Source organism: Aquibacillus halophilus, assembly GCF_009649745.1.
Taxonomy (GTDB): domain Bacteria; phylum Bacillota; class Bacilli; order Bacillales; family Amphibacillaceae; genus Aquibacillus; species Aquibacillus halophilus.
Genome location: NZ_WJNG01000002.1, coordinates 1 through 57,671 on the forward strand (window position 1 = coordinate 1; position 57,671 = coordinate 57,671).

General features: G+C 35.9%; 47 protein-coding genes, 2 pseudogenes and 2 riboswitches (1 of these 51 running past the window's edge). Of the genes and pseudogenes, 29 read left to right on the forward strand and 20 right to left on the reverse strand.

All coding sequences use genetic code 11. The features are described 5' to 3' along the window. Nucleotides 1-10: 10 nt before the first annotated feature. The 3 genes from GH741_RS01315 to GH741_RS01325 all read right to left on the reverse strand — a co-directional run bounded on the left by GH741_RS01315 (nucleotide 11) and on the right by GH741_RS01325 (nucleotide 1,794). Nucleotides 11-598, reverse strand: coding sequence for a LysM peptidoglycan-binding domain-containing protein (locus tag GH741_RS01315; RefSeq protein WP_153734984.1), 588 nt, complete (start codon nucleotides 596-598; stop codon nucleotides 11-13). A gap of 210 nt (nucleotides 599-808) precedes the next feature. Further along, nucleotides 809-1,084 carry a hypothetical protein gene (locus GH741_RS01320; RefSeq protein ID WP_153734985.1) on the reverse strand — a complete coding sequence of 92 codons (276 nt, stop codon included), beginning with the start codon at nucleotides 1,082-1,084 and terminating at the stop codon, nucleotides 809-811. Nucleotides 1,085-1,299: 215 nt separating this feature from the next. Next, nucleotides 1,300-1,794, reverse strand: coding sequence for a CBO0543 family protein (locus GH741_RS01325; RefSeq protein ID WP_153734986.1), 495 nt, complete (start codon nucleotides 1,792-1,794; stop codon nucleotides 1,300-1,302). Nucleotides 1,795-1,931: 137 nt separating this feature from the next. Between GH741_RS01325 and GH741_RS01330 the strand changes: the two genes are divergently transcribed. The 3 genes from GH741_RS01330 (at nucleotide 1,932) to GH741_RS01340 (ending at nucleotide 4,764) form a co-directional block, all read left to right on the forward strand. Then, entirely contained in the window at nucleotides 1,932-2,939 is a 1,008-nt protein-coding gene (locus tag GH741_RS01330; RefSeq protein ID WP_153734987.1) for a DUF3231 family protein, read from the forward strand. Between the two features lie 181 nt (nucleotides 2,940-3,120). Then, nucleotides 3,121-3,741: an NUDIX hydrolase gene (locus GH741_RS01335; RefSeq protein ID WP_153734988.1), complete on the forward strand. Its 621-nt coding sequence runs from the start codon at nucleotides 3,121-3,123 to the stop codon at nucleotides 3,739-3,741. A gap of 207 nt (nucleotides 3,742-3,948) precedes the next feature. Next, on the forward strand, nucleotides 3,949-4,764 hold the full coding sequence (locus GH741_RS01340) for a ZIP family metal transporter (RefSeq protein ID WP_153734989.1): 816 nt from the start codon (nucleotides 3,949-3,951) through the stop codon (nucleotides 4,762-4,764). A gap of 665 nt (nucleotides 4,765-5,429) precedes the next feature. Here the strand turns inward: GH741_RS01340 and GH741_RS01345 are convergent. Genes GH741_RS01345 through GH741_RS01355 form a run of 3 tightly spaced genes read right to left on the reverse strand, consistent with a single transcriptional unit; the run spans nucleotide 5,430 to nucleotide 10,537 of the window. Continuing rightward, on the reverse strand, nucleotides 5,430-7,277 hold the full coding sequence (locus GH741_RS01345; protein ID WP_153734990.1) for a DUF2357 domain-containing protein: 1,848 nt from the start codon (nucleotides 7,275-7,277) through the stop codon (nucleotides 5,430-5,432). Beyond that, nucleotides 7,261-9,261, reverse strand: a complete 2,001-nt coding sequence (locus GH741_RS01350; RefSeq protein ID WP_153734991.1) for an McrB family protein — start codon at nucleotides 9,259-9,261, stop codon at nucleotides 7,261-7,263. Before GH741_RS01350 ends, GH741_RS01345 begins: the two co-directional genes overlap by 17 nt. Continuing rightward, a complete protein-coding gene (locus GH741_RS01355) occupies nucleotides 9,245-10,537 on the reverse strand; it encodes a hypothetical protein (RefSeq protein WP_153734992.1) in 1,293 nt (430 codons plus the stop codon). The genes GH741_RS01350 and GH741_RS01355 overlap by 17 nt, the downstream gene beginning before the upstream one ends. 281 nt (nucleotides 10,538-10,818) lie before the next feature. Between GH741_RS01355 and GH741_RS01360 the strand changes: the two genes are divergently transcribed. The 3 genes from GH741_RS01360 to GH741_RS01370 all read left to right on the forward strand — a co-directional run bounded on the left by GH741_RS01360 (nucleotide 10,819) and on the right by GH741_RS01370 (nucleotide 17,722). Beyond that, nucleotides 10,819-11,316, forward strand: a complete 498-nt coding sequence (locus GH741_RS01360) for an antibiotic biosynthesis monooxygenase family protein (protein ID WP_153734993.1) — start codon at nucleotides 10,819-10,821, stop codon at nucleotides 11,314-11,316. A gap of 219 nt (nucleotides 11,317-11,535) precedes the next feature. Further along, the gene (locus GH741_RS01365; RefSeq protein WP_153734994.1) at nucleotides 11,536-14,529 is read left to right on the forward strand and encodes a PD-(D/E)XK nuclease family protein; all 2,994 of its coding nucleotides are present in this window, start codon (nucleotides 11,536-11,538) and stop codon (nucleotides 14,527-14,529) included. After that, entirely contained in the window at nucleotides 14,522-17,722 is a 3,201-nt protein-coding gene (locus GH741_RS01370) for a UvrD-helicase domain-containing protein (protein ID WP_153734995.1), read from the forward strand. Before GH741_RS01365 ends, GH741_RS01370 begins: the two co-directional genes overlap by 8 nt. An 88-nt stretch (nucleotides 17,723-17,810) precedes the next feature. Here the strand turns inward: GH741_RS01370 and GH741_RS01375 are convergent, their stop codons facing one another. From GH741_RS01375 to GH741_RS01385, 3 genes are all read right to left on the reverse strand, one after another. Beyond that, complete coding sequence (locus GH741_RS01375) at nucleotides 17,811-18,788, reverse strand: NAD(P)H-quinone oxidoreductase (RefSeq protein ID WP_153734996.1); 978 nt, start codon at nucleotides 18,786-18,788, stop codon at nucleotides 17,811-17,813. A gap of 57 nt (nucleotides 18,789-18,845) precedes the next feature. Beyond that, nucleotides 18,846-19,256, reverse strand: coding sequence for a YhjD family protein (locus GH741_RS01380; RefSeq protein ID WP_153734997.1), 411 nt, complete (start codon nucleotides 19,254-19,256; stop codon nucleotides 18,846-18,848). 109 nt (nucleotides 19,257-19,365) lie between these two features. Beyond that, on the reverse strand, nucleotides 19,366-19,671 hold the full coding sequence (locus GH741_RS01385; RefSeq protein ID WP_153734998.1) for a hypothetical protein: 306 nt from the start codon (nucleotides 19,669-19,671) through the stop codon (nucleotides 19,366-19,368). 66 nt (nucleotides 19,672-19,737) lie between these two features. Then, a riboswitch (cyclic di-GMP riboswitch) is annotated at nucleotides 19,738-19,819 on the reverse strand. Between the two features lie 284 nt (nucleotides 19,820-20,103). Between GH741_RS01385 and htpX the strand changes: the two genes are divergently transcribed. The 6 genes from htpX to GH741_RS01415 all read left to right on the forward strand — a co-directional run bounded on the left by htpX (nucleotide 20,104) and on the right by GH741_RS01415 (nucleotide 28,932). Beyond that, nucleotides 20,104-21,018: a protease HtpX gene (gene htpX, locus GH741_RS01390; RefSeq protein ID WP_153734999.1), complete on the forward strand. Its 915-nt coding sequence runs from the start codon at nucleotides 20,104-20,106 to the stop codon at nucleotides 21,016-21,018. A 314-nt stretch (nucleotides 21,019-21,332) separates the two neighbouring features. Next, complete coding sequence (locus GH741_RS01395) at nucleotides 21,333-21,896, forward strand: GNAT family N-acetyltransferase (RefSeq protein WP_153735000.1); 564 nt, start codon at nucleotides 21,333-21,335, stop codon at nucleotides 21,894-21,896. A gap of 98 nt (nucleotides 21,897-21,994) precedes the next feature. Continuing rightward, on the forward strand, nucleotides 21,995-23,791 hold the full coding sequence (locus GH741_RS01400; protein WP_153735001.1) for a M3 family oligoendopeptidase: 1,797 nt from the start codon (nucleotides 21,995-21,997) through the stop codon (nucleotides 23,789-23,791). Nucleotides 23,792-23,956: 165 nt separating this feature from the next. Continuing rightward, nucleotides 23,957-27,178, forward strand: a complete 3,222-nt coding sequence (locus GH741_RS01405) for a DEAD/DEAH box helicase (protein ID WP_338079189.1) — start codon at nucleotides 23,957-23,959, stop codon at nucleotides 27,176-27,178. 52 nt (nucleotides 27,179-27,230) lie between these two features. Next, the gene (locus tag GH741_RS01410; protein WP_153735002.1) at nucleotides 27,231-28,427 is read left to right on the forward strand and encodes a class I SAM-dependent rRNA methyltransferase; all 1,197 of its coding nucleotides are present in this window, start codon (nucleotides 27,231-27,233) and stop codon (nucleotides 28,425-28,427) included. A 190-nt stretch (nucleotides 28,428-28,617) separates the two neighbouring features. Beyond that, on the forward strand, nucleotides 28,618-28,932 hold the full coding sequence (locus GH741_RS01415; protein WP_153735003.1) for a putative quinol monooxygenase: 315 nt from the start codon (nucleotides 28,618-28,620) through the stop codon (nucleotides 28,930-28,932). 80 nt (nucleotides 28,933-29,012) lie between these two features. Here the strand turns inward: GH741_RS01415 and GH741_RS01420 are convergent, their stop codons facing one another. The 3 genes from GH741_RS01420 to GH741_RS01430 form a co-directional block, all read right to left on the reverse strand. Next, a complete protein-coding gene (locus GH741_RS01420) occupies nucleotides 29,013-29,339 on the reverse strand; it encodes an SCP2 sterol-binding domain-containing protein (protein WP_153735004.1) in 327 nt (108 codons plus the stop codon). Nucleotides 29,340-29,596: 257 nt separating this feature from the next. Next, complete coding sequence (locus GH741_RS01425) at nucleotides 29,597-30,697, reverse strand: M24 family metallopeptidase (protein WP_153735005.1); 1,101 nt, start codon at nucleotides 30,695-30,697, stop codon at nucleotides 29,597-29,599. A gap of 376 nt (nucleotides 30,698-31,073) precedes the next feature. Next, nucleotides 31,074-31,745 (reverse strand): HAD family hydrolase, encoded by a 672-nt coding sequence (locus GH741_RS01430; protein ID WP_153735006.1) that lies wholly within the window; start codon nucleotides 31,743-31,745, stop codon nucleotides 31,074-31,076. 209 nt (nucleotides 31,746-31,954) lie between these two features. Here GH741_RS01430 and GH741_RS01435 point away from each other — a divergent pair, with 209 nt between their 5' ends. From GH741_RS01435 to lipA, 3 genes are all read left to right on the forward strand, one after another. Next, the gene (locus tag GH741_RS01435) at nucleotides 31,955-32,809 is read left to right on the forward strand and encodes a DegV family protein (RefSeq protein WP_153735007.1); all 855 of its coding nucleotides are present in this window, start codon (nucleotides 31,955-31,957) and stop codon (nucleotides 32,807-32,809) included. Nucleotides 32,810-32,995: 186 nt separating this feature from the next. Then, the gene (locus tag GH741_RS01440) at nucleotides 32,996-33,817 is read left to right on the forward strand and encodes a lipoate--protein ligase family protein (protein ID WP_338079234.1); all 822 of its coding nucleotides are present in this window, start codon (nucleotides 32,996-32,998) and stop codon (nucleotides 33,815-33,817) included. A 17-nt stretch (nucleotides 33,818-33,834) separates the two neighbouring features. Further along, a complete protein-coding gene (gene lipA / locus GH741_RS01445; RefSeq protein ID WP_153735008.1) occupies nucleotides 33,835-34,779 on the forward strand; it encodes a lipoyl synthase in 945 nt (314 codons plus the stop codon). Between the two features lie 226 nt (nucleotides 34,780-35,005). Here the strand turns inward: lipA and GH741_RS01450 are convergent, their stop codons facing one another. Then, a complete protein-coding gene (locus GH741_RS01450) occupies nucleotides 35,006-35,635 on the reverse strand; it encodes an LbetaH domain-containing protein (RefSeq protein ID WP_153735009.1) in 630 nt (209 codons plus the stop codon). Nucleotides 35,636-35,755: 120 nt separating this feature from the next. Here GH741_RS01450 and GH741_RS01455 point away from each other — a divergent pair, with 120 nt between their 5' ends. Both GH741_RS01455 and GH741_RS01460 read left to right on the forward strand, forming a co-directional pair. Continuing rightward, nucleotides 35,756-36,436, forward strand: a complete 681-nt coding sequence (locus GH741_RS01455) for a class I SAM-dependent methyltransferase (protein WP_153735010.1) — start codon at nucleotides 35,756-35,758, stop codon at nucleotides 36,434-36,436. 128 nt (nucleotides 36,437-36,564) lie between these two features. Then, entirely contained in the window at nucleotides 36,565-36,876 is a 312-nt protein-coding gene (locus GH741_RS01460) for a hypothetical protein (RefSeq protein WP_153735011.1), read from the forward strand. Nucleotides 36,877-37,072: 196 nt separating this feature from the next. On the opposite strand, the gene GH741_RS01465 is transcribed toward GH741_RS01460, so the two are convergent. Then, entirely contained in the window at nucleotides 37,073-37,219 is a 147-nt protein-coding gene (locus GH741_RS01465; protein ID WP_153735012.1) for a BH0509 family protein, read from the reverse strand. Nucleotides 37,220-37,479: 260 nt separating this feature from the next. Between GH741_RS01465 and GH741_RS01470 the strand changes: the two genes are divergently transcribed. Both GH741_RS01470 and GH741_RS01475 read left to right on the forward strand, forming a co-directional pair. Further along, complete coding sequence (locus tag GH741_RS01470; RefSeq protein WP_153735013.1) at nucleotides 37,480-38,436, forward strand: ADP-ribosylglycohydrolase family protein; 957 nt, start codon at nucleotides 37,480-37,482, stop codon at nucleotides 38,434-38,436. Nucleotides 38,437-38,495: 59 nt separating this feature from the next. After that, complete coding sequence (locus tag GH741_RS01475) at nucleotides 38,496-40,451, forward strand: GTP-binding protein (protein ID WP_153735014.1); 1,956 nt, start codon at nucleotides 38,496-38,498, stop codon at nucleotides 40,449-40,451. Between the two features lie 83 nt (nucleotides 40,452-40,534). Here the strand turns inward: GH741_RS01475 and GH741_RS01480 are convergent, their stop codons facing one another. The 3 genes from GH741_RS01480 to ssuE all read right to left on the reverse strand — a co-directional run bounded on the left by GH741_RS01480 (nucleotide 40,535) and on the right by ssuE (nucleotide 43,076). Further along, on the reverse strand, nucleotides 40,535-40,744 hold the full coding sequence (locus GH741_RS01480; RefSeq protein WP_153735015.1) for a hypothetical protein: 210 nt from the start codon (nucleotides 40,742-40,744) through the stop codon (nucleotides 40,535-40,537). A gap of 371 nt (nucleotides 40,745-41,115) precedes the next feature. Continuing rightward, the gene (locus GH741_RS01485; protein WP_153735016.1) at nucleotides 41,116-42,498 is read right to left on the reverse strand and encodes an LLM class flavin-dependent oxidoreductase; all 1,383 of its coding nucleotides are present in this window, start codon (nucleotides 42,496-42,498) and stop codon (nucleotides 41,116-41,118) included. 35 nt (nucleotides 42,499-42,533) lie between these two features. Beyond that, nucleotides 42,534-43,076 (reverse strand): NADPH-dependent FMN reductase, encoded by a 543-nt coding sequence (ssuE, locus tag GH741_RS01490; RefSeq protein WP_153735017.1) that lies wholly within the window; start codon nucleotides 43,074-43,076, stop codon nucleotides 42,534-42,536. A 119-nt stretch (nucleotides 43,077-43,195) separates the two neighbouring features. Next, a riboswitch (SAM riboswitch) is annotated at nucleotides 43,196-43,303 on the reverse strand. Between the two features lie 244 nt (nucleotides 43,304-43,547). Between ssuE and GH741_RS01495 the strand changes: the two genes are divergently transcribed. Then, on the forward strand, nucleotides 43,548-44,441 hold the full coding sequence (locus GH741_RS01495) for a fumarylacetoacetate hydrolase family protein (protein WP_338079191.1): 894 nt from the start codon (nucleotides 43,548-43,550) through the stop codon (nucleotides 44,439-44,441). A gap of 119 nt (nucleotides 44,442-44,560) precedes the next feature. On the opposite strand, the gene GH741_RS01500 is transcribed toward GH741_RS01495, so the two are convergent. Both GH741_RS01500 and GH741_RS01505 read right to left on the reverse strand, forming a co-directional pair. Next, the gene (locus tag GH741_RS01500; RefSeq protein ID WP_153735019.1) at nucleotides 44,561-45,664 is read right to left on the reverse strand and encodes a mechanosensitive ion channel family protein; all 1,104 of its coding nucleotides are present in this window, start codon (nucleotides 45,662-45,664) and stop codon (nucleotides 44,561-44,563) included. Between the two features lie 48 nt (nucleotides 45,665-45,712). Further along, nucleotides 45,713-46,117 (reverse strand): nucleoside 2-deoxyribosyltransferase, encoded by a 405-nt coding sequence (locus GH741_RS01505; protein WP_153735020.1) that lies wholly within the window; start codon nucleotides 46,115-46,117, stop codon nucleotides 45,713-45,715. A 306-nt stretch (nucleotides 46,118-46,423) separates the two neighbouring features. Between GH741_RS01505 and GH741_RS01510 the strand changes: the two genes are divergently transcribed. Both GH741_RS01510 and GH741_RS22395 read left to right on the forward strand, forming a co-directional pair. Beyond that, a complete protein-coding gene (locus tag GH741_RS01510; protein ID WP_153735529.1) occupies nucleotides 46,424-46,720 on the forward strand; it encodes a PadR family transcriptional regulator in 297 nt (98 codons plus the stop codon). Between the two features lie 597 nt (nucleotides 46,721-47,317). Continuing rightward, nucleotides 47,318-47,518, forward strand: a pseudogene (locus GH741_RS22395) (Gfo/Idh/MocA family oxidoreductase); the annotation flags it as partial. A gap of 504 nt (nucleotides 47,519-48,022) precedes the next feature. Here the strand turns inward: GH741_RS22395 and GH741_RS01520 are convergent. Next, complete coding sequence (locus tag GH741_RS01520; protein ID WP_153735021.1) at nucleotides 48,023-49,015, reverse strand: LacI family DNA-binding transcriptional regulator; 993 nt, start codon at nucleotides 49,013-49,015, stop codon at nucleotides 48,023-48,025. A gap of 290 nt (nucleotides 49,016-49,305) precedes the next feature. Here GH741_RS01520 and GH741_RS01525 point away from each other — a divergent pair, with 290 nt between their 5' ends. The 7 genes and pseudogenes from GH741_RS01525 to GH741_RS01555 form a co-directional block, all read left to right on the forward strand. Continuing rightward, nucleotides 49,306-50,796: a tagaturonate epimerase family protein gene (locus GH741_RS01525; RefSeq protein WP_153735022.1), complete on the forward strand. Its 1,491-nt coding sequence runs from the start codon at nucleotides 49,306-49,308 to the stop codon at nucleotides 50,794-50,796. A gap of 33 nt (nucleotides 50,797-50,829) precedes the next feature. Further along, a pseudogene (locus GH741_RS01530) lies at nucleotides 50,830-51,387 on the forward strand (glucuronate isomerase); the annotation flags it as partial. A 140-nt stretch (nucleotides 51,388-51,527) separates the two neighbouring features. Then, nucleotides 51,528-51,959, forward strand: coding sequence for a DUF6376 family protein (locus GH741_RS01535; protein ID WP_153735023.1), 432 nt, complete (start codon nucleotides 51,528-51,530; stop codon nucleotides 51,957-51,959). Between the two features lie 329 nt (nucleotides 51,960-52,288). Continuing rightward, on the forward strand, nucleotides 52,289-53,278 hold the full coding sequence (locus GH741_RS01540; protein WP_153735024.1) for a LacI family DNA-binding transcriptional regulator: 990 nt from the start codon (nucleotides 52,289-52,291) through the stop codon (nucleotides 53,276-53,278). A 205-nt stretch (nucleotides 53,279-53,483) separates the two neighbouring features. Continuing rightward, nucleotides 53,484-54,887: a sucrose-specific PTS transporter subunit IIBC gene (locus tag GH741_RS01545; protein ID WP_153735025.1), complete on the forward strand. Its 1,404-nt coding sequence runs from the start codon at nucleotides 53,484-53,486 to the stop codon at nucleotides 54,885-54,887. Nucleotides 54,888-54,986: 99 nt separating this feature from the next. Then, entirely contained in the window at nucleotides 54,987-56,441 is a 1,455-nt protein-coding gene (locus GH741_RS01550; RefSeq protein ID WP_153735026.1) for a glycoside hydrolase family 32 protein, read from the forward strand. A gap of 412 nt (nucleotides 56,442-56,853) precedes the next feature. After that, a protein-coding gene (locus GH741_RS01555; RefSeq protein ID WP_153735027.1) for a DUF2254 domain-containing protein crosses the window boundary here: on the forward strand, nucleotides 56,854-57,671 show its 5' portion. The gene runs 475 nt beyond the window's last position; 818 of the gene's 1,293 nt are visible here — the first part of the coding sequence; its start codon is at nucleotides 56,854-56,856; its stop codon lies off the right edge, out of view.

Here is a 57,671-nt window from a genome sequence, read left to right on the forward strand (position 1 = left end):
TTCATCATTATTAGTTAAGTGGAATGGCTACTTGAGAGCCAATGTTTAATGAATAAATGTCCACGTTAGGGTTTGCTTCAATTAATTCATCAACGGTTACACCATCATACACACTAGCAATTTCATTGAACGTGTTACCGGGTTGAACGGTGTGATAAACTACATCGGCATCGCTACCAGAGTCGCCAGTATTACCAACAACTGTTACTTCAGATCTAATAGTTAAACCATACGGATCAATGCCTGGATTCAACTCATATAAGTCTTCTAATGTTACACCATCATATACCGCAGCAATTCCTAATAGTGTGTTACCTGGTTGAACCGTGTGTGTTACCATACCATTGTTTCCGCTACTTCCATTGTTTTCATTTGCATCAAGTTGAATTTCTGTTCCAACTGGAATAGCAGTGGGATCTAAATTACTGTTTAAATCTACTAACTCATCTACAGTGACGTCATCATGTTCTTGAGCAATTCCCCAAAGTGTTTCACCTGATTCTACCGTCTCTGTAGCGGCCATAGCTGAAAAGCTAGTTGCACCAAAAATTGTTCCAACCACTACAGTAGGTATTAGAAGTTTTGACATTTTTCTCATTTCTAATTCCTCCTTTTAGTAAGTTATATTAAATGCATTCCTGCTTTTTAAAATGATTAAACATAAAATTACAAAAAAAGGGTAAAAATTTAATATAGTTTGTCGTTTAATCCCATTATAAGGGGGATCTAATCGAATAATTTTTTCATTGATTTGTAGTTAAATAGAAAGTATTCCTACATCAAGTAGATGCAGAAATACTTTGACCAATTAGTCTAGTGGAATAATAACTTTTGATCCGGTTGGAATGTTTTGATAATTTGTTTTAGGATTTGCTTCAATTACGTCGGCTACTGTTACCTTATTATTAGAATTTGCTACCTCAGGAATAGAATGTCCTGGAACAATTGTATGATAAGCTACAGATGTAGGTCCGATCGACATGTTGCTGTTAGTGTTTTCTGCAGCATCAACTGAAAAAGCAGCCGCTCCGAAGATTATTCCAACAATTACAGTAGGTGCCAGAATTTTTTTCGTTTTATTCATTTCTAACTCCTCCTTTAATGTTTTAATAAATCTTCACTTATCAAATACCAAGGAATAGAAATTTTTAAACATGTTTATAACTAAATACGACTTAAGTTGGAGAAAAAATGAACAGGCCTCCTTGTCTTGCCAAAATCAATTCCTCCATCATCATAGTGAAAGATAGGAACTTTCATCAATCAATTCCTTAATTTAAATAATTTACAGTTGCTCTGCTAATTATTTTTTGATTTAAAAACATACTCGTACCAATAAGTACGCTTCATCAGTTCAAGCATTCCTCTTGATAAAAACTTGACTATAAACACAAGAAAAAGGGAGTGAAACCATCGCCATCCTTTTTGAAACTTAAGTGCTTTCGTTTTTCTTTCTAGCCATATTTCATAAATAGTTTGTGGAAATCCCCAATAAACCGCCTTCTTTAAAATGCCTGAAAAATTATCATTGTATGTAGATTGACAATACCAGACAGATAGATACGGGCAAATAAGATAATCATAAACAAAGTTAATTTTAAATATTTTAGGCTTAAATCGAATTGGATACTTAACTTTATTCGTTGTTACCAAAATCTTATTAAAACAATGATTAACAAATCCATTCAATAGGAAAAAAGGTATCCATAATTTGGCTGATGGGTGTCTAAAAAGAGTCGGTGTGAACAAAACACTTAGAATGATGGCTAATCTAATTATCTTTTTTGCAGTCATGAATTTAACCCCCTAACTAATTTATAGGGTATCCATTTCAATTTCATTTTATTTAATCAAATTACAATAAAAGCATATTTTCCACAATCTTAGTTAAACTAAGAATCAAGAGTATAACTTTTTAGGAGTGGCTTGTAATGTTTAAAAAGAATTCAAAAGAAAAATTAACAGCCCCTGAGGTTGCCAATCTTTGGACTCAATTTATGAATGATAGCATGGGTTTATGTGTTATCCGTTATTTTATAGAAATTTGTGAAGATCAGGAGACTAAATCTATCTTGAAGCATTCAATAGATTTATCTAAATCGCATATTAAAAAAATCACAAATTTCTTACAAGAAGAAAACCATCCAGTTCCACAAGGGTTTAGCGACGAAGATGTTAACCTTAAGGCTCCCCCATTGTTCTCAGACAAACTTATTTTAGTTTACATGCAAGTGATGACTCTTCATGGAATGAACAGCTATTCTTTATGTACTACTACATCTATTCGTGCAGACCAAAGAAGCTATTATTCCAATTGTATTTCAGAAGCTTCGGAACTTTATGATTCCCTACTAAGCTTGATGCTTAATAAAGGTATTCTAAGTAAGCCAGCTATTCTAAATCCTCCGAATCAGGTTGATTTCATAAATCAAAAAGATTATTTAAACGGTTGGTTTGGTAAAAGACCTTTAAATGCAATAGAAATAAGTGGTCTTTACTATAATATGATCAAAACAATGGTAAAAGTTGTGTTGGAAATCGCCTTCGGTCAAGTTACCCAATCAGAGGAACTGAGAAAGTACTTTCAAAGAGGGACAAAAATTTGCGAAAAACAATTAAAAGATATGGCTGACATTCTAGCTGCAGATCATCTCCCGTCACCAAAAAGTTGGCAGTCAGAAGTAACCAATTCGACTGTTGCTCCTTTTTCAGACAAGCTTATGTTATTTCACGTAATAGGCTTAGTTGCAGTTGCAGTTGGTTATTATGGGGCAGCGTTGTCCGCTTGTCAAAGAAGAGATGTCATGTTTAAATACACAAAGCTAATAGGTGAAATAGGTTTATATGCAGAAGATGGAGCGAATTTGCTTATAAAGAATGGTTGGATGGAGCAACCACCAATGGTAGACGATCGGGAAGCATTAGGGAAGAAAAAGTAGAAGTTTTAATTGACTAATACTATAGAAATGAACAAGAGCAGTCTGATAATAAAAAAGTCACATTTTGTGGCTTTTTTTGTGCATGAAATGATACACTTTCAAGTAACTCGTAAAAGTCATTAATTTTACAAATGTCCTAGTGGTGCAATTAATAGTAAAATAAAGGTTTGAGGTGAAACAGATGGATCTGAAATCAATTTTAAATAAAGTAAATAATCATACACCAACTATCCTTGGAAGTGAGACATTTTCAAAATTTGCTGTCCTCATACCACTAGTTATGAGAGATAACGAGATTAATATACTTTTCGAAGTTCGTTCACAATCTTTAAGAAGGCAACCGGGAGAAATCTGTTTTCCTGGAGGAAGAATTGATGACCAAGATAAAACCGAAAAGGATGCAGCTATTAGGGAGACAACAGAGGAGTTGGGGATAAGTAAATCTGAGATATTAGATGTACATCCGCTAGATTACATGGTCTCTCCATTTGGGATGATTGTTTATCCCTATGTAGGTTTGCTTAAAAATTCAACAATGATTAAACCAAATCCCTCAGAGGTAGGGGAAGTTTTCATGGTACCATTAACATATTTTCTTGAAACTAATCCAGAAATTTACAAAGTCAACCTAGATATACAACCGGAAAAAAACTTCCCATTAAATCTTATTCAGGGCGGTCAGGATTACAAATGGCGGACATTACAAATGGACGAATACTTTTATAGCTATGATAACAAAGTCATATGGGGACTTACTGCAAAAATTATTTCACATTTTGTAGAGATGATACGAGATGTGTAACATAAGCACTTTAAGGGTATTAAATTATAGTAGTATTGGAACAAGCGTGTCAAACATGACATGCTTGTTTTATTGCGATGTATGTAATCTACATAATTATAAAAGCTAATCTTGCCTATAGTAAACATTTCGTTATTAGTGCATATGTTGTCAGTGGGATTTAATTATCTAGTAACTAGTAATATATATGAAGGGATGAAATAGTCAATGGTTGATTTTTTTGCGTCATTAAACCCTCTGACGCAGGCGTTAGTAGGAACCTTATTTACATGGGGGATGACGGCGATTGGGGCAGCACTAGTATTTACAACAAAGAAAATGAACCAAAAGCTGATGGATGGCATGCTCGGATTTGCTGGTGGAGTAATGATCGCAGCTAGCTTTTGGTCGTTGCTCTCACCTGCAATTGAAATGGCAGAGGGAGGTTCTTTACCTGCTTGGTTTCCTGCTGCAGTAGGATTTTTACTTGGTGCAATTTTTTTGTGGGGGATTGATAAGCTTATTCCCCATTTACATCCTAATTCACCTATATCAGAGGCAGAGGGTATACAACCTGATAAAAAGCGACGAAGTACTCTTCTCGTACTTGCTATTACATTGCACAATATACCTGAAGGTCTTGCAATTGGGGTAGCGTTTGGAGCTGTTGCAGCTGGATTTCCTTCAGCATCTTTAGCAGGTGCGGTTACATTAGCTATAGGAATAGGGATTCAAAATTTACCTGAAGGTACAGCCGTTTCCATGCCATTAAGAAGAGATGGCATGTCCCGTCGAAAGAGTTTTTTTTATGGTCAATTCTCGGGTATGGTTGAACCCATTGCAGCAGTAATTGGGGTGCTTGCAGTGACGTTAATGGAACCACTTCTTCCATTCGCCTTAAGTTTCGCAGCTGGAGCAATGATTTTTGTAACTGCAGAAGAAGTGATTCCAGGTTCCCAAGAAAATGGTAATAGAGATTTAGCCTCCTTAAGCTTAATGGTTGGTTTCACACTCATGATGATCTTAGATGTAGCGTTGGGATAAGATAAATGGACTGGGACTCTATTGTTCTTAGAGACATCCATACATGGGAGTCCCCATGAAAAATGTGATAGTAGACTATTATTAGCGATTATCAAAAGATCCTTACTCAGAAAATATTAACGTGTTTACTTTAGGTGAAATCCTAATTCACATAAAAAACAAGGCCTAGAGAAGAATAACTCTAGGCCTTGTTTTTATTCTTTTCACACTAAATTGCTATACTTTTTTAGTGCCCATTTTGTAAAGGCCAACAACTACAATTGTACTTGCAATTAGTTCGATTGTTTTGGTATTAAAGCAAGTAGGGACGCTAATTCTTCCCCCGTCATACCTGTTGATTCAGATTTATTGACTACATAATTATTTATAATTGGATTAGCACTAGTTGGAAAAATATACAGAAAGACTGGTTAATTAGTAAATGAAACAAGGCATAGAAGCCTGAGTTGGAAGAATGTATCTTGCATTTCACTAGTCCAAAAACAAGTAAGCTGATAAATAAAACTGTAATAAACTAATTTTTAAAAGTAATTATTTTATCCAGCCCCTTTAGGTCTTTACCAGTGATAGCAGTTAACCTATAGGAAGTTTGTTTATACTATTATAAATCTAGCCAATCGAAGCAAATCCCCTAGAATATTACCTGTAGCTTAAAAATTCTAACATCACCTCAACCACTCATCAAAAATCCGGTTAATCTCTTCTAGTCCAACAGTGTGTTCACGGTTAGGATACAACTGGATGAACTTGCCTGCTTCGGTATTGATAGATAGCGGTTGGTTCCTATTTCCTGGGTAGAAGCAAAGCACTTCCCTAATGCGACTAAAATAGTCCTTGCGAATCGGACAATAATACTTGATTCCAATATACTCATTCATTTGTTCCATTGCTTTGGTATTTCCGGCATCGGAAAAGATGTTTTGAAATGGTCGATATTTAACCTCCACTATGATAGAAGATTGGTAGAGAAGCTTGTCATCTTGTTTTCGATATAAGTCAATCCGGATATCTGGTTGCTTTTTGCTGAATTTACTAAAGAAATAGGTTTTATTTGCAATAGCTTCTTGTGCGCGATGTTCAACTGTTTTATCATAAACGAGGTGTATTTCTGACTCTTGGTCACTCAATATAACAGTTGTTCCTGATTGCAATTGCGAATGCATGAACCCTCGTCTTAGCTGGTGGGAGAGTGAGTCATATTCTAACTGGAAGCCTTTTTCGATCAATTGTTTAATAACAACAAGGTAGGCATAATATTCGTAAAGCTTGGATGTGGGATGGAGCAAGGACACATCTTCACCAAGTTTTTCTTGTTGCTTAGTCAAAAGAGTTTGTTGTTCTTTGAAAAATTCATTCCACAATCGTTTAAACATTACATAGCCTTTTTGAACAACCATAGCTGGAACCTTCGGATGAGTGTCATCAACCTTGATCCAAAAGGGTTGTTGAATAGAATACTGTAATTGTTGCTTATACTGTTCCACTGCCTGCTTACTTGTTACAATCTGGTTTAATTTTTTAATCGTTTGATCTCGTTCTAATTCTTTACCATATAAGTCATTCTTCAATTTTTGGAAGTCGTTTTGTGTAACAAGTGGATCTTTTCCCTTCGACAAATGAATGATAAGGCTATTAATTGTCTGAGTTCTACTGGAAAGCTCTTCATTAAAATGATTAACTTCCTTAAGTAAAAGCTGATTCAATTGTTCAATTCGTTGTAAAATTTCTTTTACTTGGTATTTTACTAATTGATTCTCTGGTAAATTTGTATTGTGAGTATGCTTGCGATTGTAGAACTTGTGTTCACCAACAATTGAGCCTTTAAAGGTGTTTTCCCATTTCATACTGTTTTGGTCTATACGGCCTGGATGACTTTCAACCTGATAATGTCGTTTGATATTCATCTGATTTTCGTTTTCAATCCATCGTAAAGCAGTTTGCAGTTTACTAAAGGATTGCCCCAACCAACTTAGAAAACTGAGTTGGCTACTATCAATAGTTTGAAGTTGGTTAGGATATTGCCTAGTAATCTTATGATAGTTTTGGGTTAAACCTGACAATTCATCTTCAATAAATTGTGACATCTCTCTAAATTGATCCTGAGTAATGTTGTTAGGAACAATTTTAAAAGCACCATAAAAGATATGACCCCCAACATGAATTTCATATAAAAATACCCCACATGGCCATGGAAAAGTATCATCTGTAAATGGATTATAAATAATTTTCCTTTGATTTAATTTGGTTAAAGTAAATTCTAACCATTCATCCTCATCTGTACTATCGATGGAGGGAATCCTTACATTAATTTCTTCATCCCAATTCCAATCGATAAAACCAAGGCTAAGCGGCTTGTATTCATATACTTCTACAAGCGTTTCAAGAATTTGTTTCCGCTCTTTTGTTGGGCTTAAATTCTTGATCGGAATTTCGACGTCACCACTCTTAAAAAAGAGATAAATTCCATAGTCTTTCAATTTAAGCTGGCTAGAGGCATCAATTGGTAAAGCCATACATCATCAGCTCTTTTGCTTTATTCTTAAGTGTTTTTAATGAAATATCGAAATCGGATACTAATTGAGCGCGATCTGATTTAAATAACTTTGATAGTTTGCCATCCTGATATTCGTATTGTTCATTATCGCTTAATAGATGACCAACTAACGGACGCGCAAAAGTATCAATTCCTTTTATTTTGGTTAATATACGCTGATTAATTTGGAAGTCAAACAGCTTTTTCCTTGGTATTAAACTTTCTCCAGACTCATTAACTGGTACATTACTAATAAAATCGACTATTGCTAATGCAACACGGAAGGATACGCCCTTTTGAGGGTCAATATCATTCATTAAATCATGCAATTGATCTAATATATATATTTCATCTTCACTTAACAAATGCAACCCAATGGTTGAATTATTCTGTTTCCATCGTTCACGTAAATCGCCTCGAGAAATTACGTTGGTTTTCAGTTTAGATGGATTTGCTTGATTGATTTCTTGATAAAAAGCGATTGTCTCACTAAACGGAGCCTTTTCTGGCGTAATTATGTTTGTTCGGTCTAATAAGCGATCTGAAAATGATTTTGTTGTTTCATCAAAGTTAACTGTACCGACAAAAATTAGATTATCTCCTAATTTAATTTTTGCTTGGTAGTATCCGCTTTTTTCTTTATTGTGCTCATTGTAAATCTGTAGATATTTGTCACCATTAATTTCAAGTAATGATAGAAACGGGCTAAACCAGTGCTCGACCTGAGATAAATTCATTTCATCAAAAATGACCATATACAATTGATCAGGATTTTTTTCGGCGTCTAATAAAAGACTAACCAACCCTGTATCGCTCTCATGGAAAGTTTCTGATTTTGGGTTCAAATACCCTAAGATATCATTTGGTTCCTGATAGGAAGGTGAGATAGGAAGAAACAGCATAGTTTTCCTTTCTACTAGTCCTAAGGATTCTCCGTAAATACGAGCTAACTGTGATTTCCCGGTGCCAGACATGCCGCCAAGGACAGTTAGTGGATTAGTTTTCACGCTCATATGAAAGGAGTAGAGATCCTCACTACGATAAAACATGTTGTGTTCGTACCTTGCCCGGTGGATTAGTTGTTCCAAAAACCCTTTTTCTGATAAACCATCAGCTGGTATAGTGACAGGATCCGTCACAATGGTTGGTTCTGGTTTCAACTCAGGTTCATTCTCTACCAAAGGCATTCCACCTGTAACTAATAATGACTGGCTACTATTTTTAAAGGTAGTCTGAAGCTTTTGATATTTTTCACTCGAAAGAAAATAGAGGTGGTGTTCATAGACAACATCTATTAAATCTATCTTTTCATCCAAGGACAATGGTAGATATTCAACAGAAGTACGATCTTTTTGAAAGTAAGTAGTATCATTACTTTTACTTTCCAATTCTACTTTGTAGATTGTTTCGTCATACATAATTAGATTAGGTGGCGTAAACATATTTGGATATTTTCTTAATGTAATTGGCCTTTTATCAACAATTAACTTGTTTCTCAAGTCTTCCCTAGTTTCTCCCGTTTTAAGATCCGGCGCTGGAATTACTATATAGGATTGACTAGGTGGAATATCTTCTACTTTTAGTATGATTACATTTAAGTGGCCGTTATTATGAATAAGTTTAAATACTATTGTTTTATTTTCAAGAAAGCCTTTAACCTTTTCTTTAAGCTCCCAGTGTGGCAAACTACGATAATCAATTTCTTCATCTATTAACCTATCATTTTGCAAAGTAGACAATCTTCCCGAGAGAAAAGAATGAGACTTTGAGAAGTAACGTGTAATACTTTCTGGCATTGGAGATAGACTTTTGATAAAAAAAGTCAAGTGTGTATCAATCATTTCAACGGAATCATCATAAATAGTATTTGAGTGAATTTCATCCATTGTCGTCAATCTGCCTACAAAAATGGAACTATCTAATTGTTTTTTAATCTCTCGGGATAGTTTATTTGTTAGTTTCATCTGATGAATCCCCTTCCAAATAAAAGATAATTTGGCGGAACATCGTTTCAGGAGCCCCGCTAACAAATTTATAGCTTATTTTTTTATAGTTTAAATGATTTTCAATTGTCATTTGTAGCTTAGAGGTCATTTTATTAGCATCGATAAATAGTAATCGATTGTTTGGTAGAGATTTAAACTGTTCAGAGAAGCTAGTATCAGGGTCGTAACTAATAATTAAATTGTTAGGGATTAGCTTATTAAAGGAAGATTGATTTGCCCTAGTCATGAAAAAGAATTGGTCTTCATCGTTAAACAAATTGAACTGCATCTTTTCTTGATTTTGATTCAATTGCTTGTTTTCTATAGTTACTTTTTCCATTGACTGTCGTAATTTTTCATTTTCCAGAGATACAGTCTTGAGTTCTTTTTTGTGCTGAGCATTTAGCTGCTTTATTTCTTTGTCTTTCTCTTTAATTTTATTTGATTGGTCTAATCGCTGTTTCGAAAATTGATTGACTTTTGACTCAAAACTATCTCTTTCAGCTAAAGCTTTATCTGCTGTATTTTTGTGTATTTTTAACTGCTCGACATCATGGTAGATTGCCTCTGCCAGTCCCAATTTGAAAATGAAAAGGAGGTCTTGATCGGAAAAATTAAAATCATCTAAATCAAAATCTTTCAATAAGTTTAGAACATAACTTTTTTCGAGGTCCTCATACACATTTGTAAAAAAATCATCCGGATCAAATGTATCTGGAAGTATGTTTCCATTTAGTTCTTCATGCTGGTTGAAAAATTCTTTGAACAAACGAGTGAAATCATACTTTTCTACATTGGAAGATAATATATCGGTCAATGAAGGCTCAACGAATCCACATAACGCGTCTTGTCCATTCTTTATATTCGAAGCAATTTGATCTCGATTTTCTTTGTATTGTTCTGGAAATAGAGTAGCTAATAGTAGTAGCTTATCAATGTTTGTAGGCCCATCGCTCAGCGAAGCTTTAAGTAGAAATGTTTGATAATCATAGTCTTCCATTTGTTGATAAAAAGGTTGAGTAAATGAACTGAAAAAAAGATGAAGATCGATGGTATTATCGATTAATTGAGTTACTGCTTGTTTTAGGAATGGTTCTCTTGCTTTATGTACGTTTCGCTTAGAGAAACCCTGCACGTCTAAATCAAGTTTTTTAACGATAGCGACGAGCTCAGGTTTGGTTATATGAGTTAAAAAATCATTTTTAATGTCCTGTTGAATCTCTAACCAACGTTGACTTACTTCTTTTGTTGTCACATCAAATTCCCCCTACTTGTAGTTGACAGACTGTAATGAATTGGACGGTTGGTTATCCATCATATATTATGAATAGATAACAAAAACTTCTACTTAAAATGATAGATGATTTTAGTAGTTATTACTAGGTCTTATCATACAAATTTTTTTTTGTTTATGGAAAATTTATCGTTGACGAAGACTAGGCGCTTGTTCATTAAGCTGATCTAGCTAATTCTATCATTTTCCATGGTGATTAAATCCTGAATTGAAACACTACCCGTAGCAAAGGAGCAATCTCAATGTACATCTACCTTTTGAAAAATAGTACTAAGCTTTTTTCTAACACCCCTGTTTTTCAATTAAAAAATGAAATTAAGACTATGTATTTAGTTGAAACGGAAACCGTAATCGAAAAGGATACTTTATCCGAACAGGATGAGATTTACGAAGTGATTGATACAGCTTTTGAAATACATGCAAATTCCTTTGCAGTATTTAACAATATACCAGTAACGGAAGCAGGAAGAAGTCAATTTGAAGAAAGGTTTAACAATCGAGCACGTCGAATAGAAAATGAACCCGGATTTCAAGCTATAAGGGTATGTAGGCCTATAAATGGTGATACTTATTTAGTTCTTACATGTTGGAATTCTGAGGACGACTTTGAGAACTGGAGAAATTCTAATGCTTACATGCAAGCACATAAAAAACGTGGTACGTCAGAAGGAATAGATAAGCAACAGCCACAAATTTTTACGCGTCCATCCTACGTCGAGACATACCGTGTTATGGATTAATATACTTCAACTAACAAAAATAACCCTACCTATTTTAGGTAGGGTTATTTTTGTTTAAGGGGTAAAATGGAAGTGAATAGGAAAAATCCTATTGGAAGTGCAGTATCAGCAGAATATGAAAATATTCTAGTGAATTATACAAAAACAACAAGATTGATTGTAGTTCTAGTTGTCGGAATTGGGAAAAAATAGCATAATAGAGAGACGAGGAGTGATTATATGAAAGCTTTAATCGAACAATTGGATGATATATGTTATCAACACCGTTTTCAAGAAAAAGTATTACTAGTCGATTCCCACCCGCTTGGTGATCAAATAGCTCAAGCCTATATAAATGCAGGTCATCAAGCTATTAATTTGAAAATAAAGACAGTTCGAGACCTAGCAAACGAGATGGTTGAACTCAAGCACGATCAAGAATACCAAATTTTAGACAATGCTGTTGGGGTCCACTTTATCTACAATATCCTGAAACAGCTGAGCGATACTAATCAGTTATCTTATTTCAAAGCTATTGAAGTAACCCCGTCCTTCAGCAATAACATCTACCAAACGATTACCCACCTGCGTCAGGCCGGATATTTTAGTGAAAACATTAAGAGTGAAGCATTCATTTCTAGCGAAAAAGCACATGATTTAGCTCAAATAATGACTAAGTATCAAGCGATTCTTTCAACTTATAAACTTCTGGATCAGGCAACCGTTTTAGAAAAGGCAACTGATCTTTCCCAACAAAATTCTGGTGCAATCTTTATTCTTCAATCGAACCTATCCCTTACCCAGCTAGAACATGAATTTCTTGAACGATTACTACCAGGTACTATCTTTAAGCTTACCTTGCCAAGGCTATTTGGGATTCCTACACCAGAGCATGAAGATCTCCGTTCTATTGGGTGGAGTACCCCGACACTATTTAGTTATTTATATCAACTTGAGAACAAAACTGAAAACCCCGATCTCTCTCTATTCACTGCTAAAACAGAAGAAATAGAGCTAAAACATATCTTTGAACAAATTAAACAATCTAATTCTTACTTAGATAAAAGTGTTATCTATTATACAAAGTCAGAACCCTATGTAACGACCACCTTTCAATTATCACAAAAATATCAGATTCCTGTTACTTATGGGGATGGTGTATCGATTTTATTTAGCCGCCCTGGCAAACTAGTTTCAGGACTAATTAGGTGGATGAAGGGTCAATATAGTGTACCAATCTTTATTGAACTCCTAAATGAAGGCCTGATCGAACTCCCAGAGGGGTCCGTGTCAAAGACGAAAATATCAAAGCTTTTACGTGATGCACAAGTGGGTTGGAATCAATCTCGCTATCTGTCCCAGTTAAAACTAGTTACTAATAAGTTTGAGCAGAGAATTGCTGAGTCTACTAATGATAATAAACAAACAGGTTACTATCAACAACAATTCAATGATGCAACCTGGTTACATCAATGGTTTTTCAAGCTGTTCAAACAGCTGCCTGCCGTTGAGGGAAAGATGAATTACCATGAGCTTTTAAAAGGAATCTCTCACATGCTAACGAATCATTGTAAGACTGTCTCAGCCCTTGATGAATCAGCTCATACAGCCATGATCGAACAAATTGACTTGATCCTTCCATATGCTGACGAACAGCTAAATATTTTTGACGCGTTTGAAAAAGTGAGTGATTTACTGTTATCGCTTCGTGTTAATCAGTCAGGCCCAAAAGCTGGACATTTACATCTATGCTCCTACAAAAAAGGAGTATATAGTAATCGTCACCGTGTGTTTATTGTTGGACTAGACAATCGTTCTTTTCCTGGTACACCAAGTGAGGATCCGTTATTACTTGATGAGGAAAGAAGTAAGCTAAGTGGCTATTTACCTATTCTCCAAGAAGCAGGCAAGAAAAATCTTTATATGATGCTTCAGGTTTTAGCTCATACGAGCGGACCTGTTTCAATCAGTTACTGTAGCTTTGACATTAATGATAACCGTACCGTTAGTCCATCCCATTTATTTTTACAGGGATACCGCATGGCAACAAACAATCCTAATTCAGAATTTAAGGATTTAAAACAACTAACAGTGCCACTAACACCAACCGACACTTTTGAAGAAAAAGATTACTGGAATCGTATCCTTGAACAAGATGCCTCTCAGCGATTAAGTCAGGAGTTAATACAATCCTATCCAAACTTAATTCATGGACAGATAGCGGAACAGGCTAGAAAAGAGGCTGTATTTACGTCATTCGATGGACAAGTTACTATCGATACCTCTGAATACGATCCAAGACAAAATAAAGAAAGAAGAATGACAGCTGGTAAATTAGAAAAGCTTGCCACTTGTCCGTATGCTTATTTTCTAGAAGAAGTTCTGCAGTTGAAACCTATTGACGAAATGACATACGACCCATATACGTGGATGGATCCAGCAACTAGAGGTAGTCTGCTTCATAGTGTTTTTGAATTTTTTTATAAAGGATTAAATGGAGAAAAACCGTCATATTCGATTCATAAAGATACGATTATTAATGTCGCAAAGGAAAAGATTGAAGAGCAAAAAGAAATTCAGCCACCTCCTAGCCAACGTGTGTTTGAACGAGAAGTGGAAGACATCTATAAATGCTGTCATATCTTTTTGAAGGAAGAGGAGGAATACGGTCAGGATTATGATGCTCAGCAGTTTGAATATGCATTTGGTATTAAAGGCAACACGCCAGCTATTATTACCCTTCCATCTAATCAAACAATTCATGTATCAGGTAAAATTGATCGGGTAGATCGATCAACTGCCGGGCATCTTCATATCATTGATTATAAAACAGGTAGTACCTATAACTATCATGAAGCGGAGCCTTTCAAAGGGGGGCGACAGTTGCAACACTTTATCTACGCTCTTGCAATTGAACAACACTTACAGCTCGAATCAGGATCTGTGATGGAAAGCTCCTATTTCTTCCCTAGTTCCAAAGGATTAGGAGAGAGGTATGTTCGAAAACAAGATGAGCAGATGCGTATAAATGGACAGGACATGTTAGAAAAACTTGTTGATGTCATTAAGCATGGACATTTTACAATGACCGATGACGTAAATGATTGTAAATTTTGTGATTTCAAAACAGTTTGTAGAAGAGAATTTTATCCTGAGGATACGTTGGGAACTAAGCAGTTGGATCAACAGGCTGAGGGTGTAAGGAAATTTAAGGGGGTAAGAGCTTATGAGTAAAGTAATTATTGACCAGGCTGCACGAGAAAAAATTAAACATGAACTTACAACCAATTTTTTAGTAGAGGCTGGAGCAGGTTCAGGTAAAACGACCAGCCTAGTTGATCGGTTGGTTAATTTAATTTATACAGGCAGATGCGAAGTGAATAAACTGGTTGCAATTACCTTTACTAGAAAAGCTGCAGATGAACTACAGTTACGATTTCAATCGGAATTAGAAAAGAAGTGGAGGACGGAGCCAAATGGTTCTGCTCAATCACTTTTATCTCATGCTCTGCAAAATATTGAGCAATGCTTTATTGGGACGGTGCATGCTTTTTGTGCCAAGTTACTTAGAGAACGGCCGATTGAAGCCAGACTCGATTTGACCTTTCAAGAATTAGATGAAACTGATGACAATGATTTATTAGAGGAAGCTTGGCATGTGTACTTACAATGGGTTCAAGAAAATAAACCTGAGCATCTTGCTGAGATGAACGACCTAGGCATCAGTATCGATGATTTATTTGAGTGCTTGAAGAATTTAAAACAATACCCTGATGTTGAATGGGTTACAAGAAAGGTAGAAAAACCTGAATTGCAATCTACCTACCAGTCGTTGTCAATGTTAGTACAAGAGGCGAAAAAGGCATTGCCAGAACAAGAACCCAAAAATAAATACGATTCGTTACAAAAAGCGATTATTGGTGCAATCATGAAAATACGTCATCTCGATTCAAATCTGGATAAGAATATCATTGAAATTTTTGAGCTTTTTAATAAGAATTTGAAGCCAACGTTAAACCGATGGGACTCAAAGGAAGACGCCAAATTTTATCATGAAAAGATTACAAGCATTTCTGAAAAAATGATTAAACCGTTGTTGCAATCATGGTGGGAATATTCCCATCCAAAGGTGACTACTTTCTTATCTGGAGCAATGGACCTTTATGATCAACTGAAAAAGGAACGTTCTTTATTAAACTATCAAGATCTACTTTTAAAAACGAATGCATTGTTAAAGGATAATTCCGAAATTAGAGGTTATTTTCAACAGAAATATAGATGTTTACTTGTTGATGAATTTCAAGATACAGACCCAATCCAAGCTGAAATCATGTTTTTCTTAACAAGTGAGGATCATAAACAAAAGGTATGGACCAAATGTAAGCCAATACCAGGATCCTTATTTGTTGTTGGTGATCCTAAGCAAGCAATTTACCGTTTTCGCCGTGCAGACATTGATACTTATAATCGTGTTAAACAATTAATTGAAGATCATGGTGGAGAAGTGTTACAGCTAACGATGAACTTTAGAACTGTCGATACGATAACAGAAAGTTTAAATACAGTCTTTCAAGGCCATTTACCTGAACAAGAAACTGTTTATCAAGCTGCCTTTCATCCTTTACATGCGTACCATAACGATCAGCACAATAACTTATCTGGAGTTAAACAATTAACGGTACCCGCAGATTACAGCACGAAGGGCGATATCATTGAAAATGATGCCAAAAACATTGGCCGTTATATCCATGATCGTATGGATGAAGGGTATAAGGCTAAAGACTTTATGGTGTTGACTCGTTACAATGATGGCATCGCTACATATGCTCAGACAATTGAAGACTTTGGTATTGCTGTCAGCGTTAGTGGTGAAATTATTATAGGAGAAACCACTGAGTTTCAAGACTTATTGAGGCTGTTAAGCACGTTTATTGATCCAACCGATCAACTAGCCTTTGTGGCAACGTTAAGAGGTGTTTTCTTCGGAATTAGTGACGATGACCTGTATCAGTGTAAACAAGCAGGCGGAAGATTCTCACTATATAGCAGTATTCCAACTTCTCTAGCAAAATCAACAAAGGACAAGTTTACTATTGCAGTGACAAAGCTATCGGCATATCACAAATGGATCCGAACTCTCCCACCAACAGCTGCTATTGAAAATATTATCGAGGATGTGGGATTTTATCCTTTGCTACTGAAAAATAAACGAGGAAAAAGAGCACACAAAGGTCTATTACAAATTTTAGAAGCAATTCGACAGGCAGAATCAACTGGTAATACAACTTACAAAGCTATTTGTGAGCTGTTCTCAGAAATGGTAATGGAAAAAACTGTCGTAGCCAATCTAGAGGAAGAAGCGGATGCCGTTCGAGTAATGAATGTTCATAAAGCAAAAGGTCTTGAGGCACCAATTGTTTTTCTTGCCCATCCGATTAAACAAGTCAAACCGGATTCGTTTTTATCGCAGCATATTAAGCGTGAAGACGATCACTCAAAAGGTTATTTTTCTTTTTCAGTAAAAAAAGGTTTTCAACAAAAGACACTTGCTCTCCCTTTAGACTGGGAATCGCTCAAACAAGAAGAGCTTCGCTATTTAACAGAAGAAGAGACACGCATCTTGTATGTTGCTGCAACACGAGCCGAAAAAGCATTAATTATTAGTTCTAGCGCAAAAAATGATAACAAAAACCCATGGAGTCAGCTGTTCGAAATTGAAACAATCGAACAAATCGAGCTTCCTGCAGAAGAGATTGCAAATACTGGAAAGCAGGACCAAGTAATTAGTTTTGAATCTTATCAAGAACAGACAAGAAATCGTTTGGCCTGGTTAGAAAAAAGTAAGCAGAATACGTATGACACTTGGAGCCCTACCGAGGATAAATCCTACGATGATGTGTTAACTATTGAAAGAGAAGCTGGTGGTGGAAAGGAGTGGGGGACAGTAATTCATGATGTACTGGAACAAGTAGTACAGGGTGAAGATGTTACTCACTATGTTAGGAATAAGCTGACAAATCACAACTTACCACATGAACGTCAAACTGGAGTTCTAGAGTACATCCGATTATTTAAAGCATCCGATATTTGGGAAAAACTTCAATCAGCAGATGAAATACTTACAGAGGTACCATTCAGCTTGAAGTTAAATGCGGGTGATCAACTGTATTCCTTATTAAAAAGAGAAAATGGTCAGCAAACAATCTATGTAAAAGGCGTGATCGATTTAATCTACAGATTTCAGGGTGAGTGGACTATTGTTGATTATAAAACTGATCGTGTTAAAAAAGAGGATGATTTGAACCTATTAAGAGATTTTTATCGTGATCAAATCATTTTCTATCAGCATGCCTGGGAGTATATGACGGGGGAAAAGGTTAAGGATGTAAGGTTGTTCTTCTTTTCAGAACACATAAAGATAAGTTGAAAGCAATAGTGATAATTTTAAAGACTAGCGGGGGAAAATTCTTCTCCACTAGTCTTTTTGAACATTAATTCAGATCTAAATTGGTAATTTAGTCAATCTTCAAAATGATCTTGCCAATATTTTGGTTACTTTCCATCCGGGTGTGTGCCTTTTGTACATCCCCAAAAGAGTATATTTTATCCACAATTGGCTTTAGCTTATTTTGCTCAAACAGTGGCATAGCTTTTTGGACAAAGGCTTTTGTAAGTTCGGCTTTATAGTCGTCTGTTCTTGGAGTGAGTAACGTACCCTTCAATTGGATTCTCTTTGCCATTAGCTCCATTAGATTAATGTTCTTCAACTGTGAACCACCTAAAAGACCAATTAATATCCAACGGCCGTCAGTTTTAATGCTAGCTAGATTTTTGTTGAAATATGAGGCACCGATAAAATCAAGAATTAACTCAACCCCTTGATTATTGGTAGCTTTTAATACTTCTTCTTCAAAAGATTGCTCCTTGTAGTTTATTCCTATATCTGCGCCAAGCGATTGGCAAAAATTTAATTTCTCTTGTGATCCTGCAGTTGTAATTACTTTTGCATCTGCTAATTGTTTAGCTAGCTGAATCGCGGCGGTTCCGACTCCACTACCACCGGCATGAACGAGCACCGTTTCATTTTTATGTAAATCACCGAGCCAAAATAATGTTTGAAAAGCAGTTAGGAATACTTCTGGAATAGCTGCAGCCTCATCAAAGGAAAGCTTATCAGGAATTATCATTGCTCGGTTAGCAGGCATGACAGCGTACTCGGCATAACCGCCACCATTAACAAGTCCCATTACGCGTGTTCCGACTTCAGTGGTTGTATTAGAGCCTGATTCCTCTACTATCCCTGCCACTTCAACACCTAATATTGGATTGTGTAGATAACTCGGTCCTCTCTTTCGACTAATAATGTCAGTTCTGTTAATGGCAGCCGATTTGACCCTGATTAATAGTTCATCTTGCTTTATCTCCGGTTTAGATTGCTCACTCATCTTCAATTGCTCTGCTCCGCCGGGTTGTTTTACAACAATAGCTTTCATGCTCATCCTCCTAAGTGGATAACTAATATTGATGATTTCTCATATAAAAATCTGAAACTAATACCAAGCTCGGTTTGATGGAATAACTTCTTTGGCTAACATGCCGTACAAATAAAGCCCCATCATATCCTTGGTAAGCTCATATAGTTGATCTGGGGTAAATCGTACATCACCTGAATCATCTCTAGTTTGCCAGTCATATCGGATGATGTCATTTTTCTTGCCTAGGTATCGTACCTTCATATGATATTGCTTATATATTGTTTGTTTAACGGCGTTTAGATCATCTTGTGCAGATTGGATGGCGGTATCTAGTTTATCCAGATATGGGACATTCGCGCTAAACGGACCATTCTCAAAGGTTTGAATGTCTTTTTTAAACAGTTTTAATACATAGGGTAGAACGATGTAGGCGTAAAGTGTCTTTTCTATCTGTTCATCCACTTGAATCATCACCTTTTTATTCATATTATATTACGAACGTTTGTTTGTATGCAATACTTTTAAAAAGGTAATAATTGTGAACAAAAATAAAAAAGCCCAACTATATGAGAGTAGGGCTTGTCATTTATATTATTTAGACAACATCTTTAATCTCTGATAATCTTTTTCGAGATAAGTCATAGTCTGCGCCTATATTAGTTAAGAAATTAAAGATAGGATCTTCGGAGAAATTAGCTTTTAATAAGTAGTATACTTTTGGTTTTTCGTGCTTTAAAACGGTCATGATTTCAGAAGTTGGTAAATCCATTGATGTTGTTCTAATCCTCAAAAAATTCCTTAAATAGTTCTTAAACGGGATGATGGCTGTAAAGTTATCAGGCTGATTACTAATTAATTTTTCGAAATTTATTAGTGCAACTTTTAACTCAGGTTCTTTCATAATAAAACCTCCTTTTATACTTTAAATGCGCCTAATAAAACACCTAAATATAAAGGAAAATTTTATGTAGGCAACTGGCTGGCATAGATTTACTTTAGCCCCTATAGTTTTGCGTCCTTGTTTTTCAACAAGTTTGCCATTTCTATTGTTTAATTATAGCATAAATGGAAGGAAATTGTCGGATAAAATGCAAACGTAGGGCTTTTAACTTCCTTTAGGAGACTAAAGTGAAAGTGATAAGGCACCTATAATAGTTGTTGGTTTAAAGGGAATAAATAATAAATAGGAAAACTAGTTGGACGAGGTGTTGCGAGTATGGGACAATGTGACAACACTGAAAAAAATAAATTCTATGTAGGCAAAATTATATCTCAAATCATTAGAATCATGGTAAAATAGACGAGTAGTACATCTTGAATTGGAGGCAAAGGAATGGGCAAAAGAGTTTTTCTTTTTATTTTAACAAACATTCTAGTCATGACAACGATAGTAATTGTTTGGTCGTTAATCACAACTTATACTGGTATTAGTGGTACTTTTGAAACTGGAGGTCCTGGTCTAGGGATCGATTATGTTTCATTGATGGTATTTAGCATACTCGTCGGTTTTATAGGCTCATTCTTCTCACTTGCAATATCACGTTGGGTTGCTAAGAAAATGATGAAGGTTAAGGTCCTTGATCCGGACGGTTCATTATCAGCACATGAACGTGCCGTAGTGGAAAAGGTTCACCGATTCTCACGTGCAGCTGGTTTAGTTCACATGCCAGAGGTTGGAATTTATCAGTCTAATGAGGTAAACGCATTTGCTACTGGACCTTCAAAAAAACGGTCACTTGTAGCTGTTTCAGTAGGATTATTAAATAACTTGGATGATGATGCAGTGGAAGGTGTCATTGCCCATGAAGTTGCACACGTTGCCAATGGTGACATGGTTACGATGACATTGTTGCAAGGTATCGTCAACACGTTTGTTGTATTCTTCTCGAGAATTGCAGCGATTATCGCTTCAAGATTTGTTCGTGAAGAAATGAGATTTGTTGTCCAATTTGCTGCGATAATTATTTTCCAGATTTTATTCTCGATCCTTGGGAGTATTGTCGTCAGTGCTTACTCGCGTCATCGTGAATATCATGCCGACCGTGGAGGTGGCGACTTAGCTGGACGTGACAAAATGGCGCATGCACTGCGCTCACTGAAAAATCATGTTGAACGTGCTAAAGTCAAAGATCACACCGATGATTCAGCAATTCAAACAATGAAGATTAATGGAAGAGGTGGAATGATGTCACTCTTTTCATCACACCCCGACTTAGATGACAGAATTGCACGCTTAGAACAACGTTAAATCTTAAAAACAGCTACTCTTTCAATAGAGTAGCTGTTTTATTTAGTTAGAAAGTCAAATTCATCACTAGCATAAAATCACAATTCAAAAAAGCTACTAATTCCAAAATTAAAATAGTTGTCGAAAATTACTCTGCTGAGCACTAAAAAATATGTTGATTATTAGATAATCGATGATTATATTAAAAATAGATACATAAGGGCAGATATACATGTTTTCTCAAGAGGGAGCTAATTAATAGTTTATATTACACCTCAGGAGTTTTAGTACCAGACTATTGACCTTTGTAAAACGAACTAATTGGGGGAGAAACATTGATTAAACAAAATAGTGAGAGCTTTTTAACTGGAACAAATGTAGTCCTAAGAAAGATTACCAAAGAGGATTATTTGAATTTTTCACGGATTGAAGATGTAATGGAAAGTCGACTTCTAATGAACGATGGAATTCCATTTCCGCCGACAGAAGAAGATCATCAAAAGTTTCTCGGTGAACTAAGCGCAGACAAGGATGATTATATGTTTGCCATCGAAACAATTGAGGATAGGCAATTTATTGGTACGGTTGCTGTCTACCTTGTTAACTGGAAAAACGGTTCATGTAATGTTGGGATTTCAATTGGTACAGAATTTCAAGGACGTGGTCATGGTACCGATGCGATGAATACGTTACTCGATTTCATTTTTAATTACATGAACATTAATAAGGTAAAACTACAAGTTTTTTCTTTTAACAAAGCAGCTATTCGATCTTATCAAAAGTGTGGTTTTACACTTGAAGGTACTCTTCGTGAGGAACTTTTCCGCTTTGGAGAATTTCATGATATTTTTATAATGGGAATTTTAAGAAAAGATTGGGTTAATAAAAAACTGAATTGATCCACGAGACAATTAAGTCGTACTTTTATTTGATTTGAATTGGGCAAAATGGGGGGGCAGTTTCAAAAGAATCAGAACAAATTGTCTAGGGGGATACTATGGTAAAGACAATTAGCGAAAACTGGGATTTAAAATCACTTTATTCGAAAACAGGTTTAAATACGATTGAAGGAAAGATACAAGAGCTAAGCGGAATGATGTCGAGGGTTAGTGAATCCATTGATACACTTGATATGGATAAATCTTCTTTACATAAAGAATTAGTTAACTTTTTGCAAGATATGCAACAGGTGATGAGTGGTTGGCTAGAAATTGATGAGTATTTAATTTGTTTGCACTCAGAAGACGTGGAGAATGATTTAGCATCACAATTGTTGGAGGAAAGTGCCTTATTAAAGCAAAAGTTACAATCAATCCAAATCAAGTTAGATCAACTGTTAATAAGTATTCCGGAAAGTGGTTGGAGCTTATTTATCTTACAAGAGGAGGTCTCGTCTTATCGTTTTTATTTAGAAGAACGTAGGCGATTGGCACAAGACAAACTATCCTCAGATACTGAACAGCTAATTAATCAACTGTCTGTCAATGGCTTTGGGGGGTGGGAGCAGCTCTATCAGCAGTTGGTTTCGAATTTAAAGGTTCCTATTAAGAAGGATGGACAGGAAAAAAATGTTTCGATTGGAGAAGCTTTAGATAAGGCAATGAACTCTACTGATCGATCTATACGTCAGGAGACAGTCAAATCAATTAATGAAGTTTGTAGGAATAACGCAGATATTTTCGCTTCCGTACTCAACAGAATTGCTGGCTTTCGTCTAGATATCTATAAAAATCGAGGCTGGACGAATATCCTAAAAGAAGTATTGGACACTAACAGAATCCAAGAAACAACATTACATACAATGGTTGCCACAATTAACCAACACCGTGATCTATCAAGGCGATTTATAGAAAGGAAAGCCCAACTAGAAAAAATTGACAAGGCATCTTGGTATGATACATATTCTCCAACTTTTAGAACTAAAGCAAAGGTCAGCTACAATGAAGCCGTCGAAATTATAGTTAAGCAATTTTTTCAGTTTAGTGACAAGTTAGGCAAGTTTGCAGAGCGAGCCTTTAACGAGGGATGGATCGAAGTAGAAGATCGAGACGATAAAGCAATGGGAGGGTTTTGTGCCTCTATGCCGGTAGCAAAGGAGAGTCGTGTCTTTCTTACTTTCCGTGGTAATTATCAGGATGTTGTCACAATTGCTCATGAATTAGGGCATGCATATCACAATTACATTTTGCATGAAGAACCGGCTTTTGCCCAGGAAAAAGGCACCAGTGTTGCTGAGACAGCTTCAACTTTTATGGAAAATTTAGTTTTAGACGCAGTCATAGATCAAGCGACAGATAAAGACGAAAAACTAGCATTACTAGAAATGAAAATTTCAAGCGGATTAAAGTACCTTGGCATGGTACCAAATATGTTTCAATTTGAGCTAGATTTTTATCGAAAAAGACAAAAAGGATTAGTGACTGCTGACGAATTGGTTAACGTAATGGAAAGGGTAGAAAGGGATTTATATGGAAATACGATTGATGAGGTTAATCCTTATATGTGGATGGTCATTGGTCATTTTTACAGTACGGAGCAGGCATTCTACAATATACCTTACACAATCGGCTACTTATTCAGCAATGGAATTTATTCATTATCTAAGCAAAATGGCAGTAAATTCTCCGAACAGTACGACGAGTTATTGAAAAATTCCGGAAAAATGACTGTCGAACAGTTAGCCGAAACGTATTTAGATCAGGACTTAACAAACCGTAAATATTGGGATGACTCAATCAAACCAATCAGGGATGCAGTTGAACAATATCTTAAATTAACAGAGGATATCACCTAATGAACTTCGGTTTGTTAGGTTTTTTCTTGTAGTTAATTAAATAGAAATGATGTTAGGAAAAGTTCATCATTGTGATACAATCGTACTATTGGAATTTAGAAAATCGATAATATTACTACATAAACAAGCCCTTTAAACAAATGAGCCTCAGGAAGGGGCAAGCATGTGAATATAAAAATTAATCAAAAAATAATAAAAGAATTGTGTGGGACAGTTTCCTTTAAAAAGGGTGATGCTTTTTACCGTGCTAACAAAGTAATAGTTGAAAGCTACAATACGGATGTTTGTGAAGCTACGGTGAAAGGAAAAGAAGATGTCCATGTTACGATTGAAACAAACGGAAATGATGATTTTCGCACAACATGTAGCTGCCCTACATTAGAGGGTTTTCAAAAAGATTGTCAGCATATTGCAGCGGTTTTAATAGCGATAAATGAACAACAGCGTCACGGTGCACTCCAAATTAACTCCAATCAGTCCGATTCTATAACTAACCAGGAACTGACCAACGGATTGCTAACTCTTTTCAATGAGCCACAGAAACGCTCAAGCGGTTATCAGCTTCACTTTGAAAACAGGCAAGTAATTGATGCTGTTTTTACATGTGTACCTGTAACGATAGGTGAAGCGAAGCAATTACTCGGAACGAAAGTTAAGATTGGTTCAGTTGATGTGGCAAATATCCGTCAATTTTTGGAGCAAGTGAAAGGAGGAAACCCTAGTAAAATTTCAAAAACATTCACTTATAACGGAAATCTTCATTGCTTCAACAAAGAAACTGATGCTGTTATTCAACAGCTTATCGAAGTCGCTCATGACGAAAAAATATATATTGATACATTACCATATAATTCAGACGCTAAAGTTAGTGATGACTTGTTACTCATACCGCCATCCTCTTGGGAAAAACTTCTTCCTTTATTTGAAAAGACTTCTCATGTCAAGCTAGCGTATGAAGGTTATACGTTTAATGGTCTTCATTTAACAGAAGAGGTACTACCTTTACGGTTTGATTTTGTAGAAATAAAAGGACAAGGTTATCAACTGCATGTTGAGGGATTGGCCCAGATGATAGTACTTGACTCCTATCGGTCAGTATTATATCAAGGCAAAATAAATAAGCTAGATAATCAAGATTGTAAACGTCTGATCGAATTAAAAAGAATGATCGATGCTTCAGGAACGAAGCAAATTGCGATCCCTAAGGAACAGGTTGACTTTTTTCTGGAAAAGGTCGTTCCCGGATTGAAGCAGCTAGGTGATGTACGAATAGCAAAAGAACTTCAAAAAGGATTTATGAAGACACCACTAATTGCCAAGTTGTACCTTGATCGAGTAAAAAATAGATTGCTTGCAGGTTTGGATTTTCATTATGGAACTATCATAATTAATCCTTTGGAAACTCGAGAACTTAAGCTAGATGCCTTGATCATAAGGGATATTGAGAAAGAGGAAGAGATTCAGAAGCTGATGGAGGATAGTTTGTTTGCTAAAACAGATAGCGGTTATTTCCTACATAATGAAGAACTCGAGTATCAATTTTTACACCATATCGTTCCAACTCTAAGTAAGCATGTACAAATATATACGACCACAGCAATAAGAAATCGGATTGTAAAAGACAAAGCGCGTCCGATGATTAGAGTAAGGGTCCAAAAGGAACGAACCAATTGGTTAGAATTCAAATTTGAAATCGATGGGATCCCTCAGGAACAAATAAGAGAGATCCTAGTTGCCCTTGAGGAAAAAAGAAAATATTATCGATTACGTAACGGCGCGCTACTGTCGCTTGAAACAAAAGAATTTAAAGAAATTAATCGTTTTCTTCATACTGTTCCGGGTCAGAAACAAGATTTGGAAAATGGTCTTAATTTACCGATGGCTCAGAGTTTACAGTTACTTGATTCAGTAGATACTAGCAATACACTTATGGTAGAAGAGTCGTTTCGTCATTTTTTGAAAACAATACAGGATCCAGGAAGCTTGGAGTTCGAGATCCCTAAAAGTCTAGCGCCACTATTACGAGACTATCAGAAACACGGCTATAAATGGATGAAAACACTTGCTAGCTACGGATTTGGAGGAATACTTGCCGATGATATGGGGCTAGGAAAAACGTTACAAAGCATTACATTTATTTTGTCCGAGCTTCCAATTATCCGTGAAAAAAGCCTTCCGGTACTGATTGTTTGTCCGTCATCTGTCACCTACAACTGGCTTAGTGAAATCATTAAGTTTGCCCCAGAGATAGAGGCTGTGATCATGGATGGCACTCAAGAAGAAAGGTCTATATTGCAAAAAAATATAACTGATAAAGACGTTGTAATTACCTCCTATCCGTTGTTGCGCAAGGATACTCAGTGGTACGAGAAACAGTTATTTCATACCGTGTTTTTTGATGAAGCACAAGCATTTAAAAATCCAGTTACACAAACAGCGCGAGCGGTGAAAAGAATACAGGCGGACCATCGCTTTGCTCTCACAGGTACACCGGTAGAAAACGCATTAGAGGAGCTTTGGTCAATCTTTCACGTTGTATTTCCCGAGTTGTTCCTTGGCTTGAAGGATTATAGTAACCTTTCGAGGAAGGCAATTGCCCGAAGAATTCGCCCATTTTTGCTACGTCGAATGAAAAAGGATGTACTTTTAGAGCTTCCTAAAAAAATAGAGTCACAGGAATCAATCGAGTTACTACCCGAGCAGAAAAAGCTATATGCTGCCTATTTGGCTAAGCTCAGGCACGACACATGGAAGCACCTAGATAGGGATACCCTTGGGAAAAACCGAATTAGAATACTAGCTGGTTTAACTAGGCTACGCCAAATTTGTTGTCATCCAAGTTTATTTGTCGATGATTATAAGGGGAGTTCGGCTAAATTTGAACAACTTTTAAGAATTGTAGAGGAATCAAAGCTAGCGGGCAGAAGGGTATTGGTTTTCTCGCAATTCACAAAAATGCTTGACCTGATTGGGAGAGAACTTGTGGTAAAAGGAGTTCCATTTTTTTATCTTGATGGACAAACTCCATCAGAGGAAAGAGTAGAAATCTGCAATCGATTTAATTTAGGTGAAAGAGACCTATTCTTAATCTCTTTGAAGGCCGGTGGTACAGGCCTTAATCTGACTGGTGCTGACACTGTAATAATGTATGATAGCTGGTGGAATCCTGCTGTCGAGGAGCAAGCGGCTGATCGAGCCTATCGAATCGGTCAGCTTCATTCAGTCCAGGTTATCAAATTAGTTGCCCGTGGCACAATCGAAGAAAAGATGAATGAACTTCAGGAGAAAAAGAGAAATCTAATTGGTGAAATCATAGATACTGAAGAGAAAGCATCATCTGCGCTTACAGAAGATGATATTCGGGAGATACTGATGTTAAACAAATAAACTTTGTTTACCAAATGGAATGGTAATTTAAACAATAGTTAGGATGAAAACAATGAAGAATGAGGTTCAGTTACAGATTAAAGATAAGTTTGCTACGAAATATAAGTCTGGTTTCCCAAACATTATTAAAGAGTCAATTATAAACATCGAAACGTTAACAAAAGAAGGATCAATCGTACGACTAGTTGACGAGAAGAATAACTTTCTAGGCAGAGGTTATTATGGTAGACAGAACAAAGGCTATGGTTGGGTACTAACCCAGAAGGAAATACAACCAATCGACCAACAGTTCTTTGATAATAAAATGAGTACCGCACTAGATCAACGTGGATCATTTTATCAAGACAAAGATACTACAGCTTTCCGTCTGTTTAATGGAGAAGGTGATGGAATCGGCGGCCTGACAATTGACTATTATGCTGGTTATTATGTGATCAATTGGTATAGCCAAGGAATCTATCAGTTCAAGGATTTGATTATTGAGGCACTAAAAAACTTAGTGGAATTTAAAGGGATCTATCAGAAAAAAAGATTTGATACAGGTGGAAAATATATCGAAGAGGATGATTTTGTAGCCGGAGAACGAGGAGAATTTCCAATCATCATTAAAGAAAATGGTGTGAATTTTGCTGTTTATCTAAATGAGGGTCCGATGACAGGGATATTCCTAGATCAAAGACAGGTTAGAAAAACAATTAGAGACAGGTATGCACAAGGGAAAACAGTCTTAAATACTTTCTCTTATACTGGTGCCTTTTCCGTGTTTGCTGCTCTTGGTGGAGCAAAGAAAACTACTAGCGTTGATCTCGCCAATCGAAGTTTACCGAAAACAATCGAGCAATTTCAAGTAAACAGTATCGATGAGAAGGAACAGGATATTAAAGTAATGGATGTCTTTAACTACTTTAAGTATGCAGTTAGAAATAAGCTTACTTTTGATATGGTTATCCTGGATCCACCTAGCTTTGCCAGATCTAAAAAGCATACATTTAGTGCAGCTAAGGATTATGTCAGCTTACTTAAGGAAGCAATTGCAATTACAGACGATCAAGGATTGATAGTTGCTTCTACCAATTTCAGTGGCTTTGATATGGACAAGTTTAAAGGTTTTATTGATAAAGCCTTCAAGGAATCAAAAGGGAAGTATAAGATTGTTGAAACGTTCTCATTACCAGACGATTTCAAAACAATTAAGCAGTATAAACAAGGGGATTATCTTAAGGTTGTTTTTATTAGAAAAGTTAAATAAGATATGACTTTAACTAAGCTTTTTAAAAATGTGGAGTCACCAAACTAATGCCAGGAACACAATCTAGGCGAATGACAGTGATTGTGTTCCTGGCGTTTTTTGTAGAATATAAAATACTTAAGTACAGAGGTAATCCTTCAATTTATATGGAATAATAAAACTATGAAAACTAAAGAAAGGAGGAGTAGGTATGAGCAAATTTGGATTATACGGAAAAATTAATGCGGTTGAAGGAGAACGTGACAAATTAGTAGAGATTCTTTTAGACGCGGCCAAATCGATGGAACAATTAGATGACTGTGAGTTATATGTTGTAAGCATATCTGATAGCGATCCTGATGGTGTCTTTGTTTATGAGGTTTGGAATAATGAAGAAGCTCATCAAGCCTCTCTATCACTCGATGTTACTCAAACCTTAATTGAACGCGCAAAGCCAATAATGGCTGGAATGGATAGAATTAGTACACTAATCCCAATGGGAGGAAAAGGTGTCGTAACTCAATGACGAACCCTCCATCAGTTTATTGAAAAACAGTTTAAATTAAACCAGTACCTTGTAACAAGGTACTGGTTATTGCACAGCCATCATTGATATTTTTTCACGGTTTCCTGTAGTTTTAATGCTAAACCAACTTTACCCTCCACTTTCAGCTTACCGGTCATAAATGCCATTGTTGTATTAAGATCGTCCTTTAGCAGTTTTGAGAAGCTTTCATCTGAAAGAATTAATGTTACCTCTGCTTGGTCAGAAAACCCTTCCCGTACTTCTACTTGACCATCCTTTACTACGATTTGTATCGGACCGCTTTCTTCTAAGTTAATTTGATATATACGATTTTTCTCGTCCTTGATGTGCTCGGGGTAAGCATTCATCTTATCAACTAACGCCATTAATTGTTCTTTTACTGCCATCGTTGTACCTCCATCCTTAAATGAAAAATTACTATAGTAGATATTCCATGTCGAGAATGTGAAGTCCTGCAAAAAATAACTATTTGTGTCGATAAAGTTGGGTTAAGGTAGGTTTTTTATAACCCTTTGTATCCACACTTTCAAATAAGAGTGAGATTTTCTCGGTATAAATACTTCGTTTCATTTTTGAAAAGGTTTGGTTGGAATTAAACTGAAGAGGGGTATTTCCCTAATTCTAAGTGTCCAAGACAGTCAAACTATTCTATTATTTGTAATTCTTTAGGAAATTTGGTCAATGTTTCAAATCCATCAGCTGTAATAAGAACATCATCTTCTATTCTTACCCCGCCTGTTCCAGGAAGATAAATACCTGGTTCTATCGTAAATACCATTCCTTCTTTTAACAATCCATCATTTAAGTGATTCATCGAAGGGAATTCATGAACATTTATTCCCATTCCATGTCCGATACGATGGGGGAAATAGTCACCATAGCCTGATTCGGTAATAATATCTCGAGCAACCTTGTCTAAGTCTCCGATTCGCATACCTGGTTTGCAAGCTTTTAAGGAAGCAAGCTCTGCTCTTAATACTGTCTGATAGATTTTTTTTTGCTTGTCTGAGACTGATTTATAGGCTACTGTTCTGGTTATATCGGAACAGTAGCCTTCAAGTACAACGCCTAAATCGAATAATACCATGTCACCAGCTTTTAGTTTTCGCTCACCTGGATTTCCGTGTGGGTCCCCAGATTTTTCACCGAATAAAACCATGGTTGAAAATGCCATTTCACGGATTCCTTTTTTCTTTAACTCATATTCGATTTTCGCTAGTACTTCCATTTCACTGATACCTTCTACAAGTGCATCAATACCCATCTGTACACCGAAATCAGCCATTTTTGTAGCGCGACGAATGACTGAAACTTCAGCATCATCCTTTACAACCCGCATTTCGTTTAATTTATCTTCTACGGAAACTAATTTTACCTTAGGAAAAAGGTTTAAAAGTGCTTCACTACGACTATAGGAAAGCATTTCTTTTTCGATGGCTACTGTATCTGCTTTAGTTAGATTTCTTTCATTAAATGAGTTTCTAATAAGTTCCCATGGGTCTTCGTGGTCGGAGTATCCTATGATTTTGTGTTTCCAGCCTGAATCCTGCAATTGCCCTACCTCCATTGTTGGCAGAACAAACAAGGGCTGTCCTTGCTTAAAGACAAAAATCCCCATTAGACGTTCATGTGGGTCAGTGTAGAAATTTGATAGATAGTAGACATTTTCAATTGAATTTAAAAAAGCTACTTCTATCCTATTTTTATTGAGCCAAGCTGTTACTCTTTCTATACGCTCTTGCATGGTTTTTCACTCCTAGCGAATTAATTACAGTTCTTTTTGTCGGTTATCGAATTAGCACAAAAATTTCCAACGATAATGACCCTTATTAAAGATGACCATTTTAAAATCATATTATAGTACTTACTAGCTATCATACCTTAATTTTGCTCATCTTAAAAAGTTAGTTCAGAGGTTAATTCCTATCTGTACATGAGAAGTTCAGATCAATTGCAACCCAATATGATTTTTTTATTTTTGAATTGAAAGTAGCATTGCTGATATCATTGATGCACTAAAGCAAGAAAATATCTAGCTTAAAACCAAAAAAGGTAACCACTCTCCATAACTTGGAGTTTGGTTACCTTTTAATATTATGGAGATGGTGTTACGTCTAACGCTATGATGCAAATATCGGCCAATTGTTTCGATCAGCAATTTTTTTCATGTCTTGGTCTGGATTGACAACAATTGGGTGCTGTACATAGTTCAATAACGGAATATCGCTTTCGCTATCTGCATAAGCCCAGATATCACTAATGGTGTGATCGGCTAGTATTTCCTGATGTTCAATCCATTCTTGAACTTTCTTTACTTTTTCATCGCCGTTGATTATCTTGCCAATTTCACCGGTACAAAGACCCTTCTCATTATATAGTAGTTCGGTGCTAATTACATGTACGTCCAATTCTAAATCCTTAGTAAAGGCCTTTAAAAAAGGGTTTAGAGCACCAGACAATACAATAATGGTATCACCTTTTTTTTGATGTTCACGTATTTTTAGTACAAGACCCTGATGCACGTCCTGTTTGCCAATATCGACTAGTTCCTGGAAGAATAGATCTAGTTCTGCCCTAGTTTTTCCTTTGAAGGTCCGAGCAAAGGCCTTGAAAAACTGGTGCTTGGAAGCATTTTTCCCTTTGAATGGCATAATAGCAGCTGCTTTTACCAATCCTATAAATAATACTCCCCATTGCTTAACGGCAAATGTGTTTTTACCAACCTCAAACATTACCTTAAAGGAGTTGCCTTGATAAAGTGTACCATCAAAATCTACTGTAACAATTGCCATTTTCTATCACCTCAACTTTTCTAGTTAGTATAAAGTAGATTAGATAAATTGTAAATAAATAGCAAATGTCGAGTTTTGAGGAAAAAAATTATTATTAAGAATGAACAAACATTTAACAAATTATTTTAGTACCTGTTATTAACACTTGGTATTATTCGGTATTTAAAGTATAATAAGGATAATTAGATTCTGGAGGGGATGGGGATAATATGACAAACAAGAAAATTGCATTTGTTACGGATAGTACAGCTTATCTAACTGATGAATTAAGAAATCACCCTGATGTGTACGTTGTGCCAATTGTCGTAATATCAGAAAATAAGGAATACGAAGATGGAGTTGATTTGTCTTCTGAGCAGCTATATGACATTATTCGTAACAATAAAGAGGTTCCCAAAACCTCACAACCATCTGTAGGGAAGTTTGAAGATCTTTATCAGCAACTTAAAAAAAATTACGATCATGCAATAGCAATTCATGTTTCTAATAAGTTAAGTGGTACAATTGCTAGCTCTAGTGCTGGGAAAGATCATGTTGATTTTGATGTGGAAGTTATCGATTCATATTCGATTTCCTATGGAATGTCAGAGCTTATTTATAAGGGACTGTCATTAGTAGAGCAAGATGTAGATGTAAAGGAAATTGCTAATCAGATAAGGGAACGAGTGACTAAATCTAGGAATTTAATTTTGCTTGGTAGCCTAGATCAATTATATAAAGGTGGCAGAATGTCTGGCGCACAATTCTTAGTAGGTAATGTTCTTCAGATCAAACCAATCCTTGTTCTTAATTCGGAGGGGGAGCTAGGAGTCCTTGAGCGAATCCGTTCCGAGAAAAAAGCCACTAATAAGGTAGTAAAACTATTCAAACAATCATGTGATGAAAAAAGTGTAAAAAAAGTAGGTATTATGCACGGAAATGTGTTAGAAAAGGCTATGGAATTAAAGCAGAGAATAGAAAAAGAAATCCCAGACATAGATATTGTTGTTGGAGAAATAAGTTCATCCATAGCTGTCCATGCGGGCGAAGGAACAGTCGCCTTATTTTGGAATGAATCAGATTGAATATATAGTAAACATAGCACCTGATCTCAATAATTGAGGTCGGGTGCTATGTTTATTTGGAAGAGCCTTTGGAGAAAATGAAACAAGACTATAAATTAATAGGACAAAGTATTTTCATAGAAGCACTTTTGATAGTAACCATTTTTCTTTTAATTTAAATGGTAAAAACATTTTTTTAGGAGGTTTATATTGAAAGAAACATGGTATTTCGTTGACTCAGGCTATTGTACACCTGCTTTTAATATGGCTATGGATGAAATCCTCCTTGATTGGCATAGTGACGGCAAAATACCACCAGTCATCCGCTTTTACGGCTGGAGGCCGGCGGGTATTTCTGTTGGTTATTTCCAAAAAGTTAGTGGAAAGATAGATGTGATGGCCGCCGAAAATTATGGAATTAAACTTGTACGTCGACTAACTGGAGGTCGCGCGGTTCTTCATGACCAGGAGCTTACATACAGTGTTCTCGTTTCCGAGGAATATCCAGGCATGCCTCGAACTGTCAAGGAATCCTACAGGCTTATTTCCCGCGGCTTGTTAGAAGGGTTTAAAGAATTGGGTATTGAAGCTGAATTTTCTATTCCTGAAGGGAAACTAGAAACGACGGATTCGGCTGTTTGTTTTGAAGAACCTTCCTGGTATGAGTTGGTTGTTGAAGGAAGAAAGGCTGCTGGTAGTGCTCAGACTCGTAAAAAAGGCGTTATTCTTCAGCACGGTTCTATTCCATTGAATATGGATGAAATAAAACTATTTGATCTGTTTATCTTTCCTAATGATCGGGTTAAAGAACGTGCTAGACAGGCATTTGCAGGCAAGGCAGTCTCGATTAATGAGGTAGTGAACGAACCACGCACCTTTGATGATGTAAAAGGTGCGTTCAAAAAGGGGTTTGAACGGGGATTGAACATTGATTTGGTCCCGTTCAAATTATCAGACCAACAAATGGCAGACGTGATTGATTTATCAGAAACCAAGTATGGAAATGCTGAATGGAACTATTCCCGATAATAAAAGGAGTTGTACAAATGGCAAAGAAATATGAGCATGTAAAAAAACCGGAATGGCTGAAAGTGAAAATTAATACCAACAAGTCCTACAATCGTTTAAAAACCTTAATGCGTGAAAAAAACTTAAACACTGTCTGTGAGGAAGCAAAATGTCCAAATATTCATGAATGTTGGAGTGAACGGCAAACAGCAACATTTATGATACTTGGGGATACGTGCACAAGGGGGTGCCGCTTTTGTGCTGTAAAAACAGGACTTCCTAATGAATTGGATTGGGGTGAGCCAGAGCGTGTAGCTGAATCTGTAGAAATTATGGGTTTAAAGCACGTGGTAGTGACTGCAGTTGCTAGGGATGATTTAAAGGATGGAGGAGCAGCAGTATTTGCTGAAACAGTAAAGGCAATCCGGCGGAAGATGCCAAGTACCACAGTGGAAATTCTTCCCTCTGATATGAAAGGTGACTACCAGAGTTTGTACACACTAATGGAAGGCGATCCGGATATTTTTAATCACAATATAGAGACCGTTCGTCGATTGACCAAAAAAGTACGTGCCATTGCTATGTACGACCGTTCATTACAACTGCTGGAGCGGGTAAAAGAGATCGCGCCTGATACACCAACAAAATCAAGCATTATGGTCGGACTAGGTGAGACAAAAGAAGAAATAATAGAAACAATGGATGATTTACGGGCACATAAGGTTGATATAATGGCAATTGGTCAATATCTTCAACCAACAAAAGCCCATTTGAATGTCGACCGTTATTATCATCCTGATGAATTTACCGAACTAAAAGCAATTGCTTTGTCTAAAGGATTTAAACATTGTGAAGCGGGGCCAATGGTTCGCTCCTCCTATCATGCCGATGAACAGGTAAATGAAAGGTCCGCTCAGCGACGGATCAATTATATGAAGGGGTATGAATCCCAAGGTGAAAGACTCGAAAAATTTGATTTTTAATTGTACAGCAATCACATTAGAGGTAGACTAAAAAAAATTGGTCTATCTCTTTTTCGTGGGGGGTTAAATCACCCCCCACGTGATTATCAATCAAAATGATGGAGGGGAAAGGTAGCAGTTGAGGCAGTGATTCATTATTCTGTGCCTCTTGAACGAATAGAGTGCCAGGACTTAGCCATACAATTAAAGGATTCACCCTAGCACTTGTAGAAGAAGTGATTTGGTACTACATTTGTGATTGGTATGCATATGCTAATGGAGTATTTTTATAATAAGATTTACCAAGGCGATAATAGTGATCAACAATATTTTGATTCAAATTTCTAAATTTTTCTGGTACGGTTGGAAGATTGTCAGCATCTTCTTGTTTCCAAACTGATTGTCCAGGGGCAACGAAGCGATTATCACCGATGTTAACTCCGTTTGTTATGGTTGCACCGTGCATAATAACACAATCTCGACCAATCACAGCATCGTAAATATTTCCATGTTGACCAACAAATGTGTTACGTCCAATAAATAATGGTCCATGGACGCATGCATGGTGGAGAACGCTGATTTCTCCTTCTAAATAAACTCCCCATTTGTTTCCGTTAATTTTCACATGCTCTCTACCTGGGTGAACGTGCATTAATACATTGTCTTGTATGTTTGTATAAGGACCAACATAATATGGATAACCCGAATCTGCGCGTAATAGATTTTTAAACCCGACAAACACATCATCAGAAATTGTAATATTCCCAATAATCATTGAATCTGTTCCAATCACCGCTTTAGGACTAATAGTGGGATAGCTTATACTAGTAACCTCTTCAACAGGAGGATTTTGATAAACAATAGGATAGCCGCTCATAATTCCAACTCCTTATTTCTATAATTAAAAATAATATATGTTAGGCGTTGGCCTAACGTTACAAGTGAAAACGGAGAGGTTAAAAAACGTAATGATAACTAAATTTAAAGAGGTGTAAAGATGAATTCGTTTGATTGGCATAAAGAAGCAAAGGAACAATGGGATCAGAAAACAAATTTTTGGAATCAAAGCAGTCAAGGAATGTGGGAAACAGGAAGTCGGAAAACAATCATACCTTTTGTTAAAAAACATATACCACACGGAAGCTACATTGCCGACTTGGGATGTGGTGATGGCTATGGTTCTTATAAGTTATTGCAAGCGGGATATCGCGTTGTCGGTTTAGATTTATCAGAAGAAATGATTGAAAGGGCAAAAAGTAAACAGGGGAATGAGGAAATAACATTTACCGTGGGTGATTTAACAAATTTGCCGTTTGATAATGAAGTTTTTTCGGGATTAATGGCGATTAATTCAATAGAATGGACAGAACACCCGCTAAAAGCACTGAATGAGATGAAAAGAGTAGTAAAAAAGGATCATTTGTTATGCTTAGGGTTACTTGGCCCAACTGCAGCACCACGAGCCAATAGTTATCAACGTCTTTATGGTAATTCAGTCATATGCAATACCCTGATGCCATGGGAATTTGAACAATTGGCACAGGAAAATGGGTGGGAGGTCGTTGGTGGAAGGGGCATTTATAAGCAGGGGGTTAGTGAAAAGGAGATATCCCATTTATCAATTGACCTTAAACAAGCACTTACATTTATGTGGCTGTTTATATTGCGAAAATTATGAGTTAGTTATATTGTAAAGAAATACCATAATAAAATGTTAATTACCAAATTCATTCATCCGTTATCATATCCTCTATAGTTTAATCAGAATGTAATTTATGAAAAACAGAACAAAAGGAGTGCTTTTCATTGTTCCTGAACGAAATTAAAAACCTTCAATTTTATAGTCAGCTTTCTCTAAAGCATGTGGAAGACCGACTTCTTATTACTGCAGATTTTCCTAGAGAATTTTGCGTTGATAATCACTTGATCCAACCATTTCTCTATGTGACATTATATGTTCGTGGTGAAGTCAGGATAAAAATCATTGATGAAGGTACAGCAAAAATCTATACTCCAACTAAAAAAGAAATTGAGCCCACCACTTATAAACAAATTATTCAATTTGCAATGAAACACTCTAAACAATTCAATAATATATCTGTTAATTATTTACTTTAGAAATTCGGAGCTTCCTGAATTGATTTAATTCTACGACACTAAAAAAATGAGAAACTCGGATTGATAAAGAAAAAGCTAAGCAGTAAGAGCCTTGCTTCACATCCTTGAGATGTGATGCAAGGCTCTTTTGTGCTAATACAAAAAACAGCCCTTGTACTAAGGTACAAGAGCTATTGAGTCATTTTAAAAAATTACCCTACATTAAGTCGTAAACAGATTCTTCAAAATAGAGCCAGTGGAAATACTCAATTTGTTCATCCGACATAGAAACAATTTCTTTTTCATCGAATTTGTGTTTGTCTAGCAAGTGCTCCACTTTGTAGTTTCTTTCAATTTGGCTCATAATAAATCCTCCTAATAAACCTTCCATAAAAGAAGTGTTTATTTATTGTTGACGCTTTCTTTTCTTCTTGGTTTTATTATACATCTCATTATGAGATTAAACAAATATCATTTTGAGATGGATGTATCGCGAAGTGATATTAATTTGTGATTCAAGGTTATAAAACCTCAAAAATAGGGTGTTGTGTAGGTTATAATGGAACAAACACTGCAGTTGAGAGTTTCCGTTGATTTTAGAAACTGTCATTAGGAGGCAAAGGAATGCGAAGTACTATTGTAAATGGGATCATGGGACTATGTGTGGCAGATGCTTTGGGTGTTCCAGTTGAATTTATAGATAGAGAATCGTTACAAAGGAATCCTGTGGTTGATATGCGGTCATATGGTACCTATAATCAACCTGCAGGAACATGGTCTGACGATACAAGCATGACACTATGCCTATTAGATAGCTTGTCCAACGGCCTTGATTACGAGGATATCATGATTAATTTTCATAAATGGTTGAATGAAGGTGCCTACACCCCGCATGGAGAGGTCTTTGACATTGGTATCTCAACCAAAAAAGCCTTGGAAAGATTTTCAAAAGGAATTCCTCCCTTAGAATGTGGTGGTATGACCGAAAATGACAATGGCAACGGATCATTGATGAGAATTCTTCCAATCGTATTTTATCTACAGTTTAACTACAGGTCTGAAGAAATGGCCAAAGCTGAAGTGTTTCATCTTATTCATGACATTTCAACACTCACACACGCTCACAAACGGAGTCAGATTGCCTGCGCTATTTATGTTTCAATTGCTTCTAATCTAGTTTATGGGATGAGTAAAGAAGTAGCTGTCAGTAACAGCATTCACACAGCATTCGATTACTATAAAAATGATCTAGAGTTTACCAATGAACTGAACCATTTTAAGAGGATAAAAAGTCGGTGCTTTGAACAACTTCCAGAAAGCCAAATAAAAAGCAGTGGTTATGTAGTCGACACACTTGAAGCCGCAATCTGGTGCCTTCTTTCAACCAATAGCTATAAGGACTGTGTTCTTAAGGCTGTAAATTTAGGAGAGGATACGGACACTGTAGCAGCGGTTGTGGGAGGGTTAGCAGGAATTTTTTATGGACTAGATAGCATACCAAAACAGTGGCTAACTACGTTAGTTAAGCGTGAATATATTGAGGGACTATGTGATAAACTTAAGGTCTCATTTGTAGAGTAAGTATAGAAAAAACAGTTTCAAACATTCTTAGAAAAGATTCGTCAATTGAGGTGACACAAATGTATAAAACAATTGGACTATTAGCTCATGTAGATGCTGGGAAGACCACTTTTTCTGAGCAGTTACTTTACCATACAAAAAGCATTAAACATAGAGGAAGAGTAGATCATAAGGACGCTTTCTTAGATAGCCATGAAATAGAAAGAGAAAGGGGAATTACTGTATTTGCTGATCAAGCAAAAATTGGCTATAAAGGCTCCACCTATTATGTCATCGATACTCCGGGACACGTCGATTTTTCTCCAGAAATGGAGCGAGCTATTCAAGTAATGGACTATGCGATTGTCATAATCAGTGCAGTGGAAGGAGTCGAAGGTCATACTGAAACTGTCTGGCAGATTTTACAAAAACATAGCGTGCCTACTTTTTTCTTTATCAACAAAACAGATCGTATTGGTGCTAGTGTTGATCGAGTCCTAAAAGAGATACATGAAAATATAACCGAGGACGTTTATGATTTTGCGGAATCGTTTAATCAAGGGGAGTTGGACAAAGGTCTGACCGAATTTATTGCTGAAAGAAGTGAAGTTCTTTTAGAGCGATATATGGAGGTAGGTTTTGATAAGCAACTATGGTTAGAGACACTAAAATCAATGATACAGGAAAATAAATTGTTTCCTTGTTTTAGTGGATCTGCGCTAAAAGATGAAGGGATAATAGAATTCTTTGAAGCTTTTGATTTATTAACAAAAACAAAATACGTAAACGAGATTGATTTTGCAGGTCGAGTTTATAAAATACGTTTTGATGACAACGGCAATCGAATTACCTTTATTAAAGCTTTACAAGGGACTATGAGTGTACGTGACCATGTGTCTTATGGTAGTGGAGAAGACAAAATTTCAGAGAAAGTAACACAACTAAGAGTTTACAACGGACAAAAATTTGAAACAGTCGATCAAGTGGAGGCTGGAGAATTATTTGCAGTGTCTGGGCTATCTAAAACAGTAATCGGTGATGGGATTGGAGCGCTAGATGAAAAAACTACCTTTGGTATTGTGCCGACATTAAAATCGAAAGTAATCTATGATACTACAACTATACATATTAAGGAAGTCTTGGAGAGCTTTCAAAGGTTGGATGCAGAAGATCCATCTTTATTAACTCATTGGGACGAACATTTGCAGGAGATACATATTCACGTCATGGGAGTGATTCAACTAGAGGTTTTAGAACAAGTTGTTAAAGAACGGTTTGGTTTTGACGTATCCTTTGGTGATCCAAAGATATTATACAAGGAGACTATTGAAACACCAGTAACAGGCTACGGTCATTTTGAACCGTTAAGGCACTATGCAGAGGTCCATATCCACTTAGAACCTACTGAACGTAATAGTGGGATAACTTTTGCTAATGTGTGTCATGCCAATGATTTGTCAAATGGTAATCAAAACCTGATTCGTCATCACATGTTCGAACGAAGTCACCATGGTTTGTTGACTGGTTCAGCAGTTACCGATCTTAGAGTGACATTGCTAACTGGTAAAGCACATAACAAACACACTTCTGGTGGTGATTTTAGAGAAGCCACTTATCGGGCGTTACGTCAAGGATTAGAAAAAGCCAAGAATATAGTCCTAGAACCTTATTACCATTTTAAAATTAAGGTTGAAATTGACTCGATGGGAAGAGTATTATCAGATATCCAACACGCTTCTGGTACATTCTCTCCTCCTGAAATGACAGAGGATAAGGCGATAATTTCTGGGAAGGTCCCCGTTGCAACATTTATGAATTACAGTACGGAATTTGCTTCAATTACACAGGGTAAAGGTACACTTAGACTTATGTTTGGTGGCTACGATTACTGTCATAATCAAGACGAGGTTATTGAAACAATCGGTTACAATAAAGACGCTGACCCTGAGTACACGTCAACTTCAATTTTCTGTGCTAAAGGACATGGATACAAGGTACCATGGGATCAGGCTGAAAAAGAAATGCATGGTTTATGAAGTTGAATGTGAATTGTCTAGATGAATGGTATTCATAAAATAAAACAGCACCGATTTCTTATTTAGAATTTGGTGCTTTGCGTTTAATTTGGTTCTTTTGGGGGTTGGCACACGTCACATTTACGTTGGTTTTTATTTTTAAATTTAGTAAATGTTTTTTCGAAATTGTTTCCACACTCACATTTAAATAGTAATTTTTGAGAAAAACCGAGATATTCTGTAGTTAGCAACTTACTTTTTGAATTTTTTTCAACAAATTCTTTAATTTTATCGATCGTCCATCGTTTATTCATTCTTTTACCCTCCATATTTTATCAGTAGGCGGAGGCCTCTTTTCGCATCCGTTCAATTATGAAAAAATTCGTAATTATCCTAAGTTGTTTATTATAACATGAGCCGGTAAACAATCAAACAGAACCTTATTTTGAACGCTTACAAGATCAGTCAAATTTATCGTATGGTATGTGGTGTATCTAAAACTTCATTTCTATCAATTGTTAGCAATAAAAAAGTTTTTATACCTTCAAGACAATGCACAAGCTACATATGAACTACTGTATCAACAGATAATGACTACAAATTGATAGAATTTGTAGTCATTATCTGTTTAATTATTAAAGGTTGCAATAGTAGCGAAAACCTTTATTTTTATTACTTTTTGTGGTCAATTTGTAACGATATTGGTAAAGGAATAGCTTTTCCCAGGATGATGATCAGGTAATTGACTGCCTTTCCCAAACAAATTTTCTCTTAAAGTTTCACCATCATAAGCTTTTTTAACAAGGCCTCGTTCTTGCAATACAGGCACTACTAGTTCAGCGAAATCTTTAAATGTACCTGGAGTGATTGCATAGGCAATGTTAAAGCCATCTACACCAGCTTCGTTTACCCAACGTTCCATTTCATCCGCGATTTGTTCGGGACTACCAACCATTTTTGTACCCAAGCCACCAATTCCAAGGTGTTCCTTAATTTTGTCAACAGTCCAGTTAATATCTGGATCAATTTTTGTGAAATTTTCAACTACTGACCGAATAGAATCATTCTCAACATAACTCAGGTTTTCATCCGGGCCATATTGTGATAAATCCAATCCGGTCCAGCCTCCAAATAGGGCAAGTGCACCTTCATAGCTAATGTGCTTTTTGTACTCGTTGAATTTTTCCTCTGCTTCTGCTTCCGTTCTACCAACAATCGGTGTAATCATTGTAAGAATTTTAATTTCGTCAGGTGATCTTCCAGCAAGTTCAGCTTCAGCACGTAATTTAGTAACAGACTGTTTTGCTGCATTTATTGTTGGCGCCCCTATAAAGATACATTCGGCATTTTTACCGGCAAATGAACGCCCTTTTGTCGATGCGCCAGCTTGATAAAGGACTGGAGTTCTTTGTGGAGAAGGCTCACTCAAATGGGCTCCAGGTACTTTATAATATTTTCCTTTGTGGTTAATATCATGGACTTTACTAGGGTCCGTATAAATACCATTCTGTTTATCTAGTAGAACGGCATCATCCTCCCAACTTCCCTCCCATAGCTTATAGCAAACTTCCAAATATTCTGCAGCAATGTCATAGCGTTCATCATGTTTAATTTGGTCTTCCATTCCCATATTAACTGCAGCGCTTTTTAAGTAAGAGGTTACGATATTCCAGCCAATGCGCCCCTTTGTTAAATGATCAAGGGTAGACATGCGACGAGCAAATGTATATGGATGTTCATGAGTGACAGAAGCAGTTACACCAAAGCCCAAATGCTTGGTTACTGCAGACATTAATGGGACAACAAGTGATGGATCGTTAACTGGAGATTGTGCCCCTTGACGTACAGCAGCGTCTCTTGAACCTTGATAGACATCATATGTTCCTAATACGTCTGCTAGAAATATAGCGTCAAATTGCCCTTTTTCTAAAATTTGTGCGAGCTCGATCCAGTATTCACTGTCCTTATAGCGATGGGATTGATCTTCTGGATGCGTCCACAAACCAGGTGATTGGTGTCCAGAACAGTTCATGTCAAACGCATTTAAATAGATTCGTTTCTTTGTCATATAGATTAACTCCTTTTCAAATTATATTCGGATTTTTAAACAGTAGCCTTCTGTTGATTAACAGTCTCAATAAAGTAATCAAGTTGCTTGCTTAAACGTTCTAAACATTCAGTGTGAATGATTGGTTGGTCTATTTGAGTTTTATCTATCTGACTATCGAGCAGGTAAACACCCTTCAAGTTTTGGCCCTTAAGTGTTGCTAATAAAGGTTTAAGTGTGTACTCGATTGCTAACAAATGGGACGGACTCCCACCTGTCATTAAAGGTAAAACGGGTGTGCCCTGCAGGACATCCTGGGGTAATATGTCCAAGAGTGCCTTTAACACACCAGAGTAAGCAGCCTTATAAACTGGTGATCCAACAATTACTCCTTTTGCCCCTTGGATAAGTGATGCAATCTCTATGACAGCAGGGTTGTCAAACTGACCATAAAATAATGCCTCCTGAGGAACATCTCTGATTGATATATGAGTAACCGAAAATCCTTCATTTTTAAGACTTGAGCCTAGGAACTTTAACACCAAATCTGATCTAGAGCTCTCCGCGGGACTACCAGATAGAATAACTATTTCGCTCATGAAAATCATCCTTTCTATTTTTTAAAAAAACGCAGATATCATTATTAAATTTTATTTAGAATATAAAAAACCCCCTTTTCTTGAAAACAAGAAAAGAGGGTAGCTCTAATAAATATCCGCTCTTATCTTTCAAGAAAAAATCCTTGCTGGAATTAGCACCTTTCTGAACATGTCAGAGGTTGCTGAAGCTTCAACGGGCCAGTACCCTCGGCTTCTCTTGATAAGAATATTAAATTTGATTCTTATGTTAATGCCAATTAATGGAAAAGTCAACAAATTTTTAAAAACTCTGAATTATTTAATAAAAGAAATAAAGTGCGTATTGATGGACTATCTAATAATTGTCATTGGCATCAATCAAGTTGTAAAATAGGAATAAGATGGGAAAGTGTTAAATTCAGGGTAGTATTTATTTTGAAGCAACAAGATAAAAGTCTTTAAAAATAACACATAAAAGAGAGGATGGTTAAAGTGAAATTAGTAAGTCTTAAAAAAGATAATCAAGAAATACTTGGAGTACATACAGAAAAGGGAATTATTAATGTAGGTGCGACGATACCCAGCCACCCAAAATCAAATATTCCTAAAGATATAATGGAAGTGATTAAAGGGGGAACAACAACATTAGCTGAATTAGAAGACTATATTAATGAGCTAAACTTAGAGGGAAATCAATCATACATATTGGATTCAGGAGAATTTGAATGGTTACCTTGCGTAACTAATCCTAGTAAAATCCTTTGTATTGGGTTAAATTATCGAAAACACGCAGATGAGACAAATTCACCATATCCAGAAACGCCTATTCTTTTTAGCAAGTTTAACAATGCCTTAACAGGACATCAAACTAACATTCCTGTTCCAAAAGTAACTGAAAAACTAGACTATGAAGTTGAACTAGGTATAGTTATTGGAAAAGAGGCTAAAGAAATCTCTAAAGAAGAAGCTTTAGATTATGTGTTTGGATACTTCACTGCAAATGATTTGTCCGCAAGAGATTTGCAGTTTAGAACCCCGCAGTGGTTACTTGGAAAAACATGCGATAATTTCAATCCAATCGGTCCTTATTTAGTTACCAAGGATGAAGTTGGGGACCCTCAGCAGTTAAACTTGAAGACAACTGTAAATGGGGAAGTCCGTCAAAACTCTAGTACTTCGGATATGATTTTTTCTTGTAGTGAAATTATAAGTTATATCTCACAACACATGACCTTGGTTCCTGGAGATATTATATTGACTGGAACCCCTGAAGGAGTAACGATAGGATACCCCAAGGAAGAACAAGTATTTTTAAAACCGGGAGACAACGTTACTGTTGAAGTTGAGAAATTAGGAGCATTAACAAATAATTTTGTAGCTGACTAATAAAATTACTACTTGATAGCTGCATTAATATAATTTAATTACAAAAACATGAAAAATCCCTGCCAAGCTTAATAGCAAGAGCAGGGATTAGTTAATGTTGTGCAACAATCCTATTTAGATTAGTCATTCTCTAGTGAGCTAGCTACCTGCGATCTAGCCTCAGCATCTGAGTTAAAATATAGTGTCCGACTTGGGAATGCGATTGAAACGTCCTCTTCTTCTAAAATTTCCAGAATAGAAAAGTTTATTTCTTCTTTGATCTGTAAGTATTCAGCCCATGCAGTGGTATTTGTGAAGAAATACAGAAAAATGTCCAAACTACTGTCATTGTAATGGTCAAAAGTAACGAAAATGGTATCAGGATGAACGCCTTGATGGTTATTTAAGAGGTCTCTAATTTTTTCAATAGTAGTCTCTAATTTCATTTTTGGTGTATCATAGGTGACACCCAATTGAAAGGAAATTCTTCTTTTACCCATCTTACTCCAGTTAGTAATGTTTTCGTTAGATAATGTTGCGTTTGGCACGGTTACAAGTCCCTGTTCAAAGGTTCTGATCTTTGTACTTCGGAAATTTATATCCTCAACTATTCCTTCCACACTAGGAGTCATGATCCAGTCTCCAATTGTAAATGGCTTTTCAGTTATGATAATAATCCCACCAAATAGGTTTCCAATTGCGTCTTTGGCAGCCAAAGCGAAAGCAAGGCCACCTAGTCCAAGACCAGCGACAAATCCACTAACATTGTATCCGAATTCTTGTGCAACGATACTGAAACTAATCGCAATAATAACAAAGCGTAGTGCTTTTGAAAAAAATGGAATTAAGATAGGATCAAACTGTGTGCTTGACCGGTGGTTTAGTTTAGTAAATAAAATGGAGGAACCTGAAGATAGATTATAAAACCCCCAGGAAATCACAACAATAATAGATGACCTTATAATGTTTTGAAATAGATGGTTTGTTTGCTCTAAATATGGAAAGTAGCCAACAGCAACGTAAATTCCGATGATTAAAAATATCCATCGAACAGGGAATTCAAATGCTAGACAAATCTTTGAAAAGAAATCCGTCGGTGTTTTCCTACTAAATGCCAAAATTACCCGGAAAATGTATTTTGCAAAGAGCTTTCTAAACAATAGAAAAATTAATAGTATTCCAATAGATGTTCCTATATTGATGAGATCTTCATAAGCAGGTATCCATTGTTGCCAATCAAGCATTTGCATTTCACCTCCAAATATTTAATAGTCATTACTCTATATAACCAACTATGAAATTAATTCAGAAGATTCATTTTCTAATATAAACGCTATAAGTTCATCTAACTCGCCAATAAACTTAGTTACACCAGAAATATGATAAAAGTTAGTTGTCGTGGTCGGATCATTAATATCATCTGTCTCAGAGTAAACGTATATTCGTTTGCCTAAACCTAATGCCATACCAAATTCTGTATGTGTCCCTTTTCCACCTGGTAAAATTACTACAACAAAATCTGACTTTACAATAGCTGCTCTTTCAGCTTCTCCAACACGTTTATGCATCTCTAATGTAGTACCTCTTTGATTCTGAGTCCAATCATATGTATGCTCTAGACCGAAAGCACTTAAAGCTTGAGCAACTTTTCTAACGGGATTTCTATTTTGTAATCCAGACGCTATATAAAAATTCAATTTTCAAATCCTCCTTCGTAAATTAAGAAAAACATATATTAATAGAGCGTGAACAGATTCTCTAAGTATACAAGAAATTCCTCAACTTTCCCATAATATTTTCATCACTATTTTTTATTACGGTATAAATGGATAGTACAAATTGATTTACACTTACAATAACTTAACTTTCTACTTGTTATTGATTATTATGTCACGTTACGATATAGTCACGGTATGACATACTATTGAAATTCAAATCCAAAAGATTTAATAGAATGGGTGATTGAAATAAAAATTGAGAAATTAGTTAAATCCTATATACCAATGACAGAAACTGCTTTTTATATTCTTCTTTCTCTGACAGAACCTCGGCATGGATACGGAATTATTAAGCATGTACAAGACATCACGGACAATCGAATTAACTTAGGGTCAGTGACTGTTTACGGGACACTTACTAAAATGCAACGAAATAGCATTATTGTTGTTTTTGCTAATGAAAAAAGAAAAAAAACTTACAAGATAACCGAAATCGGTAAACAGTTAATCAAGCAAGAGATTGAGAGACTAAAAGAGCTTCATAGCAATGCATTAAGGTATGAGGGAGATTTTAATGATTAAGAAAGTCTTTATACAGTTTTGGAGCTACGATGTAAGGAAAACAGAAAGTTGATTGCTTGAACTGGCAGCCCAGGGTTACCAGTTTGTGAATTTAAACACTAGAACCCGACAATTTATCTTTGAGAAATGAGTTCCTAAAGGTGTTAATTTTCAAATAGAATATAGGGAGAACCCTTACTGTTCAGTTACCTGTCACGTTACAAAATGATGGATGGAAGCAGGTGTTTAAGCAAGGAAATTGGCCACAGTACGTAACTGGAAAACGATGAACAAGCTTTTTCTGATGGCAAAAAAATGGAAGGATGATAGATGGTTAGTTAAAATCAGTTAACTTATTTATGATAACGTTTTCAAATTTGGATAGAAAAATTATAATAAAGTATTGTTAGAAGCAGACAATCGAAAAACTGCATAACTCGGGAGAGGATGGTGCGTGTTACATTTAACTACCGATATACACCGCACAATAAGAAAATAAGAGAATTGATAATGAATGATGTCATAGGTGAAGTATTCTCTGTGAATTTTGAATGGGCGTTAGATACGAAACATGGTGCTGATTATTTTAGAAGGTGGGACTGAGACAAACGTAATAATGGCGGTTTGTTAGTGCATAAATCTACCCACCATTTTGATTTAGTGAATTTCTGGCTTGGAACAACACCAGAGAGGGTCTATACTTCTGGGGGATTACGTTTCTATGGAAAAGAAAATGCCGAATCCCGTGGTGAGATAAATTCTACCAACGTGCACATGGAAGTGAATACGCAAAAGATGATCCATTTGCGATTCATTTAGAAGGTAATGAACACTTAAAGTCTGTGTATTCTGTCTTTGGATGCAGAAAAAGATGATGGGTATCAACGCGATCAAAGTGTTTTATTTTACTTGTTAAATAATTTTTGGAATGGAATGGGATAAATGGATCGATTGCTGAATCTATAGGTGAATTAGTAGACTTAATTGTTATAATTATTGTATTTTACCGAATGCGAGATAGTAGATGAACCAAATATGAAAAGTCACTTTCTTCTTAAAAGGAATATATGTTAGTTGAGTTTTTATTTATTAGCTATGTAAGATGTCATTTTTTTTGTATGCTAGATAAGGATATTAGGGTGGGACTGCGAAATCACTCTTATATGGAAGCAAACTAGATAGTACAGGGCGGGTAGCATAAATGAGGTCTAACTGGAGTCAGAAAAACAATCAGCTATTAGAAAATGTGTGATTAAATACAAAAACAGGAGAATTGACCACTGGCAATTCTCCTATAAAAATCCTAACATCTGTAATCTTAATCTAGTTATTTCTAACAGTGGCACACGATGCCCTTTCGACAAGAGAAGGAATCATTTTTGTAACTTCTGAATCTAATTTTTTAGTTTCTATTAATGTAATTGCTGAATGGACAATCTTTTCTGCAAGTTCTTCAACGGAAACACCAATACACGTTAGTGGGATTTCCAAATGAGCCATTTGTGGAATATTATCATAACTGATCACAGAAATTTCGTCTGGAATATGAACATTGTTTTCTTTTAAACTTCGGATAATTCCACCACTAATGTCATAGCTACCACCTACTATTGCCGTCGGCAAGTGGTTACTCTTTAACATTTTGTCAACAGCGTGGTAACCGTGATACCAGTCCAATCCCCCTGTATCTAGGATGTCCTCATTAGTGTAGGATATATTGTATTTCTCCATCGCTTTTGTAAAACCTTGATATTTTTCCATCTGAAGTGGGTCGGTAGGAGAAATATTTCCAACGTATTTTATATTCCTGTGACCTAATTCGTATAAATAGTTAATTGCATCATCCATTGCTTTCATATGATTGGCATCAATGATTGGGTAATGATAATTCTTTTTACCTGATACACCATATGAAATTAGAGGGATTGAATTTGGATTTATTTCAGTAAGTGTATTTTCTCCAAACAAAATCACTCCATCAACCTGGAACTTTTTAAAAGTGTCCAATGATTTTTGAATTGGGTCGACTGACAAAATCATTGAATATGGAGTTTTAGCCATCTCATTACTAATCTTCGTAACCAACGTTGCTAAAACGGTTCTTTCAATCGTCGGCCAAATCAATCCAATTACTTTTGTGTTCTTACTTACTAAACGCTGTGCCGCAAAGTTCGGTTCATAACCCAAGTCCTTAGCAATTTTCACAATTTTACGTTTGGTGTTTTCCTTTACTAGAGAACTATCATTTAGGGCCTTAGACACGGTAGAATAACTAACACCCGCGATCGAAGCTATATCTTTTATTGTAATATTCATGAGATCACCTATATTTTTAGATTTAACAGAGTACCTTCATATAGTAATGTAGCATAAAATAACAACGTTTTCATTAATATATATCCTTTTGTTTTAGTCTAGTGAAATATCACCACACTTAAATAAAAGATTATATAAATTAATATGTGAAAAACGGTTGTTGAATTCAGTAATATGTTTTATGATAAGAATAACAACGTTGTTATTTAGATGGTTTTTATTATTTAATCATATTTGAAAGCGGTATCAATTGGGATGGAAAGACATATAGAAGAGGAGCTGTTAAGTACATGGAACATCTTATTGAAGTTATGGAATTAATAAAGGAAGAGAATAAGGTAGAATCAGGGCCAAATGTAAAAGTCTATGAGAAATCCTACACTGAACAAGACAAAGTAAAGCTCGTCATGGTTAAGGATGCACAAGGAAAATGGTTGTTAGCAGTAGGCGAAGGGAAGATACTTAATGAACTTAATGGAACTCTTGTTAGTCATGGAAAGGTATGCACACTTTCCCATGAAAACCGTCTAGTTATTAACCGCTACTTCGATTATACCGTTCCACAAGCATTTGGAACCGAGATAGCTACAATGGGACTAGGAGACCGATTGGGACTTGCCTCGCCTGGTCATATTGAAACAGTAAGAAATAGAAACATCAAACCAATATTAGCTCAACAAAGTATTCGTGAATTGACGTTAACGAATCGTACGATGACAGATATCCTCGATGCTGCAAGCTATGCGGTTTTCCAGGAAGGATACAAGGATGGCTATGGAGCAGATGGTGACCATATAAAAGAAGAAAAGGATATTGAACATGCTTTGTCTCTAGGTATCTCGTTTTTAACATTAGACTGTTCAGATCAAATACAGAATGGTGTTGAGTCAGCATCTGACGATCAGGTAAGAGCAAGTTTTGCAGAGATTTCTGAAGAAGTTAAAGGTTACTTTACTAATTATTACTTAGATAATGCCTTTGATGTTAATGGTTTAACTATAAATTATGATGAAATTACCTTAATGAAAAATGTACTAATTTACAGTGAAGCACTTGACTATATGGAGCATGTATATAAAAACTATATTAGTAATGCAGACAAAGCTATCGATTTTGAAATTTCCATAGACGAAACAGAGACGATCACATCCCCTAATGCACACTTCTTTGTCGCTAATGAACTGAAACGTCGCGAAGTAACAGTAACAAGTCTAGCGCCTAGATTCTGTGGCGAGTTTCAAAAGGGAATTGACTATATTGGGGACATAGAACAATTCGAGAAGGAGTTAAGTGAACATGCTTCCATTGCTAAGTACCTTAACTACAAGTTAAGTATTCATTCAGGTAGTGATAAGTTTAGTGTTTTTCCAATCATAGGCAAACACACCAATGGCGTGCTTCATATTAAGACTGCAGGAACGAACTGGTTAGAAGCGGTACGAGTAATAGCTGATACAAATCCTGATTTATATAGAAGAATGCATATACATGCTGAGGAGCACTTTGAAGAAACACTGAAATATTATCATGTAACTCCGGATCTAGATAGCATCACTCCACTTAATAATCAACCGGATGAGCAGTTACCAAAATACATGGATAACGATGCAGCTCGACAACTCTTCCATGTCACATACGGAATATTGTTAACAGCAAAAGATGAAAACGGGAATTACTTGTTCAAGGATGAATTCTTTGAAACATTGAATGAAAATGAAGATGTTTATCGTCAAGCACTAGTAAAACATATTGGTAGGCATGTTGATTTACTAGGATTATAGAATGAAAGGAAGTGTTACTATGAAAAAAAATTCATGGATGAAAATTTCTTGCTAGATAACGATTTAGCTAAGAGTTTATATTTCGACTATGCTAAAGACTTGCCTATCATTGTCACTTAAGTTTGGCTATATGGTGATCACTATAAATGGCGTGCAATGTGTGCTAACGGAATTGAAGAAGAATTCATTACCGGAAATGCGGATGATTACGAAAAATTTTTAGCATGGGCAAGAACCGTTCCAATGCTAATCGGAAACCCTTTGTATAATTGGACACACCTTGAATTACAACGTTATTTTGATGTTTATGAAGTACTTAATGAAGAGTCTGCACCTGTAGTATGGGAAAAGGTTAACGCTAAACTGACAGGTGGAGAACTAAATGTACGTGATTTCATTCGGCAATCTAAAGTAAACGTGGTATGTACTACGGACGATCCAGTAGATAATTTACACTATCATTTGCTGATAAAAGAAGATAGCAATTTTGATGTTAAGGTTTTGCCGAGTTTTCGGCCTGACAAAGGATTAGAAATTAATCGTAATGGATTTCAGGATTGGGTCAAGCAATTAGAGAAAGCATCGGAGATTAAGGAAAAAATCATTATAAAGATTAAGCATCAAATTAGGACAAAAGTCCTTATTTGATTGCTTGATCTTTTTTTTGAAACTTTAATGATAAATAATACGTATATTTATGTGAACAACAGAGATAAGAAGGAGAGAACGAATTGAAAAAAATTTTTGGGTCTATTTTGTTGATCATGGTATTAAGTGGATGTTCTTTTTTAGGAGAAGTGAATGAATCAATAGATTATACTGAGGAAGCAACGACACATATCAATAACTTAAGTGACTTTGCTGAAAATGCACCTCAAATGATAGAGGATGCCGCAAATGATCCTGCTGCAAGGGAAGAATTAGCAAGTAAATTGCAGACATTAAAAGAAGAAGTAGAAGCGTTTAATTTGGTGGACCCTCCCTCAATCGCGAAAGATATCCATGAAAGTCTTGTAAATAAGAATGAAATTTTATTAGATGAAATAAATAAAGTATTAGAAAATGGTAAATTAGCAGTTGAACAATTAGAAAACTCGGAAATAGTTAAAACAATTAATGAAGCGTCAGATTTACTGGATCGGATCAAAAACATAGGATTATAGGCTAGAAATAATCGTCTTCCATGGAGATTTAGTAGACCTATGTGATAGATATATTCTAAGAAATTATCCAACATCAAAAGCTATGGCGTATTGCCATAGCTTTTTCTACTTTTTTTGCGGATTGTGGAGGTTAAACGAAGATAGGATTTCTTCTGTGTAAAAGTAATATATCCCATTTTAAGTTGTAAATTTTGGAACTTTTGTCATATAAAATGTCTAAGATGTCTGCTTGAACAAAAAAGAAATGAAAATTTCTTTACAGAGCGATATTTTAAACCATAGAAAATGTGAGGTATAATAGAATCACTCAACAATTTAGGGGGGATAATTTGGCTACTATTAAAGAGATAGCTGCAATGGCTAGTGTGTCCAGAACAACTGTTTCACGGGTGTTAAATAATTCTGGCTATGTTAGCGAGGATGTTAGGAAAAGAATTAACAAAGTCATTGAGGAGACAGGATATATACCTAGCCAACAGGCAAAGTCATTAAGAACAAAGAAGACAAAAGTAATCGGTGTCATCCTCCCTACTATAAAAACAGAGACCTCTGGGCGTCTAGTAGCCGGGATCGATGAAGTGTTATCAGAAGCAGGCTATCAAATTTTGTTAGCCAATACCAATTTAGACAGACAAAAAGAAATTGAATTTCTACAACTACTAAAGGTGCGACAGGTGGACGGAATCATACTTGCAGCAACCAATGTTAACGATGAATTAGTAGAAAAGATAAAACAATTGGATATACCATTTGTGGCGATTGGTCAGGAAATTCAGGGCATTTTTAATGTTTTGTATGATGACTATCATGCTGCAAGAGATATGACGAGTTTGTTTGTAAGAAAAGGTCATAAAAGAATTTCATTTATTGGTGTGGATGAATCAGACAGAGCTGTAGGTTTTTTAAGGAAGAAAGGATTCCTCGATGAGATGAATAATAATAATTTATCTGTTGAGGATGCTTGGGTAGAAAAAGGAGTTTTTAATATCCAATCAGGTTATGAAGCAATGGCTAGAATTATTCAAAACTCAACGCGAATCCCAACAGCGGTATTTGCAGTAACAGACCGCCTTGCGATAGGGGCCATGAGATATTTAAATGAACACTCATATACTATTCCAGATGAGATGGCGATTGCGGGTATTGGAGCTTCAGAAATGTCGAAGTATGTTACGCCTCCTTTAACAACGATTGATTACTTTAATGAGAGTGTAGGACACGAAGCAGCCAAGCTTATCTTAAACAGAACGACAAACCATAATAAAGAATTTAAAAAAATCACTTCAAATTATAGACTTATAGAAAGAGATAGTGTATGATTTTGTGTGTAATCGATTCCACAATTAATTTTATTGAAGAAAATAGATAAAAATTTGCTGGAGTCCATAATCAGGAATCCAGTTTCATTTTACAACTATGTGGAATCGATTCCACTAGTGGCCATTAATAATTGAAGTTTAATCTACACATAACTTTTATGGAATCGATTCCATAGTAACTGAAAAAATATGGGGAGTGAATCACATGTCAGAAAATCGAAAAATTGCAAGAGATATTATTGATGCTATCGGGGGCGAAGAAAATATTTCATCGGTAGCACATTGTGCAACAAGACTTCGCATCATGGTAAATGATAAAGATAAAATTGATCAGGATAAGGTTGAACAGATTGACAAAGTAAAAGGCGCATTCTTTAATTCAGGTCAATATCAAGTTATTTTGGGAACTGGTACAGTTAACAAGGTATATGAGGAAGTTGAAAAATTAGGTATTGATGGCTCTAGTAAATCAGAACAATCTAAAGAAGCGGGAAAGAGTGGTAACTTCTTTCAACGAGCAATTCGTTCATTAGGTGACGTTTTTGTTCCAATCATTCCAGTTCTCGTTGCAACTGGATTGTTTATGGGTCTTCGTGGTTTGGTATTGCAGGAACAAATTCTTGCACTGTTTGGCTTAACACCAGCTGATATATCAGACAACTTTATTTTATTCACTGAGATTTTAACGGATACAGCATTTATTTTCTTACCGGCATTAATTGCGTGGTCTGCATTTAGGGTATTTGGTGGTACACCTATTATTGGTCTCGTGCTTGGATTAATGTTAGTCAGTCCATCGCTACCCAATGCATGGGGAGTCGCTGGGGGTGGAGTAGATCCACTGTATTTCTTGGGCTTTATTCCAGTAGTAGGCTATCAAGGCTCTGTTTTACCAGCGTTCTTTGCAGGTATCCTTGGTGCTAAACTGGAAAGAACCATTCGTAAGCGTGTACCGGATGCTTTAGACCTTATTGTAACGCCATTTTTAACACTTTTATTGATGATTACTGTTTCATTATTCATCATTGGACCGATTTTTCACGTAGTAGAAGATTGGATCCTCGAAGGTACTCTTGCAGTATTAGGTTTGCCTTTAGGTTTGGGAGGATTATTAATCGGTTTATTGCACCAAATTATTGTTGTGACAGGTGTTCATCACATTTTTAATCTATTAGAAATTCAATTATTAGAGAGTTTTGGTGAAAATCGATTTAATGCAATCATCACTGCTTCAATTGCAGCTCAGGGTGGAGCTGCGTTAGCAGTAGGTTTAAAAACTAAATCGAAAAAGTTAAAGGCTCTTGCTTTACCGTCTTCGTTATCAGCATTTTTGGGTATAACAGAGCCAGCTATTTTTGGTGTTAATTTACGTTATGTTAAACCATTTTTTATGGGGATTATTGGTGGAGCTGTAGGTGGTTTCTTCGCATCAATCTTTAATCTTGCGGGAACTGGCATGGCCATTACAGTTATTCCTGGTACGTTGCTCTATTTGAATGGGCAAATTCTTCTTTATCTGTTAGTAAACATTATTGCAATTGGAGTAGCATTTTCACTTACATGGATGTTCGGCTATTCAGATAAAAATAAACTTCCAGAATCAGAGTAAAGAATTTTGCTTTTTGATGCCACAACTGAATGAAAAAGGTTTAGCATACCTGAGTTTGAACCGTTGTTAAAACGAGCGTACAGTAAGGAGTGATTTAATATGAATGAACATAATTCTTTCATAAAATCGGATAATGAGTTAAAAACAAAAGCCTATCAAGCAGTCAAAAATAGTCAAGATAAAGTTAGGCAAGATCCATATCGATTACATTACCATATCATGCCGTCTGTGGGTTTGCTCAATGATCCTAATGGTTTTGTGTACTATCAAGGGAAATACCATTTGTTTTATCAGTGGAATCCTTTTGGTACGAATCATAGTTCAAAATTTTGGGGGCATTTTTCTTCAAAAAACTTAGTGGATTGGCATGAAGAACCTATCGCATTAGCTCCTAGCAGCTGGTTTGATAAAAATGGATGTTATTCAGGTAGTGCGATTGTCCATGAAGATCAACTGTACCTTTTTTATACAGGAAACGTCCGTGATGAAAATGGTGATAGGGAGACGTATCAGTGTTTAGCCATTTCGAGTGATGGAGTTAATTTTGATAAGAAAGGACCTGTAGTCCAATTGCCTAACGGGTATACAGCCCACTTTCGTGATCCAAAGGTTTGGAAGCATGAAGAGAAATGGTACATGATTATTGGTGCTCAAACAGAACAAGTGACAGGTACAGTTGTGTTATATGAATCAATTGATTTAATTAGCTGGCGGTTTCTTGGGCCGATCACAGAACGTCAGGATTTTGGTTATATGTGGGAGTGTCCAGACCTTTTTTCCTTAAACGATAAAGATGTATTGCTTTTCTCTCCGCAAGGAATCGAACCAGAAGGGTATCATTATCAAAATATCTATCAGTCTGGGTATTTTGTTGGGAAATTAGATTATCAAGAGGTTTCATATCAGCATGGACGTTTTGAAGAGATAGATCGAGGCTTTGATTTTTATGCGCCACAAACAACGGTAGATAATAAAGGTAGAAGGTTAATGTTTGGCTGGATGGGAGTTCCTGAAGAAAATGAACAGGATCACCCAACCATTTCTCATCACTGGATACATGCTTTGACAATGCCACGTCAATTAGAATTGAAAGACGGCAAGCTATTTCAGCATCCAGTTGAGGAACTTGTTAACTTAAGAAAAGAAGCTGTAATATACAGTGATGTGGTCATTAAGGGCGAGAAAATTCAAATGCCTCGTGTAAACGGCAATGCAGTTGAATTGTTTTTGGAGGTAAAAGAAAATGCAAGTCGACAGTTTTCTGTTTCATTTGGAAACAACACACAAGTCCTCTTTGACCAAGAAAATAAGTTAGTAACATTGAAAAGAAAAAGCATGAAAAGTAACCAATTAGAAAAAAGACAATGTCATCTGAATGATTTTAAAAATGTTCGAATATTTTTAGATGCATCATCGATTGAAATTTTCATTAATGGTGGAGAGGAAGTCTTCACTACTCGAATCTTTGATGATGTTAAAAACGATTCTATTTATTTTCACTCTACAGGGAAAATGATTATAGACATAAATAAATGGGAACTTAAACAGGTATAACTAAAAATAACAAACATAATTAGCTCTTTAGTAGAAGCTAAGACTATGGAACAAGTTAAAGGGAATATGAAATTTATTGTGGTGGAAATATTTCTCAGAAAGAGCCTTAATAGAACGGCAAAAGACGATGGGATAAAAGTATTTATCCCATCGTCTTTTGCTGTCTTAGAATTACTTTTAATGACTTAAAAGTAAATAATTGGATATTTTTTCTTCAAAAGTATAATGGACTGATTTCACATACTTTGCGTTAAGCTATGAGTATTTTTTTTATCCAAGGGTCTAAAATTTTTGTTACTAATGAGATTAGTTGACCCAACTGTAGTAAAATTTCACGATACTTCTTTCGTCTATGTGAGTTTTTATTTAGTTTAGGGTATAGATAGATAATAGAGAGAGGTGAGGACTGTTTATGAATCAAACTAAAGTATGGATTTCTATTCGCGACAGTTTCTGGTTTGTACCAACCTGTTATAGTATTATTGCGATGATTCTAGTTATTTTATTTCATAATGCTGATAGATGGATTATTTCAAGTTTTAAATATCAAATCCCTGAAATACTAATCACTAGTCCAGAAACGGCAAGGGCATTGTATGCTGCCTTAGTTACTGCCATTCTTACCATGACCACGATTAGTTTTTCGGTAATCATGTTAGTACTCACTACATATTCCTCCCAGTTTTCGCCGAGGACCTTGCAGGATTTTATGCGTAGTAAAATGACTCATCATGTGTTAGGAATGTTCTGTTTAGGATTTATTTTTGCATTAACTTATTTAGTATTGATGGACAAACAAGAAGCAATTATTGGGCCGATTCTAATGGCAGTAATTGCTATCATATGTCTAGCTTTTTTCGTTTATTTCATTCATTATTCTGCTAGGTGGCTTCAGGTAAATAATTTAATAGGAAAGATTAGTTTTGATAGCTCAAGGGTAATAAACAACACATTTGCCGAGAAAAAAATAGGAGAGCATGAATCCTTTGATGAAGAAGAAGTTTATAAAATTAAAAACCAACCTATGCAAGACCTGTTAGCAATCGAGAGTGGATATGTCCAAAAGATTGAGTGGACTTCTCTCGTTAATTTGGCAGCAAAACATGGTTGTGTCATTGATTTACATGTACAGATTGGTGATTATGTTACAAAGGATTTACCAATAGCTAGTCTATATTTTAAGGATCAACCTTATGAGAAAATGGATAGAATGCTCGATCTCATTATTAT

Excerpts from the sequence above, each read along its gene's own strand:
- GH741_RS01400 (WP_153735001.1), top strand. The coding sequence starts at position 21,995 with ATGGTAAAGACAATTAGCGAAAACTGGGATTTAAAATCACTTTATTCG.
- GH741_RS01520 (WP_153735021.1), bottom strand. The coding sequence starts at position 49,015 with ATGAATATTACAATAAAAGATATAGCTTCGATCGCGGGTGTTAGTTAT.
- GH741_RS01485 (WP_153735016.1), bottom strand. The coding sequence starts at position 42,498 with ATGACAAAGAAACGAATCTATTTAAATGCGTTTGACATGAACTGTTCT.
- GH741_RS01455 (WP_153735010.1), top strand. The coding sequence starts at position 35,756 with ATGAATTCGTTTGATTGGCATAAAGAAGCAAAGGAACAATGGGATCAG.
- htpX (WP_153734999.1), top strand. The coding sequence starts at position 20,104 with ATGGGCAAAAGAGTTTTTCTTTTTATTTTAACAAACATTCTAGTCATG.
- GH741_RS01335 (WP_153734988.1), top strand. The coding sequence starts at position 3,121 with ATGGATCTGAAATCAATTTTAAATAAAGTAAATAATCATACACCAACT.
- GH741_RS01510 (WP_153735529.1), top strand. The coding sequence starts at position 46,424 with ATGACAGAAACTGCTTTTTATATTCTTCTTTCTCTGACAGAACCTCGG.
- GH741_RS01465 (WP_153735012.1), bottom strand. The coding sequence starts at position 37,219 with ATGAGCCAAATTGAAAGAAACTACAAAGTGGAGCACTTGCTAGACAAA.
- GH741_RS01450 (WP_153735009.1), bottom strand. The coding sequence starts at position 35,635 with ATGAGCGGCTATCCTATTGTTTATCAAAATCCTCCTGTTGAAGAGGTT.
- GH741_RS01350 (WP_153734991.1), bottom strand. The coding sequence starts at position 9,261 with ATGAAACTAACAAATAAACTATCCCGAGAGATTAAAAAACAATTAGAT.
- ssuE (WP_153735017.1), bottom strand. The coding sequence starts at position 43,076 with ATGAGCGAAATAGTTATTCTATCTGGTAGTCCCGCGGAGAGCTCTAGA.
- GH741_RS01430 (WP_153735006.1), bottom strand. The coding sequence starts at position 31,745 with ATGGCAATTGTTACAGTAGATTTTGATGGTACACTTTATCAAGGCAAC.
- GH741_RS01500 (WP_153735019.1), bottom strand. The coding sequence starts at position 45,664 with ATGCTTGATTGGCAACAATGGATACCTGCTTATGAAGATCTCATCAAT.
- GH741_RS01375 (WP_153734996.1), bottom strand. The coding sequence starts at position 18,788 with ATGAAAGCTATTGTTGTAAAACAACCCGGCGGAGCAGAGCAATTGAAG.
- GH741_RS01345 (WP_153734990.1), bottom strand. The coding sequence starts at position 7,277 with ATGGCTTTACCAATTGATGCCTCTAGCCAGCTTAAATTGAAAGACTAT.
- GH741_RS01340 (WP_153734989.1), top strand. The coding sequence starts at position 3,949 with ATGGTTGATTTTTTTGCGTCATTAAACCCTCTGACGCAGGCGTTAGTA.
- lipA (WP_153735008.1), top strand. The coding sequence starts at position 33,835 with ATGGCAAAGAAATATGAGCATGTAAAAAAACCGGAATGGCTGAAAGTG.
- GH741_RS01370 (WP_153734995.1), top strand. The coding sequence starts at position 14,522 with ATGAGTAAAGTAATTATTGACCAGGCTGCACGAGAAAAAATTAAACAT.
- GH741_RS01435 (WP_153735007.1), top strand. The coding sequence starts at position 31,955 with ATGACAAACAAGAAAATTGCATTTGTTACGGATAGTACAGCTTATCTA.
- GH741_RS01550 (WP_153735026.1), top strand. The coding sequence starts at position 54,987 with ATGAATGAACATAATTCTTTCATAAAATCGGATAATGAGTTAAAAACA.
- GH741_RS01410 (WP_153735002.1), top strand. The coding sequence starts at position 27,231 with ATGAAGAATGAGGTTCAGTTACAGATTAAAGATAAGTTTGCTACGAAA.
- GH741_RS01480 (WP_153735015.1), bottom strand. The coding sequence starts at position 40,744 with ATGAATAAACGATGGACGATCGATAAAATTAAAGAATTTGTTGAAAAA.
- GH741_RS01525 (WP_153735022.1), top strand. The coding sequence starts at position 49,306 with ATGGAACATCTTATTGAAGTTATGGAATTAATAAAGGAAGAGAATAAG.
- GH741_RS01475 (WP_153735014.1), top strand. The coding sequence starts at position 38,496 with ATGTATAAAACAATTGGACTATTAGCTCATGTAGATGCTGGGAAGACC.
- GH741_RS01420 (WP_153735004.1), bottom strand. The coding sequence starts at position 29,339 with ATGGCAGTAAAAGAACAATTAATGGCGTTAGTTGATAAGATGAATGCT.
- GH741_RS01325 (WP_153734986.1), bottom strand. The coding sequence starts at position 1,794 with ATGACTGCAAAAAAGATAATTAGATTAGCCATCATTCTAAGTGTTTTG.
- GH741_RS01425 (WP_153735005.1), bottom strand. The coding sequence starts at position 30,697 with ATGCAAGAGCGTATAGAAAGAGTAACAGCTTGGCTCAATAAAAATAGG.
- GH741_RS01330 (WP_153734987.1), top strand. The coding sequence starts at position 1,932 with ATGTTTAAAAAGAATTCAAAAGAAAAATTAACAGCCCCTGAGGTTGCC.
- GH741_RS01415 (WP_153735003.1), top strand. The coding sequence starts at position 28,618 with ATGAGCAAATTTGGATTATACGGAAAAATTAATGCGGTTGAAGGAGAA.
- GH741_RS01385 (WP_153734998.1), bottom strand. The coding sequence starts at position 19,671 with ATGAAAGAACCTGAGTTAAAAGTTGCACTAATAAATTTCGAAAAATTA.
- GH741_RS01545 (WP_153735025.1), top strand. The coding sequence starts at position 53,484 with ATGTCAGAAAATCGAAAAATTGCAAGAGATATTATTGATGCTATCGGG.
- GH741_RS01360 (WP_153734993.1), top strand. The coding sequence starts at position 10,819 with ATGTACATCTACCTTTTGAAAAATAGTACTAAGCTTTTTTCTAACACC.
- GH741_RS01365 (WP_153734994.1), top strand. The coding sequence starts at position 11,536 with ATGAAAGCTTTAATCGAACAATTGGATGATATATGTTATCAACACCGT.
- GH741_RS01380 (WP_153734997.1), bottom strand. The coding sequence starts at position 19,256 with ATGAATAAAAAGGTGATGATTCAAGTGGATGAACAGATAGAAAAGACA.
- GH741_RS01470 (WP_153735013.1), top strand. The coding sequence starts at position 37,480 with ATGCGAAGTACTATTGTAAATGGGATCATGGGACTATGTGTGGCAGAT.
- GH741_RS01320 (WP_153734985.1), bottom strand. The coding sequence starts at position 1,084 with ATGAATAAAACGAAAAAAATTCTGGCACCTACTGTAATTGTTGGAATA.
- GH741_RS01315 (WP_153734984.1), bottom strand. The coding sequence starts at position 598 with ATGAGAAAAATGTCAAAACTTCTAATACCTACTGTAGTGGTTGGAACA.